General features: G+C 70.5%; 55 protein-coding genes and 1 pseudogene (1 of these 56 running past the window's edge). 33 read left to right on the forward strand and 23 right to left on the reverse strand.

Going from position 1 to position 57116, the window contains the following annotated elements; genetic code table 11:
• A pseudogene (locus DC432_RS09345) lies at positions 1–180 on the reverse strand (sugar ABC transporter permease); the annotation flags it as partial.
• A gap of 136 nt (positions 181–316) precedes the next feature.
• On the reverse strand, positions 317–1588 hold the full coding sequence (locus DC432_RS09350; protein ID WP_116537664.1) for an ABC transporter substrate-binding protein: 1272 nt from the start codon (positions 1586–1588) through the stop codon (positions 317–319).
• 395 nt (positions 1589–1983) lie between these two features.
• Here DC432_RS09350 and purS point away from each other — a divergent pair, with 395 nt between their 5' ends.
• The 8 genes from purS (at position 1984) to DC432_RS09395 (ending at position 9748) form a co-directional block, all read left to right on the forward strand.
• The gene (gene purS / locus DC432_RS09360) at positions 1984–2232 is read left to right on the forward strand and encodes a phosphoribosylformylglycinamidine synthase subunit PurS (RefSeq protein ID WP_108320545.1); all 249 of its coding nucleotides are present in this window, start codon (positions 1984–1986) and stop codon (positions 2230–2232) included.
• Positions 2229–2936 (forward strand): phosphoribosylformylglycinamidine synthase subunit PurQ, encoded by a 708-nt coding sequence (purQ, locus tag DC432_RS09365; protein WP_116537666.1) that lies wholly within the window; start codon positions 2229–2231, stop codon positions 2934–2936. Before purS ends, purQ begins: the two co-directional genes overlap by 4 nt.
• A 108-nt stretch (positions 2937–3044) precedes the next feature.
• A complete protein-coding gene (locus DC432_RS16790) occupies positions 3045–4532 on the forward strand; it encodes a helix-turn-helix transcriptional regulator (RefSeq protein ID WP_116537667.1) in 1488 nt (495 codons plus the stop codon).
• Positions 4529–5959 carry a helix-turn-helix transcriptional regulator gene (locus DC432_RS16390; RefSeq protein ID WP_165801231.1) on the forward strand — a complete coding sequence of 477 codons (1431 nt, stop codon included), beginning with the start codon at positions 4529–4531 and terminating at the stop codon, positions 5957–5959. The genes DC432_RS16790 and DC432_RS16390 overlap by 4 nt, the downstream gene beginning before the upstream one ends.
• Positions 5960–5992: 33 nt before the next feature.
• The gene (locus tag DC432_RS09380) at positions 5993–6700 is read left to right on the forward strand and encodes a GntR family transcriptional regulator (protein ID WP_108320549.1); all 708 of its coding nucleotides are present in this window, start codon (positions 5993–5995) and stop codon (positions 6698–6700) included.
• A gap of 155 nt (positions 6701–6855) precedes the next feature.
• Entirely contained in the window at positions 6856–7350 is a 495-nt protein-coding gene (locus DC432_RS09385; RefSeq protein ID WP_108320550.1) for an ureidoglycolate lyase, read from the forward strand.
• Positions 7347–8825 carry an FAD-dependent oxidoreductase gene (locus DC432_RS09390; RefSeq protein WP_116537668.1) on the forward strand — a complete coding sequence of 493 codons (1479 nt, stop codon included), beginning with the start codon at positions 7347–7349 and terminating at the stop codon, positions 8823–8825. Before DC432_RS09385 ends, DC432_RS09390 begins: the two co-directional genes overlap by 4 nt.
• Positions 8822–9748 carry a 2-hydroxyacid dehydrogenase gene (locus tag DC432_RS09395; protein ID WP_116537669.1) on the forward strand — a complete coding sequence of 309 codons (927 nt, stop codon included), beginning with the start codon at positions 8822–8824 and terminating at the stop codon, positions 9746–9748. The genes DC432_RS09390 and DC432_RS09395 overlap by 4 nt, the downstream gene beginning before the upstream one ends.
• Positions 9749–9768: 20 nt before the next feature.
• Here the strand turns inward: DC432_RS09395 and DC432_RS09400 are convergent, their stop codons facing one another.
• The 14 genes from DC432_RS09400 to DC432_RS09450 form a co-directional block, all read right to left on the reverse strand.
• Positions 9769–10608 carry a lytic transglycosylase domain-containing protein gene (locus DC432_RS09400; protein ID WP_243393088.1) on the reverse strand — a complete coding sequence of 280 codons (840 nt, stop codon included), beginning with the start codon at positions 10606–10608 and terminating at the stop codon, positions 9769–9771.
• A 315-nt stretch (positions 10609–10923) separates the two neighbouring features.
• Positions 10924–11130 carry a hypothetical protein gene (locus DC432_RS16185; protein ID WP_133177910.1) on the reverse strand — a complete coding sequence of 69 codons (207 nt, stop codon included), beginning with the start codon at positions 11128–11130 and terminating at the stop codon, positions 10924–10926.
• 149 nt (positions 11131–11279) lie between these two features.
• Entirely contained in the window at positions 11280–11684 is a 405-nt protein-coding gene (locus DC432_RS16190) for a hypothetical protein (protein WP_207770790.1), read from the reverse strand.
• Between the two features lie 290 nt (positions 11685–11974).
• Entirely contained in the window at positions 11975–12529 is a 555-nt protein-coding gene (locus DC432_RS16905) for a helix-turn-helix domain-containing protein (protein WP_347707126.1), read from the reverse strand.
• Positions 12526–13035 carry a hypothetical protein gene (locus DC432_RS16195; RefSeq protein WP_133177912.1) on the reverse strand — a complete coding sequence of 170 codons (510 nt, stop codon included), beginning with the start codon at positions 13033–13035 and terminating at the stop codon, positions 12526–12528. Before DC432_RS16195 ends, DC432_RS16905 begins: the two co-directional genes overlap by 4 nt.
• Positions 13028–14005 (reverse strand): RHS repeat-associated core domain-containing protein, encoded by a 978-nt coding sequence (locus DC432_RS09410; protein WP_165801232.1) that lies wholly within the window; start codon positions 14003–14005, stop codon positions 13028–13030. Before DC432_RS09410 ends, DC432_RS16195 begins: the two co-directional genes overlap by 8 nt.
• A gap of 11 nt (positions 14006–14016) precedes the next feature.
• Positions 14017–14526 carry an Imm26 family immunity protein gene (locus tag DC432_RS09415; protein ID WP_279304113.1) on the reverse strand — a complete coding sequence of 170 codons (510 nt, stop codon included), beginning with the start codon at positions 14524–14526 and terminating at the stop codon, positions 14017–14019.
• A 532-nt stretch (positions 14527–15058) separates the two neighbouring features.
• Positions 15059–16270 carry an ROK family protein gene (locus DC432_RS09420; protein WP_116537674.1) on the reverse strand — a complete coding sequence of 404 codons (1212 nt, stop codon included), beginning with the start codon at positions 16268–16270 and terminating at the stop codon, positions 15059–15061.
• Positions 16271–16369: 99 nt separating this feature from the next.
• A complete protein-coding gene (gene mmsB, locus DC432_RS09425) occupies positions 16370–17590 on the reverse strand; it encodes a multiple monosaccharide ABC transporter permease (protein ID WP_116537675.1) in 1221 nt (406 codons plus the stop codon).
• Positions 17591–17595: 5 nt separating this feature from the next.
• Entirely contained in the window at positions 17596–19125 is a 1530-nt protein-coding gene (gene mmsA / locus DC432_RS09430; RefSeq protein WP_116537676.1) for a multiple monosaccharide ABC transporter ATP-binding protein, read from the reverse strand.
• Between the two features lie 118 nt (positions 19126–19243).
• Positions 19244–20365, reverse strand: coding sequence for a multiple monosaccharide ABC transporter substrate-binding protein (gene chvE, locus DC432_RS09435; RefSeq protein ID WP_116537677.1), 1122 nt, complete (start codon positions 20363–20365; stop codon positions 19244–19246).
• A gap of 526 nt (positions 20366–20891) precedes the next feature.
• Positions 20892–22427: a tripartite tricarboxylate transporter permease gene (locus DC432_RS09440; RefSeq protein WP_116537678.1), complete on the reverse strand. Its 1536-nt coding sequence runs from the start codon at positions 22425–22427 to the stop codon at positions 20892–20894.
• Between the two features lies 1 nt (position 22428).
• Complete coding sequence (locus tag DC432_RS09445; RefSeq protein ID WP_116537679.1) at positions 22429–22989, reverse strand: tripartite tricarboxylate transporter TctB family protein; 561 nt, start codon at positions 22987–22989, stop codon at positions 22429–22431.
• Positions 22989–24020, reverse strand: a complete 1032-nt coding sequence (locus DC432_RS09450) for a tripartite tricarboxylate transporter substrate binding protein (protein ID WP_116537680.1) — start codon at positions 24018–24020, stop codon at positions 22989–22991. The genes DC432_RS09445 and DC432_RS09450 overlap by 1 nt, the downstream gene beginning before the upstream one ends.
• A gap of 119 nt (positions 24021–24139) precedes the next feature.
• On the opposite strand from DC432_RS09450, the gene DC432_RS09455 reads away from it, so the two are divergent.
• Together DC432_RS09455 and DC432_RS09460 are read left to right on the forward strand one after the other, a co-directional pair.
• Positions 24140–25420, forward strand: coding sequence for a sensor histidine kinase (locus DC432_RS09455; RefSeq protein ID WP_116537681.1), 1281 nt, complete (start codon positions 24140–24142; stop codon positions 25418–25420).
• Positions 25417–26133: a response regulator gene (locus DC432_RS09460; RefSeq protein ID WP_116537682.1), complete on the forward strand. Its 717-nt coding sequence runs from the start codon at positions 25417–25419 to the stop codon at positions 26131–26133. The genes DC432_RS09455 and DC432_RS09460 overlap by 4 nt, the downstream gene beginning before the upstream one ends.
• A 60-nt stretch (positions 26134–26193) precedes the next feature.
• On the opposite strand, the gene DC432_RS09465 is transcribed toward DC432_RS09460, so the two are convergent.
• On the reverse strand, positions 26194–26766 hold the full coding sequence (locus DC432_RS09465) for a nucleotidyltransferase family protein (protein WP_116537708.1): 573 nt from the start codon (positions 26764–26766) through the stop codon (positions 26194–26196).
• A gap of 51 nt (positions 26767–26817) precedes the next feature.
• Between DC432_RS09465 and DC432_RS09470 the strand changes: the two genes are divergently transcribed.
• The 11 genes from DC432_RS09470 (at position 26818) to DC432_RS09520 (ending at position 38979) form a co-directional block, all read left to right on the forward strand.
• Positions 26818–27798: an XdhC family protein gene (locus tag DC432_RS09470; protein ID WP_116537683.1), complete on the forward strand. Its 981-nt coding sequence runs from the start codon at positions 26818–26820 to the stop codon at positions 27796–27798.
• On the forward strand, positions 27795–29093 hold the full coding sequence (locus DC432_RS09475; protein WP_116537684.1) for an amidohydrolase family protein: 1299 nt from the start codon (positions 27795–27797) through the stop codon (positions 29091–29093). Before DC432_RS09470 ends, DC432_RS09475 begins: the two co-directional genes overlap by 4 nt.
• On the forward strand, positions 29090–29704 hold the full coding sequence (locus DC432_RS09480) for a helix-turn-helix domain-containing protein (protein WP_116537685.1): 615 nt from the start codon (positions 29090–29092) through the stop codon (positions 29702–29704). Before DC432_RS09475 ends, DC432_RS09480 begins: the two co-directional genes overlap by 4 nt.
• A gap of 16 nt (positions 29705–29720) precedes the next feature.
• Positions 29721–30668: a PDR/VanB family oxidoreductase gene (locus DC432_RS09485; RefSeq protein ID WP_116537686.1), complete on the forward strand. Its 948-nt coding sequence runs from the start codon at positions 29721–29723 to the stop codon at positions 30666–30668.
• 456 nt (positions 30669–31124) lie between these two features.
• Positions 31125–32381, forward strand: a complete 1257-nt coding sequence (locus DC432_RS09490; RefSeq protein WP_116537687.1) for an amidohydrolase family protein — start codon at positions 31125–31127, stop codon at positions 32379–32381.
• Positions 32382–32409: 28 nt separating this feature from the next.
• Positions 32410–33186 carry an ABC transporter ATP-binding protein gene (locus DC432_RS09495; protein WP_165801234.1) on the forward strand — a complete coding sequence of 259 codons (777 nt, stop codon included), beginning with the start codon at positions 32410–32412 and terminating at the stop codon, positions 33184–33186.
• Positions 33183–34076, forward strand: coding sequence for an ABC transporter permease (locus DC432_RS09500; RefSeq protein ID WP_108318197.1), 894 nt, complete (start codon positions 33183–33185; stop codon positions 34074–34076). Before DC432_RS09495 ends, DC432_RS09500 begins: the two co-directional genes overlap by 4 nt.
• Positions 34077–34209: 133 nt before the next feature.
• Positions 34210–35385: an ABC transporter substrate-binding protein gene (locus DC432_RS09505; RefSeq protein ID WP_116537688.1), complete on the forward strand. Its 1176-nt coding sequence runs from the start codon at positions 34210–34212 to the stop codon at positions 35383–35385.
• Positions 35386–35547: 162 nt separating this feature from the next.
• Positions 35548–36879 (forward strand): FAD-binding oxidoreductase, encoded by a 1332-nt coding sequence (locus DC432_RS09510; RefSeq protein ID WP_116537689.1) that lies wholly within the window; start codon positions 35548–35550, stop codon positions 36877–36879.
• A complete protein-coding gene (locus tag DC432_RS09515; protein ID WP_116537690.1) occupies positions 36876–37655 on the forward strand; it encodes a creatininase family protein in 780 nt (259 codons plus the stop codon). The genes DC432_RS09510 and DC432_RS09515 overlap by 4 nt, the downstream gene beginning before the upstream one ends.
• 97 nt (positions 37656–37752) lie before the next feature.
• The gene (locus DC432_RS09520) at positions 37753–38979 is read left to right on the forward strand and encodes an MFS transporter (RefSeq protein WP_165801235.1); all 1227 of its coding nucleotides are present in this window, start codon (positions 37753–37755) and stop codon (positions 38977–38979) included.
• A 92-nt stretch (positions 38980–39071) separates the two neighbouring features.
• On the opposite strand, the gene DC432_RS09525 is transcribed toward DC432_RS09520, so the two are convergent.
• From DC432_RS09525 to DC432_RS09535, 4 genes are all read right to left on the reverse strand, one after another.
• On the reverse strand, positions 39072–39914 hold the full coding sequence (locus DC432_RS09525; RefSeq protein WP_116537692.1) for an alpha/beta fold hydrolase: 843 nt from the start codon (positions 39912–39914) through the stop codon (positions 39072–39074).
• A 1053-nt stretch (positions 39915–40967) separates the two neighbouring features.
• Positions 40968–41105, reverse strand: a complete 138-nt coding sequence (locus DC432_RS16395) for a hypothetical protein (protein ID WP_165801236.1) — start codon at positions 41103–41105, stop codon at positions 40968–40970.
• Between the two features lie 250 nt (positions 41106–41355).
• Positions 41356–42732: an amidohydrolase family protein gene (locus DC432_RS09530; protein WP_116537693.1), complete on the reverse strand. Its 1377-nt coding sequence runs from the start codon at positions 42730–42732 to the stop codon at positions 41356–41358.
• Between the two features lie 285 nt (positions 42733–43017).
• Positions 43018–44016: an alpha/beta hydrolase gene (locus DC432_RS09535; protein ID WP_165801237.1), complete on the reverse strand. Its 999-nt coding sequence runs from the start codon at positions 44014–44016 to the stop codon at positions 43018–43020.
• A gap of 174 nt (positions 44017–44190) precedes the next feature.
• Between DC432_RS09535 and DC432_RS09540 the strand changes: the two genes are divergently transcribed.
• From DC432_RS09540 to DC432_RS09580, 9 genes are all read left to right on the forward strand, one after another.
• Positions 44191–44898 carry an SDR family NAD(P)-dependent oxidoreductase gene (locus DC432_RS09540; protein ID WP_108317863.1) on the forward strand — a complete coding sequence of 236 codons (708 nt, stop codon included), beginning with the start codon at positions 44191–44193 and terminating at the stop codon, positions 44896–44898.
• A gap of 226 nt (positions 44899–45124) precedes the next feature.
• Positions 45125–45607, forward strand: a complete 483-nt coding sequence (locus DC432_RS09545; protein ID WP_116537695.1) for a hypothetical protein — start codon at positions 45125–45127, stop codon at positions 45605–45607.
• Positions 45608–45819: 212 nt separating this feature from the next.
• Positions 45820–46170, forward strand: coding sequence for a carboxymuconolactone decarboxylase family protein (locus DC432_RS09550; protein WP_108317866.1), 351 nt, complete (start codon positions 45820–45822; stop codon positions 46168–46170).
• A 2-nt stretch (positions 46171–46172) separates the two neighbouring features.
• On the forward strand, positions 46173–47450 hold the full coding sequence (locus DC432_RS09555; RefSeq protein ID WP_116537696.1) for a M20/M25/M40 family metallo-hydrolase: 1278 nt from the start codon (positions 46173–46175) through the stop codon (positions 47448–47450).
• Between the two features lie 209 nt (positions 47451–47659).
• Entirely contained in the window at positions 47660–48703 is a 1044-nt protein-coding gene (locus DC432_RS09560; protein WP_116537697.1) for an amino acid ABC transporter permease, read from the forward strand.
• Positions 48700–49482, forward strand: coding sequence for an amino acid ABC transporter ATP-binding protein (locus tag DC432_RS09565; RefSeq protein WP_116537698.1), 783 nt, complete (start codon positions 48700–48702; stop codon positions 49480–49482). Before DC432_RS09560 ends, DC432_RS09565 begins: the two co-directional genes overlap by 4 nt.
• Before the next feature lie 61 nt (positions 49483–49543).
• A complete protein-coding gene (locus tag DC432_RS09570) occupies positions 49544–50524 on the forward strand; it encodes an ABC transporter substrate-binding protein (protein ID WP_116537699.1) in 981 nt (326 codons plus the stop codon).
• A 69-nt stretch (positions 50525–50593) separates the two neighbouring features.
• Positions 50594–51109, forward strand: coding sequence for a GNAT family N-acetyltransferase (locus tag DC432_RS09575; RefSeq protein ID WP_116537700.1), 516 nt, complete (start codon positions 50594–50596; stop codon positions 51107–51109).
• Between the two features lie 226 nt (positions 51110–51335).
• Entirely contained in the window at positions 51336–52052 is a 717-nt protein-coding gene (locus DC432_RS09580; protein ID WP_116537701.1) for a GNAT family N-acetyltransferase, read from the forward strand.
• A 79-nt stretch (positions 52053–52131) separates the two neighbouring features.
• Here the strand turns inward: DC432_RS09580 and fbaA are convergent, their stop codons facing one another.
• Complete coding sequence (gene fbaA / locus DC432_RS09585) at positions 52132–53175, reverse strand: class II fructose-bisphosphate aldolase (RefSeq protein WP_431739679.1); 1044 nt, start codon at positions 53173–53175, stop codon at positions 52132–52134.
• Positions 53176–53229: 54 nt separating this feature from the next.
• The gene (locus DC432_RS09590; protein ID WP_116537703.1) at positions 53230–54231 is read right to left on the reverse strand and encodes a LacI family DNA-binding transcriptional regulator; all 1002 of its coding nucleotides are present in this window, start codon (positions 54229–54231) and stop codon (positions 53230–53232) included.
• Positions 54232–54424: 193 nt separating this feature from the next.
• Here DC432_RS09590 and DC432_RS09595 point away from each other — a divergent pair, with 193 nt between their 5' ends.
• From DC432_RS09595 to DC432_RS09605, 3 genes are all read left to right on the forward strand, one after another.
• Positions 54425–55435 carry a substrate-binding domain-containing protein gene (locus tag DC432_RS09595; protein WP_116537704.1) on the forward strand — a complete coding sequence of 337 codons (1011 nt, stop codon included), beginning with the start codon at positions 54425–54427 and terminating at the stop codon, positions 55433–55435.
• Between the two features lie 103 nt (positions 55436–55538).
• Complete coding sequence (locus DC432_RS09600) at positions 55539–56537, forward strand: ABC transporter permease (RefSeq protein WP_116537705.1); 999 nt, start codon at positions 55539–55541, stop codon at positions 56535–56537.
• Positions 56534–57116: the 5' portion of an ATP-binding cassette domain-containing protein gene (locus DC432_RS09605; protein ID WP_116537706.1), read on the forward strand. It continues 227 nt past the right edge of the window; 583 of the gene's 810 nt are visible here — the first part of the coding sequence; it begins with the start codon at positions 56534–56536; its stop codon lies off the right edge, out of view. Before DC432_RS09600 ends, DC432_RS09605 begins: the two co-directional genes overlap by 4 nt.

Raw genomic sequence — 57116 nt, forward strand, 5'->3', positions numbered from 1 at the left:
GGTGTACGCGATGGGGAAGAGCCCCGTGATCGCGAACAGGATGAAGAACGGCGAGATGTAGAGGTAGGGCGAGAGCTTCAGGTCCCACGCGCTGCGCCGGCTCCGGCCGAAGCCGAGCCGTCGGGGTTCGCGGGTGGGGGGCGTTGCGACCGGTGCGGGTCGCTCGATCGTGCTGGTCACGGTCTGTGCTCCGTTTCTGACGCGTGAGGACTCTGGATCTGTCAGCGGCGACATCTCCGGACCCCTCACGCACGAAGGGGACGGGCGATGGATGCCAGGGGCGCGAGGCCGCGACCCCTGGCATCCGTCCGCTGGGTCAGGACAGGGCGTCGACCTCGGTGGCCCACTGCTTCCACGAGTCGGCCGCGCTCTGCGTGCCGTCCTCGACACGGGTCAGGGCCTTCTGCATGGCGTCGTTGATCTGGAAGTAGAACTGGCCCTTGTAGGGCGAGACCTTCACGGCCTGTGCACGCTCGGACAGCATCTCGCCGACGGGGGCGTCGTTGAAGTACGCGTTCGTGCTGCCGGTCAGGGCCGCGGCGCTGAGGGCGTCGGTCTGGCTCGGGAACGTCCCGGCGTTCTCGAACGCCTTGACCTGCGTCTCGGGGTCGGTCAGCCAGTCGGCCAGCTCCTGCGCGGCCTCGACGTTCTCGCCGTTGGCGGGGACGGTCAGGTACGAACCGCCCCAGTTGCCCGCCCCGCCGGGGAAGACGTTGGCGATGTCCCAGCCGGTGACCTCGGGCGCGTTGCCCTCGATCACGCCGAGCATCCAGCCGGGGCAGAGCATGGTGGCGAACGCGCCGTTCGACAGCCCGGCGAACCAGTCGTCGGACCACTGACCCAGGTGAGCGGACTGCGTGGCGCTGGCTTCGAGCACCTCGTCGTAGATGTCCTTGACCTCGGCGTTGCCGGTCGCGGTGATGGACCCGTCGTCGGGGTTCTCGTAGGCCGCCTCGACCTGGTTGATCGCGCCCTGGTAGGTGCCGCCGGCGGAGTCGAAGAACGCCTTGCCGGTCGCTGCGACGTAGGTGTCGCCGACCGAGAAGTACGTCGACCAGTCGCCCTCGAGCAGTTTCGCGACCTCGGCCCGGTCGGTGGGCAGGCCGGCCGCGGCGAACAGGTCGGAGCGGTAGCAGACGCCCTCGGGGCCGATGTCGGTGCCGTAGCCGACGAGCTGCCCCTCGGGGCTGGTCGCGGCCTCGACCTTGTAGTCGAGCCAGCGGCTCTTGAGGTCGTCGGGCACAGGGGCCAGCAGGTCGGCGTACTCCATGACCTCGGGCAGCCAGTCGACCTCGATGGCCTCGATGTCGGCGAGGCCCGTCTTGCCGAGCTTCTGGAAGTAGTTCTCGCGGGCCTCGTTGCTGGTCGCGGCCTTGTTGTGGACGATCTTCACGTTGGGGTGCGCGTCCATGTACTCCTGCAGGAGCGCGTCGGTGTAGCCGAAGTCGTTGAAGGTGGCGATGGTGAGGGTGACCTCGCCGTCGCCCGAGGCGGAGCCCCCGGCGCCGGAGCATCCGGCGAGCACGAGGGCGGAGGTGGACGCGACGGCGGCGACGAGCGCGGTCCGGCGCAGAGCACGGGTTTTCACAGATCACTCCTTTGTGGTGGGTGCGGTTCGGCGCGGCGCTGTGTCCCGGCATCCGTTGCGTGGGAGCGCTCTCAGTCGAACGGAACCGACCATATGGGATCGCTCCCATTGCGTCAAGGGAGCGCTCCCACGACTGCGCCACCCGTCCCACCCTCGCGGGCGGGCGCGGCGCGGCGGGCGGGCGCGGCGCGGCCGGCGGGCGGGGCGGGGCCGGGCGGCCGGGCGGGCGGGGCGCGGCGGACGGGCGGACGCGGCCCGGCGGACGCGGGCGGGCAGGAGGCAGCCCGCCCGGCGGGAGCGAAACGGGAGCGCCCGCGGACCGCGCCGCGGGACGGTGGACACAGGCCTGCTCGCGTAGACTGGGCGCACTACGCCACCCGACATCTGGAGCTGAAGTGCCCACCATCGTCGTCGACGTCATGCCCAAGGCCGAGCTTCTCGACCCCCAGGGAAAGGCCGTGGCCGGTGCCCTGTCGCGACTCGGAGAGCACCGCTTCTCGGACGTGCGGATCGGTAAGCGCTTCGAGCTCACCGTCGAGGGCGAGGTCGACGAGGCCACCCTCGCGCGGGCTCGTGAACTGGCCGACGAGATGCTGTCGAACTCCGTGATCGAGGACGTCGTCAACGTCGAGGTCGTGGCGTGACCGCACGCATCGGGGTCATCACCTTCCCCGGCTCGCTCGACGACCGCGATGCGCAGCGCGCCATCCGCCTCGCCGGCGGCGAAGCCGTGGCCCTGTGGCACGGCGACCACGACCTCCGCGGCGTCGACGCGCTCGTGCTCCCGGGCGGGTTCAGCTACGGCGACTATCTGCGCGCCGGCGCGATCGCGGCCTTCGCGCCGATCATGTCCGAGGTCAAGGACGCCGCCGCCAAGGGCATGCCCGTCCTGGGCATCTGCAACGGCTTCCAGATGCTCGTCGAGGCGCACCTGCTGCCGGGCGGCCTGATCCGCAACGCCCACCAGCAGTTCATCCGCCGCGACCAGCGCCTGCGCGTCGAGAACGCCTCGACCGCGTGGACCAGCGACTTCACCGAGGGCGACGAGATCGTCATCCCCCTCAAGAACGCCGACGGCGGATACATCGCGGATGCCGAAACCCTGGCTCGCGTCGAGGGGGAAGGCCTGGTGACCTTCCGGTACATCGGGGTGAACCCGAACGGCTCGTTGGGTGATATCGCAGGTCTGACGAACGAGCGCGGCAACGTCGTGGGACTCATGCCCCACCCCGAGCACGCCGTCGAGCCGGGCTTCGGTCCGGGCACTCCGGCCGCAATGCGCTCGGGTGTCGACGGACTCTCGTTCTTCACCTCCGCCGTCGCCGCGGTCGTCGGCGCCGCCGCCTGACCTCACTTGTCGGCTCACCGGGTGCCGTATCCTCTGGTCAATCCGCGAGGACGCATCCGAAGCACCTCACGCGGGATGGAGCGACGGGCGTAGAACGGGTGGACTGACGTGGACGGATCGGTGGGCAACGGTTCGTCCGCGTTACGGGCCGTCGTCGCCCAGGTCGCGGTGCGGCTGACGCCCGGGCACGGCCAGCCCCTCGCCCGCCACCTCTCCCTGCTGTCCGAGGCCGACCCCGGTCCCGCACCCGCCGTGTGGACGGATGCCGACGCCGCGCGGGTGTCGACCGTGCTCGCCGCCCGGGCGCGGCAGGATGCTCTCGACGACGGCATGGCTCCCCTCACCCGCTACTTCGTCGAGGGGCGGTTGCGGCATCCATCGGCTCTTTCGGCCGGCGCCCGCGCGGGACTCTTCGCCTCGGCGGCCGAGTACGCGACCGCCGTCGGCTGGCCCCGCATCGGCGCCCAGTACGCGTCCGAGGCCCTGCTGTTCGCGGAGTCGCCGGCGGAGCGACTGCGCGCCCTGGGCCCCCTGACCCTGGCCCTGGCCTTGAACGCGGAGTTCACCGCCGCACGCGCCGCGCACGCCGAAGCGCGCCGCATCGTCGATGAACGGGGCGGGGACCCCGCCGAGCTGTCGCACGACCTGCTGCTGGGGCAGGCGATGCTCGTGGTGACCGGGGCCGACAGCGTCGCGCTCGACCAGACCGCCGACGAGCTCGACGCGGCGCAGCCCGGCGACCCCTCGGCCTCGTTCACCGCCGGCATGATCCGGGTCACGGCGGCGTTCATCGCGCGGGACCTCACGCGCGGACGCGCGCTGAGCCAGCACCTGCTCCACGGATCCGCCCGCGGGCGCAGCCGCCGACTCGTCCGCGATCTGCTGACCGGCGCCTACAGCGGAGTGCTCGCCCTGCTCGACGAGACCGCCGAGGCGCATCGGGTGCTCGACGCGGCCGTCACGCAGCCGGGTCACACGGTGTGCTTCGCCATGTACCGGGCCGCGCTGCTGCTGCAAGAGGGGCGAGACCGCGAATTGATCGCCTCGACCGACGCCTGCGTGACCCTGCCCGAAGAGCACTGCCTCGGCTCTCTCACCCCCGTCCTCACCCGCCGCGCGGTGGCGTTCCTGCGGATCGGCGAGGAGCAACGCGCCGCCACCAGCATGGAGTCCGCGCTGCTGCTGGTCGCTCGCACGGGCGGGTCGGTCATGCCGCTGCTCATGATCCCCCGCGTCGAGGCCGAACGGTTGCTCGATCTGGTCGCCCGCACCCGCACGGATTTCGCCGACACGATCGAAGAGATGCGGCACTTCCTGCCGATGCTGGCTTCGAAGGCGACGGCGGCCACCGCGGCCGCCGCTCTGACCCCCACCGAACGCGAGCTCGCGGGGCTGCTCGTCACGGAACTGGACCTGGCCGAGATCGCGCGACGTCGCCATGTGTCGGTCAACACCGTCAAGACCCAGGTGCGCTCGATCTACACCAAGCTCGGGGTGTCGCGTCGCAGCGACGCCCTGCCCCTGCTGACCGGGCTCGCGCCGGCTCGGCCGGACATCGCGCCCGTCACGCCGATCCGTTCCAGCTCGGCGTCGTGAGCGACGCGCCCGCGGGCGGAGCCCCCACGGTCACGGACGCGGCCCTGCGCGTCGCCGCCCGACTCGCCCCCGGAAGCGGGCTGCCGAACGCGCGGGATCTCGTCGTCCTGTCCGAGAGCGACCCCGGCCCACCCCCGCCCGTCTGGGGCGATCGGCAGGCACTGGCCCTGGCCGCGGTGCTGTCGGCGCGCGCCCGCACCGATTCCCTCGTCGACGGACTCGACCTGATCCACCGCTATTTCGTGGGTCGCCAGCTGATCCGCCCCGCCGTGATGGGCGACGGCGCACGGAGCATCCTGCTCGCCAGCGCCGCCGAGTACTGCGGCGCCGCCGGGTGGCCCCAGATCGGCGTGGGCTTCGCCACCTCGTCGTTGCTGTTCGCCGACTCGCCCGCCGGGCGCTTCCGCGCCTTCGCCGTCCTCGCCCAGAACCTGTCGATGAACGGCGAGTACGCGGCGGCCACGGTCGCGATCGACGAGGCCCGCGAGGTGTTCCGCGACGAGGGATGGGATGCCGCCGAGACCGACCACTGGATGCTGTTCGGCGAGGCGATGATCGCCGCCGGCCACGCCGACGCCGCACGCGTGCGCGACCTCGCGGACGAGCTCGAGAGCGCGCGACCCGACGAGCCGTCGTGGGCGTACACCGCGGGGATGCTGCGTGCCACGGCCTGCTTCGTCTCGCGCGACTACACGGCCGGCCTCGCGCAGTGCCGGGCGCTGCTGCTCGGATCGAACCGGAGCCACCGCACGGTGCGCGAGCGCGTGCGGGGACTGCACAGCGGCATCCTGGCCCTGCAAGGAGATCTCGACGAGGCGCTCGCGGTCATCGAGGGGTGCACCACGCAGCCGGGGCACGCCGTATGCTTCACGGCCTATCGCGCGTCCGTCCTGCTCGACCTGGGGCGCGATCGCGACCTCATCGACGAGACGAACGCGTGCGTGGCCCTCGGCGACGGGCACTGCCTCGCGCCGCTCCCGGCGATCCTCGTGCGCCGCGCGGTGGCGTTCGCCCGGCTCGACGCCCCCCAGCGCGCCGCGGCGAGCATGGAGGCGACGCTCATGCTCATCGAACGCACCGGCGGTTCGGTGATCCCGTTCCTGGCCGTCCCGCGACACGAGACCGTGCGGCTGCTGCAGACGGTCGCCGACCGTCGTCGCGACCTGCGGGCGCAGATCGACGCGCTCATCGCGGTGCTCCCCCCGGCGGCCGCGGCATCCTGCGGCAGAGGGGGCATCGGGGCGCTCACCCCGGCCGAGGTCGCGCTGACGCGGATGCTCGCCGCGGATTTCCCCCTCTCGCAGATCGCCCGCGCGCGGTCGGTGTCGCTCAGCACCGTCAAATCGCAGGTGCGCTCCATCTACGCCAAGCTCGGGGTCTCGACCCGCCAGGCGGCGGTCGCCGTCCTGCGCAGGACACCGGGCTGAGCACCGGCGGGCGGGATCGACCATGATGGGCAGGTGCGCGTTCCCGAGCAGGACCCCGTCATCGATCGCCTCCTCGCGCTGTGGAGCGAGAGCGACCGGACGCTGCCCTCGGAGCCGCGACTGGCCGAGCTGACCGGGGCGAGCCGGGCGTCGGTGCGCGAGGCGCTGATCCGCCTCGAGGAGCGCGGGTACGTGCACCGCACGCAGGGGGCCCGCACCACCCCGAACCGCCGCCTTCCCGCCGTGGGCCGGCGCATCGACGAGCAGTTCGACCACTCGCTGTCGATCACGGGTGCGGGTTACACGCCGCATCTTGCGCTGGTGTCGTCGGAGCGGGTCGTCCTGGCCCCGTCCGCAACCCGATTCGACGATCTCGCCGACGGCACGACGGTGCTGCGCACGGTCAAGGTGTGGAGCGTCGACGGAGCGCCGTACGCCCTCGCCGAGGACCTCGTCCCGGTGTCGTCCGCCGCCGAGCTGGACCCCCGCTCCCCCGTGTTCGATCTGGCCGAAGCCGCCAACGGCGTGCAGGTGGCGTGGGAGACCCTGTGGGTGGATGCCGTCGCGCTCGACGAGGAGCGGGCGGCGGCGCTGGGGGCGCCGGCGGCGATCCCCGTCATCGAGATGACCTATTGCGGCTACGGCGCCGACGACCGCGTGGGCTACTGGTCGCGCGAGGTGCAGCTGGCCGCTCCGGTGGGCTTGCGCAACGCGCTCATCCGCCGCGTCCACCGCGCGTGAGCGGTGGCCGGGGCGGCGGCGCGAGAACAGGGGCCGGTCGACGGACCCGGTCGTTTCGGTCGCGTAACCTACGCGTGAACATGTCAGACAAGTAGCTCTCCAACTTGTCGGACAAGCGTAGGCTCGCGCTCAGCACCCGACGAGAGCGAGCCCCCATGACCGACACCCTCGACCTCCACCGCCTGTCCGCGCAGACGGTCACACCCGAGGGCTTCGCGCCCTTCGGCGTCGTCCTCACCCCGATGGAGGACGGCACCCCCTTCACGGCGGAGGAAGCCGTGCTCGACGTGTCGAACGGCATCCCCCGGTTCTATCTGATGCACCTCGCCGACAAGGCGCCGGAGTTCACGCGTGTCACCCGGCACCTCGAGACGACCCAGACGCTCATGGCCGTCGGCGACGTGTCGTGGTCGATCGCCGTGGCACCTCCCGGGGTCGACGCCCCCTCGCCCGACGACCTGCGCGCTTTCGTCATCCCGCCGCGCACCGCCATCACGATGCGCAAGGGCACGTGGCACGCGGGACCCTTCTTCGCCGAGCCGAGCATGGACTTCGTCAACCTCGAACTCGACGACACCAACGTCACCGACCACCACAACCACCGACTCGACGACGCCCACGGCGTGCGCGTCGTCATCGTGGGCGGATGAGCGTGCTCGAGGCGCTCCCCGACGCCGCCTCGCGCCTGGCCGCGCTCGAGCGCGAGGCCGCCCACCAGGGTGCGCTGAGCGCCGGCGAGGAGCGCCCGTGGGCGACCGCCCGCGACGGCGTGCGGCCCGTCGTGATCGTGGGCGCCGGACAGGCCGGACTGGTGCTTGCCCGGGGTCTTCGCCGGCGCGGCATCGACGACGTCGTGGTGGTCGACTCGTCCCCCGCGCACGCGGCCGGACCGTGGACGACGTACGCGCGCATGCACACGCTGCGCACCCCCAAGGACATCGCCTGGCCCACCTGGGGCACCCCGGCGATCAGCCCGCGCGCCTGGTTCGAGGCCGTGTACGGAGCGGCGGCGTGGGACGGCATCCGATTCTTCCCCACCGTCGCCTGGCAGGGTTTCCTGCAGTGGTACCGCTCCGTGTCGGGCATCGTCGTGGCGTCGTCGACGCGCGTGCGCGCCCTCGAGACCGCGGGCGCCGACGAGCCGATCACGCTGCACCTCGAGGGACCGGACGGCGAATGGATGCTGCCCGCCCGGCACGTCGTGCTCGCCACCGGCATCGAGGGCGCGGGCGGACGCCACGTGCCGGCGCTGTTGTCGGGCCTCCCCGTCGAACGCGTGCACCACACCCACGACGACATCGACTTCGCCGCCCTCGCGGGGCTGCGCGTCGGCATCCTGGGCGCGGGCACCGGCGCCTTCGACAACGCCGCGACCGCCCTCGAGCACGGGGCGGCATCGGTCGACGTGCACATGCGCCGCCCCGCCATGCCGCAGGTGAGCCCGTATCGGTGGATGGAGTTCGCGGGACTCATCGAGAACTACGGATCCTTCACCGACGCGCAGAAGTGGGCGTTCAACGTGCACCTGTCGGCGGTCGATCAGCCCGCCACGCAGAACGCGCTGTGGCGCGCACACGCCTTCGACGGCTTCCGATTTCTGACCTCTTCGCCGTGGGAGCGCGCGGAGTGGACGGGTCGCGACATCGCCGTCACGACGCCGCACGGCATCCATCGCTACGACGTGGTGCTGGCCGCGACGGGGATCGTCGCGGATCTGGCGCGGCGTCCCGAGCTGGCCGGTGTCGCGGCCGAGGCCACCCTGTGGAGCGACCGCCTGACGCCGGCCGAGGCCGCGCAGAACCCGGGACTCGCCGCCTTCCCGTACCTCGACGAGGACTTCGGCCTGGTCAGCCGCGAGAACCCCGGGCGCTCGGCGCTGTCGCGCATCCACCTGTTCAACCACGGCGCGCGGATCAGCCAGGGCATGCTGAGCCACCAGATCCCCGGCCTGGTCGGTGGGGCGACCAAGCTCGCCGCCGCCCTCTCGCGACGCCTCTTCGTCGCCGATTCCGACCGCCTGCTCGCGGAGTACCTGGCGTACGACGTGCCGGTGGGCGTGCACATCGGCCGCCGTGCGCAAGCACCGCTGCCCGCGGCCGAGGCCGGAGTAGCGTCGGCGTCATGACGTCCCCCTCGATCACCGTCTCCGTCCCCTCGACCCGACTGCGCGATGACCTCGGGACCCTCCCCGACGGCGTCGAGGTGGTGGTGTGGGACATGACGGATGCCGCTCCCCGCGACCGCTTCGACATGGTGGTACCGCCGTACATGTCCATGGACGGCGTGATCGGGCGCCTGTCCGAGATCGAGGTCGGGCTCGTGCAGAGCCAGTCGATCGGCTACGACAACGTCGAGGGACGCCTTCCCGACGGCCTGGCTTTCGCCAACGCGTCGAGCGTGCACGAGACCGCCACCGCCGAGTTGGCCGTCGCCCTGGCGCTGGCCGCCCAGCGTCGCCTGCCCGACTTCGTACGCGCACAGGACCGCGGCGAGTGGCTCGGCGGCACGGCCACGGGACTGGCCGATCAGCGCGTGACCCTGCTGGGGTTCGGCGGCGTGGGTCGGGCGATCGCGGCGCGCCTGAAGCCCTTCGAGGTGTCGCTGCGCGCGGTCGCCTCGCACGGCCGCCTGCAGGACGACGTCGAGGTCTTCCCCCTCGGAAAGCTCGACGAGGTGCTGGCCGAGACCGACGTGCTCATCGCCTCGCTCCCGGGCGGCGACGCGACGCGGCACGTCATCGACGACCACGCGCTGTCGACCCTTCCCGACGGCGCCCTCGTGGTGAACGTGGGGCGCGGCCCGCTGGTCGACACCGACGCCCTGGTCGACCACGTTCGTCGCGGCCGCATCCGCGCGGCGCTGGACGTGACCGACCCCGAGCCGCTGCCCGCCGACCACCCGCTGTGGGCGCTCGACGGCGTGCTCATCGCCCCGCACGTCGGAGGGGCGACGGATGCCATGCGCCCGCGCATCGCGAAGCTGGTGCGGCGGCAGATCGAGCGTCTCGCCGCCGGCGAGGAACCGCTCAACGTCGTCATCGGCGGCTGAGCCGCGCGGGCGTGACGCCCTCAGCCCGCAGCGCGCGCCGCGTAGACGTTCGCGGTCGCCGCGACGTCGTCGACGTAGCTGTCGAGGTGGTTGTACGAGAACACCGCGCGACGCCAGCCCGCGGGGCTCGTCATCTCGCCCGCCGCGCACAGGTAGCGCGCGGCGGCGAGGGCGGCGTCGTCGATCTGGTTCGGGTCGGCCGCGCCGTCGCCGTTCGCGTCGGCACCCCACCGCTGCCACGTCGCCGGGATGAACTGCAGCGGACCGACCGCACGGTCCCACACGGCATCCCCGTCGAAGACTCCCCCGTCGGTGTCGGCGATGGCCGCGCTCGCCGAACCGTCCAGGGCGATGCCCCGGATCGGCGGGTCGGGGTACCCGTCGGCGCCCAGGGACCCGCCGGAGTGCGTGCCGTGGGCGGACTCGATCGCGCCGAGTCCGGCGAGCGTGTTCCAGCCGATCCCGCAGTCGGGTTGCTCGCGCTGCACGGTGAGTGCGGCCGTGGCGTACGCGCGCAGGGCACGGTCCGGGATGCCGGTGCGCCCGGCCACCGTCGAGGTCCATGTCGGGTCGGCGGCGACGACGTCCGCCGGAGCGACGGCGCCCGACGCCGGGGCGGGAACGGCATCCGTCACCGGGGTTTGATCGGACGCCGCGACGACGTCGCCGGTTACCGCGGCGACGGACGGCACCTCCCACCCTTCAGCGCGCGCGGATCCGGACCGCTCGGCCGCGCTGCGCTCGCTCTCGTGCGCCGCCGTCTGCGCGACCACGAGCAGGCCGCCCGCCGCCACGAGCACGCCCGCGAGCGCGATCACCCCCGGCCAGAACGGCCGGCGCGCCGTGTCGTCGAGGTCCACGGTCCCTCCCGCCGCGCCCGTCGGGTCGAGCGCACCCGGGCACGCTAGACGCCGACGGCGACGCCCGCGTGAACGGTCGGGATACGACATGCGTCCCGCTCGCCTGGGACACCCACCTCCCGCGGAGCGAAAGGCCGATCGTCGAAACTTGCGCCAACCACCAGCTGACCGCATCCACACGGCGCGTCCAGACGTCTCGTCTGACGATCCCAATTCGGACACCTTTTGCACCGGGGTTTTGCATCAAATCGACTTGCTAATCTGGAGGTTTCGTCGATGACCTCGAAGGGTGGTGCGAAACCGATCGGTTTTGCACTACTCCTGTCGATCGCTCTTGCCTCTCGCCTCGCGCCGTAGCTGCCACAAGCCGGCGGCAATAAATGCACCCCCAAACGCGATCGTAGCCACGCGCGCCCACCACGGCATGCCGGGAAACATCATCATCGGCAGCGCGAAAACGAACGTCGCACCCACGAAGTACCAAACCGTCGTTGATGCGGGACTTTTCTCGTTCGCAACCATGCTCCGACACTACGAGCGCACTCAGCGATGAGCCTCCCCCTCAGGACGTAAATTGGCGCAAAACCGATCGGTTTCGCACGGCTGGCGGAATCGCGAGATCAGCTGCGATCGGTGCTAACCGACCCTGGTTGCGCACCACGCGGCCTGGGTCAGGGGGCGGGCGCACATCGCATTGATGAGTAAGTCTCGATCACACGGTTCTCGTCTGGATAGCCGGCCTCCGCGAGAGCTGTTCGCACGTCGGCTCGGACGGCCTCTCGATGCGCTGCCCCTTCAAGTTCGGTGTTCGATGACCATTCGGTGTCGTCCAGGTCAGTGAGCGTGCTTACCCATGAGTCGAATTCCGCGGAACTGACGGTGGAGTCGTCGAGGGCAGCGCGCGCGACGCTCCACGCCTCGTCCGTTGCTTCATCGGACAAGCCCGCAAGCCACCACTCGATGCGGCACGAGCCGCCCGCTACGGCAATGTCGTCAGCCCGATCGACAGCGTCAGGCCGAACGAAGCCGCAGGCGCTCAGAGATACCAGCAGGACCATGGTGGTGGCGGAGACCACGATTGACCGTCGGTTCATTGCTCAACCCTACGGAGGATGGGCGGTGACTGACCGTTGCTCCGCTTGTCCCCTCTGGGTGGTGCAAAACCAATCGGTTTCGCACCAATGCTGGAGGCGCCGACTGGTTACCGGTTGTGCTGTGCGCGAGGCCTGGCTACCAGGTCGTGAGAATTGCGAGCAGAATAACGAGCCCTATGACGAAGCCAGCCAGGCGAAGCGTCTCCGCTCATCCTCCAGCCCCGTCAGCTCGGACCGAAAGCGGTCATTGTCCTGACGCGCATAGTGGCTACTCATCGCTCGACAGTATTGGCCGCACCCTCTGATGGGGCCACGACTTTGCTCATCACGTAAGAGGGCCAGACAGTCCGCAGGACGGCAAACAAGCCGGTAGCGATGGCTGTAAGCAGCGCCGACAACGCCTTCCCGTATGCGTTCTCGGGCACGGTCTCAAAGAGTTCCCGCACTGGGACACCAAGAGCTTCACCGAGGCGGGCGAGCGTATTCAGGCTCACATCGTTGCCAGCCTCGAGTCGCTGCACGGTACGGACAGTCACCCCACTGACTTCTGCAAGGCGTTCCTGTGTCCAACCTCGTAGCGACCGCGACTCAGCAATCCGCGTTCTATTCATAGCCCCACAGTAGAAAGCGCCTGGCGCGGGCTCCACGACTGCAGCCCGACAGCTGGACGACACTTCCCTGTCACGCACCGCCTCCCCGCGCCGGCGCGGATGATCGGCGGCGACGAAGTCGTCACCGCCCGGGTGAAAGCAGTGACCGCGGGGCACGACGTAGATCGATGCGGATCGCTTCCGCGTCGTTGGGGTCGACCTGGCGCTGCATCTCATTCGCGCGAGGTGCGAGTGCCCAGGCACAATTCGCCTTCGTCAGCGCCGAACGGTAATCGTTCCGGGCGGGCCTCTTTGCTGTGTCGTTTGAGGTGGCGGGGAGGATTACTAGCGACGGCGCCACCTGTGGAGGTGACGCCGTCGCTAATCCGGTTCATCGTTGATCGATCGTCGGGCGCGATGAACCCGTCGCTGTCGCGGACTACTTCGTTTTTGATGCTTCGAGTACGGACAGCGTCGAGCAGCTCAGGGACCGTGCGTTGGATAACTGTTTCCCGGTCTGACGGTGGAAACCACTCGACGACTGCGCGGGCGACTTGTATCTCGATGTCCCCGTCCTTACCGATGATGAACGCGCAGATTGGTGTGGTGTGTAAGCCGACTGCCATCGCGGGGGCTGCGAGAGCATCGACGTCGAACTCCACCGTGTGAGCCTCCAGCACGACCCGAAGGGATTCCCACGCCGCAGCAGCCGGATTGCTTGAGTCATCGGGCGTCTTATCCATAGGGGTAGTTCACAATGTCGCCGTGAGGATTCGCGGGCGACCGGTATCGGAAGGCCGCCTGAGTTGTTCCCGTTGACCTGCTGATGCTCCAACCTAGCGCGTACTTTGTGCCGCGCTGGTTGAAGACTTCCGCGGCGCGGGCGCCCATGCTCGAGTTACCAAAGAGACGGGAGGATGCACCAATTCCACGCATTGTCACTGCGCGGGCTCCGAGGCGTGGAATGACCGCCCGAGCAATGACCGCGAGGACCGGAATCAAGAACTGAACTGCCTCCCCGGACGGGTCGGCTGCGTTGATGGGGTTGTGGTTGGCGTAGATGTAGTACGGGTCTTGGCCCGTCGGGTCCATCTGGGTGAAGCGTCCGAGGCTGGGATCGTAGTAGCGGGCGCCGAGCTCGTAGAGACCGGAGGCATCGAGTTCCCCGCCGATGTAGCGCAGGGTGTTCGCGGTCACGACTGCGTTTGTATTCGTGGCCCGAGCCTCGCCGTTCGGCGAATATGAGTAGCCGCCGAGGTAGCTGCCGGACGCGTCGAAGAGCCCGATGACGGAACCGAGATGGTCAGCGGCGTAATAGGCGGCTGTGCTGCCGGTCTTGCTGCCAATGGCAGTACCGTCGGGCGTACGGGTGAAGATGGTGCTGCCGGCTTTCATGAGGCCGAGGGCCCCTGTGTCAAAGGTGGTGCCCCCTGAGGTGCGGCGGTCGGTATTGCCGGAGCCGATGTACGTCTGAGCGGTGGAGCCAATGGTGGACACCTGCAACTTGTCGTTGTAGGCGATGGCCTGCCCACCGAGCCCCTTGCGGGTTTGCTGACCGGCGCCGTCGTAGGTCCAGGTGGTGGACTGTCCTGTTGTGGAGGTGAGCTGGTTGGCGTCGTTGTAGGTGTAGTCGACGGTTCCTGCGGTTGCGCCGGTGTTGCCGGAGCTGACATGGCAGCGTGAGACAAATGGTGTATTCAATTTTTCATTCATCCGCGTGTGGGCTATTCGCCGAAAGCTCTGATCCAGCTCGTCTCCGGGTCGGGCAAAAGCTCGTCCCACTCCCTGTCCCATTCGCGGAGACCTTCCAGCGCCTGCGCAGCTCGCTCCAGGCGGATTGGCGCGACCACGGTTCGGAACGGATACAGCCGCTCATCCTCGGGGGACGCCGGTCTGGTTCGCGTCCCTGAGTAGTCTTCTATCTGAAAATTCCACGGTTCGTTCACTGCAACTTTGAAAGCGGGCAGCGAGTCGATTACCGAGACCGGACTCCTACCAATTACCGGCCAGTCGCCGTTGCGCAGTTTCGCGTCGAGAGAAAGGCACAGCAAGGAGACTGGCGCCGTCGTCAGTTGCTGCAGGCTAGGAAATACAGCGTCACCCTCGAGAACCACATCGAACGTGGCGAGAAAATAGTTGACACGTCGGAATTTCGCGAGCACTTGTCCCGCAACCGATCTCCCGTCGCCAAGGGGCACCAGGAAGACTTCACCCTCGTTAGGCCTAGGCTTCACCGGGGATCTCCGCCAGCGTCCATGTATCTTGTGTCGCTCATCTGATGCCTCTTGTTTGCCAATTCGCCAGCCGGGTTGCTCTTATTCGTGGGTCCACCCATCGACCTGATGAAGTATTCCTCTAGACGGTCCAATGCAACGCCTGGCTCAGCGCGTCCGAGCTCTTTGTAACGGAAGTCAGCGTTCGGGTGTGCAGCAGTGTATTCGTCCTGTCGCGCGGCGTAACGAAGGTCGCTCTTGGACTGCCCGACGTACGGCGACGTCTACACAAGCGTCGCCTGGGCAGAGGGACGCGAATTGCCTGAGGCGCGGTCTCGCTCTGATTCTCGACCGATTTGCCGTCACGGCCGCCGTGAGCGTAGCTACTGCTGCCGTGATGGCTTCGGGTTGAGCGGACACTGGGATCGACGATTGCACGCTTTGCATCTGTGTTCGAAGAATCCGAGGGACCTGCCGGGGTGGTCGCTCGGCCATCTGTCGGCCAGCCGCAGCGGGTCCACACCGTCGCGAACCGCATGGTGGCGTGCCGGGCTCAGCCGCGGAAGCCCGCCGGGTTCGACAGCAGATCGGCGAACGCCAGCTCGGCCGGGCCGACCAGCATGAGGCGCGAGCGAAGGTGCGCTCGCTCGAGGCGGATCGTGCGCCCCTCGGCGCCCAACGGGTGCACCCGAACGGCATCGGCCAGGCGCTCGCGGCTCACCGACAGCAGCGCCCCGAGGTAGCCCGAGAGCACGACCGTCTCGGGGGCGAACGCGTTGACGAAGTTCGTCAGCGCGAGCGAGAGCATCTCGACCTGGCGGGTGACCTCGGTCATCACGCGCGGGTTGCGGGCCACACCCAGCTCGACGTCGAGCTCGTCCTCGTCGAGCTTGCGCCGCCCCAGCAGTGGCTCGAGGATGTCGAGGCTCACCTCGGCCTCGAGGCAGCCGCGTCGACCGCACACGCACGCGCGACCGCGCGGGTCGACGACCGTGTGGCCGAGCTCGCCGGCGTAGCCCGAGGTCCCCCGCAGGAGCGTGCCGTCGATGATCAGGCCGCCGCCGATGCTGTGCATCGCGCCGCCGAGGTACAGCAGGTTGCTCACGCCCACCCCGACGCCGAAGCGGGACTCGGCGAGGGCGCCGATGCTGGCGTCGTTGCCGGCGGTCACCGGCATCCCGAGCTCATCGCTCAGGCGGGCCGACACGGGGTCGCGCCTCCAGCCGAGGGTCGGCGACACGAGCACCGAGCCGTTGGCGTTGACCAGACCCGGAACCGCCAGACCCGCACCGACCACCCGGTAGTGCCGGTCGATGTCGGCGCGCATAGCCTCGACCGACGACGCCACGATCTGCACGAAGCGACGGGGCGACGGGGCGCTGGCGGTGTCGTGCCGGAGCCGCGCGTGCACGACACCGCCGAGGCCGACCAGGGCGACGGTCACCGCGTGCGGCTCGGCGCGCACGCTCAACGCGGCGACGTGGTCCTCGGGCTCGAGGTCGAGGGTGGGGCGTCCGACCTTGCCGGTGCGCTCCCCGCCGGGGGCCTCGCGGACGAGACCGAGCTCGGTGAGCTCCATGATCAGGCCGGTGACCGTCGAGCGGTTCAGCCCCGTCGTCGCGCCGAGCTGAGCGCGTGAGAGCGCTCCCCGGGAGTGGAGGAGCGACAGGACGGACGCGAGGTTCTGCTGACGGATCAGGTCGTTCGTCGTACGGCCAGCCGGCGGCGCGAGCGGGGTTGCGGGCTCGAACACGGCAGGGGTCATGAGGGAGGCACCTCCCCTATCTTCGCATCACGGCGCGCGGGGGCGGACCTCCGCGGGAGCGGATGGGGAGCGGGCCCCGGGGCCGCGCTCCCCATCCGGTCAGACACCGCCGTTGCGCCGCTTGTTGAAGATGTCGAACGCGACGGCCAGCAGCAGCACGATGCCCTTGATCGCCATCTGCCACGCGGCGTCGACGCTGAGGATCGACAGACCCATGTTCAGCACGCCCATGACCAGGCCGCCGACGACCGCACCCACGACCGTTCCGATGCCGCCCTGCACGGCGGCGCCGCCGATGAACACCGCCGCGATGGCATCCAGTTCGTAGTTCTGCCCGGCCGCGGCGACGGCGCCGCCGGCGCGCGCGGTGCTGACCACGGCGGCCAGGCCCGCGAGCACGCCCATGTTGACGAAGATGAAGAAGTTGACCCACTTCGTCTTGACGCCGCTCATGACCGCGGCGAACAGGTTGCCGCCCATCGCGTAGATGTGCCGGCCGAAGGTCGTGCGGTTGAGCACGAAGGTGTACGCCAGCACGAGCACCGCGAGGATGATCAGCACGATCGGGGTGCCGTTGTAGGTGGCGAGCGTGAACGCGGCGGCCATGATGACCACGACCGCGATGGCGTTCTTCAGCCAGAACGACCACGCCAGTTCGCGGGGCAGCTCGAGCCGGCGCAGCGTCGCGCGGGTGCGCAGCTGCTGCAACACCAGCAGCACGCAGGCGATGGCGCCGAGCAGCAGGGTCAGGCTGTCCCAGTTGCCGACGTAGCCGAGCACGGGCGGCAGCCAGCCGGCGCCGATCGCGGTGAAGCCGTCGGGCAGGCCGCTGATCGTGCCCCCGGTGAGCAGGACGAGGGTCAGCCCGCGGAACAGCAGCATGCCCGCGAGGGTCACGATGAAGGCCGGGATGCCGACGAACGCGACCCAGAAGCCCTGCCACGCCCCGACGACGGCGCCGACGATCAGCGAGAGCACCACCGCGACGTACCAGGGCAATCCCCACTGGTTCATCGCGATCGCGGCGATCGCCCCGACCATCGCCACCACCGAGCCGACCGACAGGTCGATGTGACCGGCGATGATCACCATGACCATGCCGATCGCGAGGATCAGCACGTAGGCGTTCTGCTGGATGAGGTTGTTGACGTTGCCCGGCAGCAGCAGGCGCCCGCCGGTGAGCACCTGGAACAGGGCGATGATGATGACGAGGGCGGCGAGGATGCCGAACTGACGGAAGTTGATGCGCGACAGGATGCCGCGGCGTCGCGGCCCGGGTTGCGTCGGCGCGTCGACCGTCTGGGTGGATGCGGTGGCCATTTCTGTCAGTTCCTTCCGGCGGTCATGTGCCGCATGAGGGTCTCCTGCGTCGCGTCGTCGCGGCTGACCTCGGCCGTGATGCGTCCCTCGGAGATGGTGTAGATGCGGTCGGAGAGGCCGATGACCTCGGGCAGCTCCGACGAGATGACGATGACGGCCTTGCCCTGGGCCGCGAGTTCGTTGATGATGCCGTAGATCTCGTACTTCGCCCCGACGTCGATGCCGCGGGTGGGCTCGTCGAGGATCAGCACGTCGGGCCCGGTGAACATCCACTTCGACAGGACCACCTTCTGCTGGTTCCCGCCCGAGAGGCGACCGGTGATCGCGGCGACGCTGGGCGCCTTGATGTTCATCTTGTAGCGGTACGAGTCCGCGACCTTGTACTCGCGGTACCGGTCGACCACGCCGAGGCGGGCCAGGCGCGCGAGGGCCGAGGCCGAGACGTTGACCTGGATGTCACCGATGAGGTTGAGGCCGTACTTCTTGCGGTCCTCGGTGGCGTAGGCGATGCCGTGCTTGATCGCGGAGTCGACCGTGCGGACGTCGATCTGCTGGCCGTTCTTGTAGACCTCGCCCGAGATGCCCGTGCCGTACATGCGACCGAAGATGCTCATCGCCAGCTCGGTGCGCCCGGCGCCCATGAGTCCCGCGAATCCGACGATCTCGCCCGCACGCACCATGAAGGACGCGTCCTGGATGACGACGCGCTCGGTGTCGACGGGGTGGTGGACGGTCCAGTTCTCGACGCGGAACAGCTCGTCGCCGATGTCGGGCTCGCGCGGCGGGAACAGGCTGTTCAGGTCTCGACCAACCATGGCGCGGATGATGCGCCCCTCGTCGGTCTCGGGGTCGTCGCGGCGCATCGTCTCGATCGTGCGGCCGTCGCGGATGATCGTGATGCGGTCCGAGATGCGCAGCACCTCTTTGAGCTTGTGGCTGATGATGATGCAGGTGATGCCCTGTGTGCGCAGCTGGTCGATCAGGTCGAGCAGGTGGGCGGAGTCGTCGTCGTTGAGCGCGGCCGTGGGCTCGTCGAGGATGAGGAGCTTGACCTCCTTGGCGAGGGCCTTGGCGATCTCGACGAGCTGCTGCTTGCCGACGCCGAGCTCGTAGATCTTCGTCGCGGGGTTCTCGCGCAGGCCGACGCGCTTGAGCAGCTCGGCCGCGGCGGTGTTGGTCGCGTTCCAGTCGATGACGCCGCGCTTGGACTTCTCGTTGCCGAGGAAGATGTTCTCGGCGATCGAGAGGTACGGGCTCAGCGCCAGCTCCTGGTGGATGATGACGATGCCGGCGGCCTCGCTGTCGTTGATCGAGCGGAACGCCATCTGCTCGCCCTCGAGGGTGATGGTGCCCTCGAACGCCCCCGCCGGGTACACGCCGCTCAGCACCTTCATGAGCGTGGACTTGCCGGCCCCGTTCTCACCGCAGATGGCGTGCACCTCGCCGCGGTACACGTCGATCGACACGTCGGCCAGGGCCGGCACGCCGTTGAACGACTTCGAGATCCCCGCCATGCGCAGGATCGGTTCGGTCATGGTTGTTCTTCCTCCGTCGGCTCCCCCGCCCGGGCGGCGAGGATGAAGCGGCGAGGCGGTCGGACCCGCCTCGCCGCGGGAGGGCCGGGACGGGCGCACCCGCCCCGGCCGGTGGGACTCAGAGCCCGACGTCGGAGGCCTTCAGGAAGCCCGAGTCGATGAGCTTGGACTGCACGTCGTCCTTGACGACGACCTCGGGGGTCAGCAGGTACGAGGGCACGACCTTCTTGCCGTTGTCGTAGGTCTTCGTGTCGTTGACCTCGACCTCCTTGCCGTCCTTGATCTCCTGGATCATCGTGAAGACGCGGTCGCCGAGGGCGCGGGTGTCCTTCCACACCGTCATGGCCTGCGCACCGTCGAGGATCGCCTTGACGTTGGCCTTGTCGGCATCCTGTCCCGTGATGAGCGGGTACTCGGCGCCGGGGGTGTATCCGGCCGACTTCAGCGACGCCTCGATACCGATGGCGAGGCTGTCGTTGGGCGAGAGCACGACGTTGACCTTCTTGCCGTCGCCGTAGAACGACGAGAGGCGGTTGTCCATCTCGGCCTGAGCCTTGTCGGACGCCCAGCCCTGGATGCCGATCGAGGCCCACGCGTCATCGTTGGCGGGCGACTTGCCACTGGGGACGACGAGCTTGCCGCTCTCGACGTAGGGCTGCAGGACGTCCCACGCGCCGGCGAAGAAGAACTTCGCGTTGTTGTCGTCGGGGCTGCCGGCGAAGGGTTCGAGGTTGAAGGGGCCCTTGCCGTCCTTCAGGCCGAGCTGCTCCTCGATGTACTGGCCCTGCAGGGTGCCGACCTTGTAGTTGTCGAAGGTGGCGTAGTAGTCGACGTTCTCGCTGCCGTTGATGAGGCGGTCGTAGGCGATGACCGTGGCGTTCTGCGCCTTGGCCTCTTGCAGCACCGGGCCCAGGGTCGATCCGTCGATCGCGGCGATCACGAGGATCTTCGCGCCGCCCGAGATCTGGTTCTGGATCTGGCTGATCTGCTGGTCGGTCTTGTTGTCGGCGTACTGCAGGTCGACGGTGCAGCCGGCGTCGGTGAGCTTCTGCTGCAGCTGCTCGCCGTCGTTGATCCAGCGCTCGAGGCTGCGGGTGGGCATGGCGATGCCGACGTTGCAGTCCCCGCTCGCGCCGCCGGCGGCGGCGCCGCCCCCGTCGGACGGACGCGTGGAGCTGCAGGCCCCCAGGCCCACGGCCAGTGCCGCGATGGCCGCACCGGTCAGGATTTTCTTCAGCATGTGATCTGCGTTCCTCTCTGAACTGCAGGGACCCCCGTTGGTCGCACCCGCGCCCTCCCCGGCGTCGGATCGGGTACGTCGTCGTCCCGGCTCTGTGGTCCGTCGAATTATGACGGCTCCGAAAAAATATCCATCGAGGGGGGTTTTGTCTATAGCCACGTCAAAATTGCGCCCCCGGGCCTTTGCGCCCCTGCGCCGCGCGCCCCGCGCCACTTCGCCTCGCGCCCCCGCGCCCCTTCATCGGCGCCAAATGGCACCACCCAACGCACCCACCAACACTTCGCCGCCACCCAAGCGCGCCCCGCCCCCGCGGGCACCCCGCGCCCCTTCATCGGCGCCAAATGGCACCACCCAACGCATCCCCCGACACTTCGCCGCCACCCAAGCGCGCCCCGCCCCCGCAGGCACCCCGCGCCCCTTCATCGGCGCCAAATGGCACCACCCAACGCACCCAGCGACACTTCGCCGCCACCGAACGCAAGAACGGGCGGGATGCCGCAGCATCCCGCCCGTCCCCGCGCCCGGGTCACGAGACCTCGACGGACTCCTTCGCGGTCGCGGCCTTCGCGCGCCGGCGGGCGAGCAGGCGGTTGCGCCCCGCGGCCAGCAGCACCACGAGCAGCACCGCGTAGATGGTGAGCACGATCGGCCCCTGCAGCAGAGTGGTCAAGTCGCCGTTGGCACTCATCGCGGCATCCCGCAGGCTCGTCTCGGCCAGCGGCCCGAGCACCATGCCGATGATGAGTGGGGCGAGCGGGTAGTCGTGCGCCCGCATCACGAAGCCGAGCAGTCCGATCGCCAACAGCAGCAGCAGGTCGAATGTCGCACCCGAAGTGGCGTAGATGCCGAGTCCGCAGAACACCGCGATCGCGGCGTACAGGTACGGGCGGGGGATCAGCAGCAGCTTCGCCCACAGCATCGCGAACGGCAGGTTCAGCACCAGCAGCACGATCATCGCGATGAAGAAGCTCGCGATGAGCGCCCACACGAGGTCGGGCGAACGCTCGAACAGCAGCGGGCCGGGCTGCAGCCCGTACTGGCGGAACGCGGCGAGCATGATGGCCGCGGTGGCCGACACCGGCAGACCGAGCGCCAGGAGCGAGCCCATCGCCATGCCCGTGGTCGAGTTGCCCGCCGCCTCGGGCGCCGCGAGGCCGCGGATCGCCCCCTTGCCGAACATGGGGTTCTTTCGGCGCGCGTCGAGACGCTTCTCGAGGCCGTACGACAGGAACGTCGGGATCTCGGACCCGCCCGCGGGGATCACGCCGAACGGCAGGCCGATCGCCGTGCCGCGCAGCCACGCGGGAGCCGCCTCGCGGAGTTCGCGCCGCGTCAGCCAGGGCCGCCCCGACGGCCGGACCATCGCCCGCCCCCGCACGTGCCGCTCCAGCGCGGCGACGTGGATGACTTCGCCGAGGGCCAGGATGCCGACGGTCACCGTCACGAGCGAGATGCCGTCGAACAGGTTGGGCGAGTCCAGCGTGAAGCGCGGCGTGCCGGTGACGCCGTCGATGCCGACCACCGCGATCCCGAGGCCCAGGAACAGCGAGGCCAGTCCCTTCGCGGCGTTGTCGGTGACGACCGACGAGGTCGCCGCGAACGCGAAGATCGCCAGGGCGAAGAACTCCGCCGGCCCGAAGCTGCTGGACAGCCCGGCCAGCAGCGGCGCGAAGAACACCAGCAGGGATGCCGCGATCATGCCGCCGACGAAGGCGCCGATGGCCGCGGTGGCCAGGGCCTGCGCGGCCCGGCCGTTCAGCGCCATCTTGTGCCCCTCGAAGGTCGACGCGATCGCCGAGGCCTGACCGGGGGTGTTCATCAGGATGCCGGTCGTCGAGTCGCCGAACAGCCCGCCGAAGTACACGCCCGAGAACATGATGAACGCCGCGGTGGGGTCGAGCGAGAACGTCACCGGCAGCAGCAGCGCCACCGCCATCGACGAGCCCAGTCCCGGCATGACGCCGACGGCGGTGCCCAGGACGCAGCCGACGACGACCCAGATGAGGTTCTGCCACGTGAGAGCCCCGGCGAATCCCTCGCCGAGCAGGATCAGTGCATCCATGTCAGAAGCTCCATCCGAGGATTCCCGAGGGCAGGGACAGCCCGAGGCCCATGTCGAAGGCGATGTAGCTGAGCGAGCTGATCGTCAGCCCGACCAGGAGCGCGAAGAGCATCCGGCGCTGGCCGAATCCGCGCGCGATCCCGGCGAACAGCAGCGCGGCCGCGACGATCCAGCCCAGGATGCCGAGCACGAACGCGAACACGAGGAACGACCCGGCGACCCAGGCGAACGAGCGCCAGTCGACGCGCACCGCGCGATCGCCGGTCTGCTCCTCGTCGGCCGTGGGCGTGACCAGTGCCCCGCGGACGGCGCCCACGGCGAGGATGCCGGCGAACAGGAACAGCCCCGCCGCGATGATCCCCGGGAAGAACTGCGGCCCGGGGAAGGCGGCGTTGGCGGGCACCCTCATGGTGACGATGCCGACGAGCAGGTACACCGCGAAGGCGACGAGCACTCCCGGCATGATGAGCGCCTTGGCGATGCCGCGCAGACCGCTGCCGCGCTGGAAGCGCAGGCGGTCGCCGACCGTCGCCGAGACGGACGTGGGGTTGTTGGACGGCATCACAGGCCCATCTCCTCGTACAGCAGCTCGATGCGCTCGCGCTCGTCGACCAGGAAGGCGTCGAGGTCGGCGCCCGTGATCAGGCGCTCGGTCCAGTGGTAGCGGGCGCGGGCATCGGCCCACTCGGGCGTGGCGACCGAGTCGAGCACCAGCTCGGTGAGCCCGTCGACTTGCTCGTCGCTGAGTCCGCTCGGGGCGGCGAGCATGCGCCAGTTGGTGAGGCCGACCTGGTACCCCTGGTCGACCGCGGTGGGGATGTCGATGCCCTCGATGGGCTCGGCGGCGACCAGCGCGAGGGCGCGCAGACGGCCGGATTCGATCTGGTCGATGTTGTCGGGGTACCCGCCCGCGGCCGCCTGGGCGGTGCCGTTGAGCAGGGCCTGGATGGCCTCGCCGCCGCCGTCGGACGAGATGTAGGTCATGTCGACCGGGGCGATCCCGGCGGCGAGCGCGAGTTCGGCGACGACCAGCTGGTCGAACGACCCTCCCCCGGTCCAGGGCAACGCACGAGGGTCCTGCTTCCAGGCCGCGACGAGGTCGTCGAGGCTCTGGTAGGGCGAATCCGCGGGGACGACGATGACGTCGTACTCCCCGACCATGACGGCCAGCGGCGTGACGTCGTCGAGGGTCGCGGCCGAGCCGAACTGCACGGTCGCGGCCAGCAGGCCGGTGCCGCCGACGAGCAGGTTGCCGGGCTGCCCCGAGAGCACCGAGACGTTGCCCAGGGCGATCGTGCCGCCCGCGCCGGGCATGTTGACCACCTGGACGTTGTTGACCAGGCCGTTGGCCTTCTGCGCCTGCTGCAGCTCGCGCGCGACGCCGTCCCATCCGCCGCCCGCCGCCGCGGGGGCGATGATCGTCATCGAGGCGTGGATGTCGTCGCCGGCGGATGCCGAGGTGATCGAGCCGTACGAGGCGACGGCGATGGCCGTGGCGGCGACCGCTCCCCCCGCGATGCGGCCGATCCATCGGCGACGCGGCCGGTCGGCCGGTGGATGGTCAGGGACAGATGAGAGCGTAGGCTCCGTCATCACAGCTCCTCCTTGCGAACGTCGTCGTTGCGCAGAATGCGACGACGCTCTCAGCCGGAGCGGGCGCAGCGCACCCCCCGGTCGCTTTGTGCTCATATTGCGTGCGAAAGAGAGCCCCCATGCGCGAGTCCCTGTCCCCGGCCACCGCCCGGGTCGTACGGCGCGCGCTCGTGGTGCTGCCGAGCCTGATCGTGCTCACGGCGGTGGGCCTGACCACCGTGATCGCCGCGTCCGTGCAGGAGCGCCGGATCCGCGACGACACGGCCGATCGCGTCTTCGACGTGGCCGCGGGTCTCGCCGAGCTGGACGACGTGCGGGCGGCCGCGGCGAGCGTCTCGGCATCCGGCGCACCCGCTGATCTGGCGGACGCCGTCGACCTCGCCCCGGCGACCACCGTGCTGCAGCCCCTGGCCGATCTGGTCGAGCGCACGACCGGGGTGTTCTACGTGGTCGTGACCGACGACGAGGGGGTGCGTATCACCCACCCCGACACCGCCCAGCGCGGCCGTCAGGTCGAGACGGCCAACGCGAGCGTGCTCGCGGGCACGCCCTTCCTGGGCACCGAGACCGGCCCGTCGGGCAGCTCGCTGCGCGCCAAGGTGCCGATCCGCGACGGCGACGCCGTGGTCGGCATGGTCGCGGTGGGGGTGCTGGAGTCGCGGATCCTGTCCGAGCGCGACGAGGCGCTGGGGGCGCTGCTGCCGTGGAGTCTGGGGGCTCTCGTGGCCGGCACCCTGGCGTCGTCGCTGCTCGCCGCGGCGATCGAGAGGCGCTTCCGCCGCGCCGACGCGCTCGCCGCCGAGCAGGAGCAGACCGCGCGCACGGTGACGGCGTTGCGCGAGCAGGCGCACGAGTTCGGCACGCGCCTGCACGTGCTGCACGGCCTGGTGTCGCACGGCGACACGCGTGACGCGCTCGCCTACATCTCGGACGCCGTCCCGACGCTGACCCCGCGAGAGCCCTCGGACACCCGGCTCGGCCCCTCGGTCGTCGGGGCGAGTTTCGAGGCCCTGCGCGCCGAGGTGTCGACTCTGGGCGCCCACCTCGAGGTGCAGGTCGACCGCGGTCTGCCGGTCGACGAGACCGTGCTGATGGTGCTGGCGAACCTGTGCCGCAACGCCGCCGAGGCGGGCGCCTCGCGCGTGCGCTGCACGCTGTCGCAGGTGGGTGAGACCCTGCACGGCGCGGTCGACGACGACGGACCGGGGCTCGACGCCCGCGACATCGAGCGGGCGTTCGCAGCGGGGTTCTCGTCGAAGAGGGATGCCACGGGCACCGGCCGCGGGATCGGTCTGGCGCTCGTGCGCCGTGCGATCGGCGACCGCGGCGGCGAGATCCTGGTGGGCCGCTCGGCGTTCGGCGGGGCGCGCTTCGCGTTCGAGATGGCGGTGCCGCGGTGACGGCGCCGGCGATCCGGGTGCTCGTCGTGGACGACGACGCCGCAGCCCGGGCCCTGCACGGACGCTCGATCGACGAGGTGCCGGGTTTCCGCCTGGTCGGCTCGGCCGCGACCGGTGAGGCGGCGGTCGCGCGCGCCCGTGACGGGGTCGATCTGGTGCTGCTCGACATGCGCCTGCCCGACATCAGCGGGGTCGAGGTGCTGCACCGGCTGCGCACCCTGGGCGCGCAGGGCCTGGACGTGCTCGTCATCAGCTCGTCGCAGGACCAGGTGACCGTGCGTCAGGCCCTCGCGGCGCATGTGGTGGGCTACCTCGTGAAGCCGTTCACGCAGGACGTGCTGCGACGCCGCCTCGACACGTATCGCGAGGAGCGCCGCGCCCGCGCCGAGGCCGACCGCGACCGGGCGCTGTCGCAGAGCGACATCGATCGCCTGCTGGGCGCCGGCAGCGTACGGGTGCCCGAGCGGACGTCACCCGGGTCGCTGCCGAAAGGGCTCGCCGAGGTCACCCTCGACCGGGTGCGCGAGAGCCTCGATCCGGTCTCGTTCGCGTCGGCCGCCGAGGTCGCCACGGCGTGCGGGCTGTCGCGCGCGACGGCCCAGCGGTACCTGGAGCACCTCGTCGCGACCGGCGTGCTGGATCTCGCGCACCGCTACGGAGCGCGCGGACGCCCGCGGATCCTGTACCGGCTCGCTCCGCCGCCACCGGACTGAGGAGTCGCGCGGCGGTCGGTCCGGAAGCGACGGGGCCGAAGCGCGGGGCACCCCGCGTGGTCAGGCGCGCTCGTCGCGGTCGGCGCCCGACCACAGGTCGCCGCACTCGACCAGCTCCGCCTCGCGAGCGATCAGGTACGGACGCGCGCCGACATCGCCGCTCACGGCGGCCGACAACGGGGCCCAGTGCTCCCGCCCCAGCAGCACGGGATGCCCCGGCGCACCGTCGTACGTCGCCTGCGAGAGTGCGTCGGGCGCAGCCCGTCGCCGCACCCGGGCCACCGCGGCGGGAACGATGTCGGGGGTGTCGACCGGCAGCACGAGAGCCGCGACCGCGTCCCCCTCGGCGAGCGAGCGCAGCCCCGCTCGCAACGACGCCGCGACCCCCGTGGCCCAGTCCTCGGCCCGCACGACCGACACCCCCGCCGGCACGAGCGCCGTCGCCTCGTCGGCGGCGGCGCCGAGCACGACGGTGACGTCGCGGCATCCGCCCTCGAGCAGGGATCGCACGCCCAGCGCCAGCCACGGCGTGCCCGCCGCGGTGCGCGCGAGGGCCTTGGGCCCGCCGAAGCGCCGCCCCGCCCCCGCGGCCAGCACCAGTCCCGAGACGGCGGCAGAGGGCTCGGGCGGCATGGTCACGACAGCGTAGCGTGCGCGAAACACGCCCCGACTACGGTCGCGTCCATGCTCGATCTGGCCGCCGACCTGGTGCCGTTGATGGATGCCGGCGTCCCCGTCGCAGCCGTCACGGTCACCGCGGTGGTGCGCAGCGCCCCGCGCGGCATCGGCGCCACCCTCGCCGTCACCCGCGACGCGCGCGTGATCGGCTCGATCTCGGGCGGGTGCGTCGAGAGCGACGCCGTGATGCTGGGCCTCGACGCCCTGCGCACCGGAACGGTCCGCCGCGCGCGCTTCGGTTTCACCGCCGACGGGACCGTCACCCCCATCGCCGCGGGGCTCGCGTGCGGCGGCGCCGTCGACGTCGTCGCCTACCCCCTCGACGCCGACGCGCGACCCGCCCTCGACGCCGCGCGAGCCGGGCGAGCCGCGACCCTCCGGCTCGAGCTCGACGGCGAGCCCCTCGTGCTGCACCGCCCCGCCGCTGCCCGACTGATCATCCTCGGCGCCGGAGAGCACGCGGCGGCCCTGTGTCGCGTCGGCGCCGCCGCCGGGTTCGCGGTGACCGTGTGCGACGACTGGGCCCTGCTCGCCACGCGGGAGCGTTTCCCCGAGGCGGCCGAGGTCGTCGTCGCCGCCCCGCACGAGTACCTCGCCACCCTCGACGACCCCGACGAGCGCACCGCCGTGTGCGTCCTGACGCACGACGAACGCCTCGACGTCCCCGCGTTGCGCGCAGCCCTGCGCCTGCCGGTGGGATTCGTCGGCGCGATGGGCGCGCGGGCGACCGTGAACCGCCGCGCCCAGCTGCTGCGCGCGGCCGGGGTGACGGATGCCGAGCTCTCGCGCCTGCACTCCCCCCTGGGGCTCGACCTGGGCGGGTCGTCGCCCGAAGAGACGGCACTGTCGGTGATCGCCGAGATCGTGGCATCCCGTCACTCCGCCAGCGCCCGGCCGCTGCGCGAGGGCACCGGCGCACGCCTGCACGGCGGGGCGACGTCCCGCGCCGACGAGGGCGCGGTCTTCTGCGGCGTGAGGAGCGCATGAGCGTCCTCGTCGTACGCGGGGCGGTGGCGGTCCTCGAAGACGCCGGCCGCGTGCGCACCGGCGACGTCATCGTCGTCGACGGTGCCGTGGTCGACGACGCCGACACGACGGACGCCGAGATCCTCGACGCGAGCGGATGCGTGGTCACCGCGGGGCTGGTCAACGCCCACCACCACCTGCTGCAGACGGCATTCCGGACGCTGCCGGGAACGCGCGGCATCCCGATGCGCGAGTGGCTGCCCGCCATGGCGGCGGCCTACAACGCCGCGGGGATCGACCCCGAGCTGACGGGGCTCGCCGCTCGGGCGGGGCTCGCCGAGGCGCTGCTGAGCGGAGTGACGACCGTCGCCGACCACCATCTCACCTGGCCCTCGGGCGCCGACACGGTGGGCATGGCGCGGGCCGCCGCCGCGGCGGCGGCCGATGTCGGCGCGCGCCTCGTCTCCGTCCGCGGAGCCGCCCGCGACGACCCGCAAGAGGCCGCGTCCTCGGCCCAGGCGATCGTCGACGCCCTCGTCCCCGACCGTCCCGGCGGCGTCTCGGCCGACGGCATGCTGCAGGTCGCCGTCGGTCCCGCGGGCGTCCACAGCGACCCCCGCGAGACCTTCGACCTGCTCGGCGAGGTCGCCCATCGCCACGGACTGCGCCGACGCACCCAGGCGAACGAGGTCGTCGACGTCGAGATCGCCCTCGAGCGGTACGGCCGCCGCCCCCTCGACCTGCTCGAGGACTGGGGATGGCTCGCCGCCGACGTCACCCTCGCCCACCTGTGCGACGTCACCCCCGACGAGATCGGACGGGTCGCGGCATCCGGGACCTCCGCCACCCACGCCCCGGGATGCGACGTGCCGATGGGATGGGGGGTGGCTCCGGTCCGCGCGCTGCGCGACGCCGGGATCGCCGTCGGACTCGGAACCAGCGGCGGCGGCAGCAACGACGCGGGACACCTGCTCGCGGACGCCCGCCTGGCGATGCAGGTCTCGGCCCTCGTGGGGCCGCAGCTGCCGGCATCCGAGGTGCTGTCGATGGCGACCTCGGGATCGGCCGACGGACTGGGGCGGACCGAGCTCGGTCGCCTCACGCCGGGATCGGCCGCGGACCTCTGCCTGTGGGATGTCTCGGGCGTCGCCGACGCCGGGGTCGCCGATCCCGTCGCGGGGCTGCTGTGGGCCTCGCCCGGGCGGCGCCCCCGCACCGTCGTCGTCGGCGGACGCGTCGTCGTCGACGCCGGACGACTCGTGCGCGCCGACGAGGGCGAGATCGTCGCCCGCCTGTTCGAGAGGGTGACACGATGACCTCCATGGCACCACCGGCACCGCTTCCCCCCGCCGAATCCAGCGACGAACGCCTCGGCGCGCACCTGCGGGGCCTGCGCAAAGCGCGCGGCCTCACCCTGACGCAGCTCGCCGAGGCGGCCGATCTGTCGCACCCGTTCCTCAGCCAGCTCGAACGCGGGCTGGCGCGACCCAGCATGGCCAGCCTCGAGCGACTCGCCCGCGCCCTCGGCACCAGCCGCGTCGAGCTGATCGCCGGCTCCGAGCCCCCGCGTGCGGAGCAGGACTGCCGGCCGTCGTTCGTCGCCGCGGGCGAGGGGGTCATCGGGCCCTACGCCGAGGGCACCGCGCGCCTGCTGGCCGAGGGACCGCGCCGCTTCGAACCGCTCGAATTCACGGGGTCGAACGGCGCGCCCGGCGACCACTACGTGCACGACGAGGACGAGTTCCTCACGGTGCTCGAGGGGGCGATCGTCATCTCGTTCGGCCCCTTCGGCGAGCGCTCGCTGACCGTGGGCGATTCGGTCTACTGCCGCTCGGGCACCCCGCACCGGTGGCACTCGCCCGACGGTTCGACGTACCGCCTGCTCATCGTGAAAGAAGTGGTCCACGGCGACGGCGCCGCGGTGTGATCGTGAAAGAGGACGCATGAGCGCAGGAGTGACCTTCGAGGCCGTCGTGACCGGACGCCGCGATGCCGCGGACGGTGTCGTCGTGCTCGACCTCGAGCGGGCGACGGGGACCCTTCCGCACTGGGCGCCCGGGGCGCACATCGACGTGGTGCTGCCCGGCGGCATCGAGCGGCAGTACTCGCTCTGCGGCTCGCCGGCCGCGCGCGGCACCTGGCGCATCGGGGTGCTGCGCGAACGCGAGGGTTCGGTGTGGCTCCACGACAACGCCCACGTCGGCGCGACGCTGCGCGTGCGGGGACCGGCGAACCATTTCCTCTTCGCCCCCACCGCGGGGCGGTCGTACGTGTTCGTCGCGGGCGGGATCGGCATCACGCCGATCGTGCCGATGATCGAGGCGGCCGAGGCCGCGGGGGCGATCTGGACGCTGCTGTACGCGGGGCGGTCGCGCCGCACGATGGCCTTCGTCGACGAGCTGGTCGAGCGCTACGGCGAGCGCGTCGAGGTCTTCGCCGCCGACGAGGGACACCGGCTCGACCTGTCCGCGCGCTTCGCCACCCCGGCCGCCCGTACCGTCGTCTACGCGTGCGGCCCCGCGCGCCTTCTCGAAGGCCTCGAGGATGCCATGGCCGGCTGGCCCCGCGGCAGCCTCCACCTCGAGCGGTTCGAGGCGAAGGTGCTCGGGCCGCCGGTGTGGGCAGAGGCCTTCGAGGTCGACCTCATGATGTCGGGTCTCACCCTGACGGTGCCGCCGGAGCGCTCGATCCTCGACGTCGTCGAGGAGGCGGGCGCGGTCGTGCCCTCGAGTTGCCGGGTCGGCACCTGCGGGACATGCGAGGTGCCGGTGATCGACGGCGAGGTCGAGCACCGCGACTCGGTGCTGTCGCCGGAGGAACAGGACGCGAACCGCTCGATGATGGTGTGCGTCTCGCGCGCCGCGTGCGGGCGGATCACGCTCGAGCTCTGACCCCGAGGGCGCGGCGCCGGCAGCTCGGCATCCGGCGCCCTCGACGTGCCCCGGCGGGCGCGACCCGTCACGGGAACAGGAGGATGCCGCGAGCACAGGGCCATCGGCGCAGTTTCGGCCTGTTCTCGCGACAACCCCTGTTCTCGTCGCACGATGACACCCGCGAGCGGTCAGCCCGGCGCCCAGCGCGGATCGCGCGCACAGTCCTCGTGGCGCAGAGCGAGCGCCGCCCGGACCTGGCGGCAGCGCGCGCACCGGCGCGCGCCCGCGCCAGCCTGTCCGACAACTTTGTCGAGAGGGTCACGCGGGGGAAATACAGCGGAAACGCGTGATTCCTAGCATCGGATCAACGCCGGATGTTGGTCACACCAACACTGACGCAGCCGCCCTCGGCGACCCGCCCCGTTGCCGTGGCTCCCGTCTCGCCACTCGCCCGAACGTTTCCCGGAGGCCCCCGTGTCCGCCGTTCCACCCGTCTCGATCGCCGCACTGCGCGGCGTGCGCCTGACCTCGGGCGCCGTCGTCGACGTCGCGCTCGACGGCGACGAGGTGCTCGCGGTGGTCCCGGCCGGCAGCCCCCTGCCCGACACCGACGGCGAGACCCTCGACCTCACTGGCTACCTGCTCACCGCGGCCGGAGCCGAGCCGCACGCGCACCTCGACAAGTCGCAGTCGTGGGATGCCATCCGGCCTCCCTTCGGCGACCTCGAGCGCGCGATCGAGAGCTGGCACGCCTTCGCCCTGACCCTCGACGAGGACGACACGCTGCGCCGGGCCCGCTCCACGGCGCTGCGGATGCTGGCATCCGGGATCACCGCCGTCCGCACGCACGTCGACCTGCTGCGAGGGGACGACGCGCTGACCGGCGTGCGCGCCCTCGTGCGCCTGCGTGACGAGCTCGACGGCCTGATGGACATCGAACTCGTCGCCCTCGGCGGCCCCACGATCGCCGACGAGGTCTTCGAGGCCGCGCTCGACGCCGGGGTCGACCTCGTCGGCGGCGCGCCGCACCTCGCCGACGACCCGATCGCCGACCTCGAGCGCCTCATCGCCCTCGCGCGGCGTCGTGACGTGGGCCTCGACCTGCACGCCGACGAGAGCCTCGCCGGCGCCGACACCCTGGCCGCCTACGCGCGGGCCGTCACCGGGTGGCACCGTCCGCGCTCCGCCGGGCACTGCGTGCGCCTCAGCATGATGCCCGCGACCGCCCTCGCCGACCTCGCCGCCGACGTGCGCGCGGCCGACATCGGCGTCATCGCCCTGCCGATCACCAACCTGTACCTGCAGGGATGGGATGCCGACCACGCCGTGCCCCGCGGGATCGCACCGATCGGCCGGCTCAAGGCCGCCGGCGTGCGCGTCGCCGCCGGCGCCGACAACGTCCGCGACCCGTTCAACCCCGTCGGTCGCTGCGACCACCTCGAGACCGCATCGCTGCTCGTCAGCGCCGGACACCTCGCCCCCGAGGAGGCCCTCGCGGCCGTCACGACCGGGGCACGCGATGTGATGGGGCTCGCGATCGCCGGCCCCGTCGCCGGCGCGCGCGCCGACCTCGTCGCCATCCGGGCCGAATCGCTGGGCGACGCCGTCGCCTTCGCCAGCGCCGACCGCGTCGTGCTCCACCGCGGCCGGCTCGTCAGCCGCACCACCGTCTCGACCGAGACCGCGGCATCCGTCCCCACCCGATCCGCCGCACCCGCGACGGCGTCGTAACCCGCCCCAACGGAAAGTGAGCGCCCCCGTGACCTTGGCCTCTCCCGCCCCGGCATCCGTCGCGGATCCCACCGCGCCCCTGCTGGACTTCCGCAACGTCGCCATGACGTTCCCCAACGGCACCACCGCGCTCTCGGGTGTCGACCTCACCGTCGGCCGCGGCGAATTCGTCAGCGTCGTCGGGCCCTCGGGCTGCGGCAAGTCGACGCTGCTGCGCATCGCCTCGGGCCTCGAGTCGGCGAGCGAGGGCACAGCGACCGTCAACACCGACCGCATCGGCTACGTCTTCCAGGACGCCACGCTGCTGCCCTGGCGCGACGTGCGCTCCAACGTCGAACTGCTCGCCGAGCTCAACTGGCAGCCCAAGCGCGTGCGCGCGCCCAAGGCGCAGTGGGCGATCGACCTGGTCGGCCTGAACGGCTTCGAGAAGCACCTGCCCAAGCAGATGTCCGGCGGCATGAAGATGCGCACCTCGCTGGCCCGCTCGCTCACCCTCGACCCCGAGCTGTTCCTGTTCGACGAGCCGTTCGGCGCTCTCGACGAGATCACCCGCGAGCGCCTCAACGACGAACTCATCAAGATCTTCGTCGCCCAGCGCTTCGGGGGCCTGTTCATCACCCACTCGGTCTCCGAGGCCGTCTACCTCTCCACCAAGGTCGTCGTGATGTCGGGTCGCCCCGGCCACCTCGTCGACACCTTCGAGGTCCCCTTCGACCTGCCCCGCGACCCCGAGATCCGCTACACGGGCGAATTCGCGAAGCTCGTCGGCGAGGTCTCCCACGCCCTCCGGGAAGGACACTCATGAGCACCACCTCCGCAGAGCCGGTCGTCGCCGCGTCGGACGCGTCCACGGCATCCCCTCCTCCGCCCGTCGAGCCGCCCCGCCCGCGCGCGGGCGCCCGCCGCCGGGGCTTCGGCGCCAACGCGGCCCTCGTGGGCCCGCCGCTCGGGGTCCTCGTCGTGCTCATCGGCGCCTGGTACGGCGTCTCGATCGCGCTCAGCGCCTCGGGCAAGGGCTTCCTGCTGCCGATGCCGCACGAGATGTTCACCCTCGGCTTCTTCGACCCGCAGGTCGGCGCCGACATCTGGGTCGCCCTGTTCCGCACGACGGGCGTCGCCCTCACGGGACTCGCGATCGCGATGGTCATCGGCATCGGCTGGGCGATCGCGATGTCGATGGCCCGCTGGATCGAGCGCTCCACCTACGCCTACGCCGTGGTGCTGCAGTGCATCCCGATCCTCGCCCTCGTGCCGCTCGTCGGCTTCTGGTTCGGCTACGAGTTCCTCGCCCGCGTGATCGTGTGCGTGCTGATCGCCCTGTTCCCGATGGTGTCGAACACCCTGTTCGGCCTGCAGTCGGTCGACAAGTCGCAGCGCGAGCTCTTCCGCCTGCAGAAGGCCGACCGCTGGACGGTGCTCACCAAGCTCACCCTCCCGGCGGCCCTGCCCTCGATCTTCGTCGGCATGCGCACCTCGGCCGGTCTGTCGGTCATCGGCGCGATCGTCGGCGACTACTTCTTCCGCCGCGGCGAGCCGGGCATCGGTTCGCTGATCGCCAACTACCAGTCGCGCCTGCAGAGCGCCGAACTGTTCGCCGCGATCCTCGCCGCCTGCCTGCTCGGCGTCGCGATCTTCGCCCTCTTCGGCTGGCTGTCGAAGGTGGCCGTCGGCCGCTGGTACGACAGCACGCTCTGACCCGACCCCGGATGCCACGCCTCCCCCGCACGCGATGTGCGGGGGGCGGTGTCCGGCGTTCCCGAAAACACCGTTTCCGTCCCACGCACCGACCTGTACCCGACAGCCACACCGTCACAGAAAGCGAACCAGCATGCAGCGCTCCACCCTTCTCCGCGGCACCGCCGTCACCGGCGCCGTCGCGATCGCCCTCACCCTGACCTCGTGCGCCGGTAGCGCCGCCGAGAGCGCCCCCGCCGCCGACATGGAGATCGGCTCGGTCGACCTCTCGACGGATTGCCCCTCGACCGTCGTCATCCAGACGGACTGGAACCCCGAGGCCGAGCACGGTCACCTCTACGAGATGATCAAGGACGACTACACGATCGACGCCAACACGAAGGCGGTCACCGGTCCCCTCATGTCGGACGGCGAGTACACCGGCGTCAACCTCGAGATCCGCGCCGGCGGTCCCGCGATCGGCTTCCAGACGGTGTCGGCCCAGATGTATCAGGACGACGCGATCACCCTCGGCTACGTCAGCACCGACGAGGCGATCCAGCTCTCGGGCACGACGCCCACCAAGGCCGTGTTCGCCCCCCTCGACATCAGCCCGACCATGGTGATGTGGGACCCGGCGACCTACCCGAACGTCAAGACGGTGGATGACGTCAAGGGCGCTCTCTCGGCGAACGGCGGCGTGTGGCGCTACTTCGACGGATCGGCCTACATCGAGTACCTCAAGAGCGCGGGCCTGGCCGACTCGGCCATCCTCGACGGCTCGTACGACGGCACGCCGTCGAACTTCGTCGCCGCCGGCGGCAAGGACATGCAGCAGGGCTTCGCCTCGGCCGAGCCGTACGTCTATCAGAACGAGGTCTCGGCGTGGGGCAAGCCCGTCGACTTCGCGCTCATCCACGACGCCGGATGGCAGACGTACCAGTCGTCGGTGTCGGTCAAGGCCGGCGACTTCGACAAGCTCAGCCCCTGCCTCGAGAAGCTCGTCCCCGTGCTGCAGAAGGCGGGCGTCGCGTACTACAAGGACCCGTCCGCCGCGAACGACCTGATCCTCAAGCTCGTCGACGAGTACGCCACGGGCTGGACGTACACACAGGGCGTCGCCGACTACTCGGTCAAGACGCAGGTCGACCTGGGCCTGGTCGGCAACGGCCCCGACTCGACCTACGGCAACTTCGACGAGGGTCGCTTCGACGACTTCTTCACCAAGGCGAGCAAGGTCTACACCGACCTCGGCACCCCGCCGGCATCGGGCTACACCCCGGCCGACCTGTACACGAACCAGTTCATCGACACGTCGATCTCGTTCTGACCCGACGGCCCGGTCCGCCTCGCGCGGGCCGGGCCGTCCGGTTTCTCCGCGAGACAGCATCCTGCTGACGACTCGGCGTCATTCTGCGTCCGAATCGTCAGCCAGATGCGGTCTCACGGCCCCGACGCACCCCACCCCCACCGTTCCACCCGGAGACACCCCATGAGCGACACCGCCACCCGCGTCCTCTCCCTCGAGGACGAACTGCTCGACCTGCTCGGCCCCGCCGCGGTCAGCACCGAACCGCGCGTCCGCGAACGCGCCAGCGTCGACGGCTCCCCCATGTCGCCGATCATCGCGGCCAAACTCCCCCTGGGTCTGGCCGACCTCGTCGTCTTCGCCGCCGACGCCGAGCAGATCGCCACGGCCGTGGCCGCGGCATCCCGTCACGGAGTCCCGGTCACCGTCCGCGGCAAGGGCACCGGCAACTACGGCCAGGGCATCCCGATGAGCGGCGGCCTGGTGATCGACACCACCCGCGCCAAGGCCATCGTCGAGGTCGGCGACGGGTACATCACCGCCGAGGCCGGCACCCCGATGGTGCTGCTCGAGCAGGCCGCGTGGGCGGCCGGGCAGGCGCTGTGGATGTATCCCTCGACCGCGCAGTCCACGATCGGCGGCTTCCTCTCGGGCGGCTCGGGCGGCACCGGGTCGATCGAGCACGGCTCCAACGACCGCGGCTTCGTCGCCGCCCTCGACGTCGTGCACGCCGACGGCAGCCCCGAGATCATCCACGTCGAGGGCGACGAGGCCCAGAAGTACGTGCACAACTACGGCACGGCCGGCGTCATCGTCCGCGCGACCGTGCGCCTCGAGCCGCTCCGCGAGTGGCGGGGCCTGTGGGCGAGCTTCCCGGACTTCGCGGGAACGCTCTCGGTGGTGCAGACCATCGGCAACCTCGACCCCTCGCCACGGCTGGTGTCGGGCGACGGGCCCGAGATCTCGGCATCCCTCCCCGCCGACGAGGCCATCCCCGCGGGGCGCTCCAGCCTGCGGGTGATCCTGGATGCCGCGCAGATCGAGACCGTGACCGCGATCATCGAGGGAGCGGGCGGTCGCGTCGAGGCGGTGCGCGAGGGCCCGCAGGCCAGCATCCGCCTGTCGATGCTCAGCTACAACCACCCGATCGAGTGGTTCCAGAAGAGCCAGCCGCACGAGGTCTTCCACCTCGAGGTCGCGGGCGCACCGCTCGCCGACGATGTCGCCGCCGTCGAGGCCGTCTTCCCGGGGGCGCACCTGCACATCGAGTCGACGAAGGCCTTCCCGATCGGCATGCTCGCCGCGCCGTACGTCAGCGAAGAGGACGTCTACCGCGGGATCGCCGCCCTCAACGCGATCGGCGTGGGCGTGCACAACCCCCACCAGTGGAACGTCGACTTCAACGTCGAGCAGACCGCCGAGACCGCGCGCGTCACCGACCCGAACGGGCTGCTGAACCCCGGCAAGCTCGACCCCGACTACGCCGGTGCGCGCAAGGGAGCGATCATCTCATGACCCGGCTGCTGGCCGAGCTGAGCGGCCCCGCCGCCGCCGAAGCCCTGACCGAGCGCTCGATCGTCGTGCTGCCCACCGGCGCGATCGAGCACCACGGTCCGCATCTGCCTCTGGCGACGGATGCCATCGTCGCCGAGGCGTCGGCGACGGCCGCCGTCGCGCGGGCCGCGGCCCAGGGGCTCGACGTCTGGCAGCTGCCGACGCTGTCGATCACGAAGTCCGACGAGCACTCGTGGGCCCCCGGGACGCTCTGGCTCACGCCCGAGACGATGATGCAGACGATCGTCGACATCGGCCGTTCGCTGCTGACGACCCGCGCCCGCACGCTCGTCTTCCTCAACGGGCACGGCGGCAATGTCGCTTTGCTGAACGTGGCGAACCGGGAGCTGCGCCGCCGCTTCGGCCTGCGCACGTTCTTCATGCCCGCCGCACGCGTGCCCTCGTTCGACGGCACCGACGGGGGTCCGGACGAACACGGCACCGGCATCCACGCCGGACACAGCGAGACGAGCATGATCATGCACCTGCGTCCCGAGCTCGTGGATGCCACGAAGTTCGAGGCGACGGTGCCGGCGCACATCGGCGACTTCCGCCACATCGGCTTCAACGGCAAGCCCGTGACCTTCGGGTGGCTGTCGAACGACTTCGGGCCCACCGGGGTGCTCGGTGACCCGACCGGCGCCAACGCCGCCCACGGGGCTCGGCTGTTCGAGGACAGCGTGTCGTTCGTCGTCGAGGCGCTCGAAGAGATCAGCCGATTCGACTACACCGCGTGAGGGGCGCGGGGCGGGCACGACTCCTGCAGATCCGGCGTCTCTGCGACGAGAGCGCCCCGTCCTGCAGGAGTTGTGCGGCGGACGGGGCGGTGCGCCCGTGAGCGCGGCCGCAGAGACCGGCCCGGGCGTCCGCGCCTACGGCCAGGTGCTGCGCCTGCCCGGGGCGCGCAGCTTCGTCGCCGCGGGCATCCTCGCGCGGTTCCCCCGGGCGACCCTGTCGCTCGGCATCATCCTGCTCGTCTCGGCGGCGACCGGCAGCTTCGCCTCGGCGGGCCTGGTGGTCGCTCCCCTCGTCGGCGGGATGGCGGTCGCCGCGCCCCTGTGGTCGTCGCGCATGGATCGGCACGGACAGGCGCGCGTGATCCTGGTCTCGCTCGGATGCCTCGTGCTCGCGGCATCCGTCCTGCTCCTGCTCGTGCGGACCGGGGCGCCGTTCTGGACGTGGCTCCTCGCCGCCTTCGCGACGGGCGCGGCGACGCCGGATCTCACCTCGGCCGTGCGCGCGCGGTGGACGGTGCTCGCGCCGCCGTCGCAGCGCACCGCCGCCCTGGCCCTCGAGACGATCGCTGATCAGATGGTCTTCATCGCCGGTCCTCCCGCGATCACCGCGGTCGCCGCGGCCCTGGACCCGGGCGTGGCGATGCTCGGCTCGCTGGCGCTCGGCGTGGCCGGCGGCGTGTGGCTCGCCGCACAGCGCCGCACGCAGCCGACACCCGTCCCGGGGGTGCGCCGGAGCGGTCCGGTGCTGCCCCCGGCGGGCGTCGTCCCGATCGCCCTGGCGTGCATCGCGCTGGGCGGGGTGTTCGGCGCGTTCGACGTGAGCCTGGTCGGCTGGGCCGAGCTGAACGACCGGCCGTGGCTCGCCGGCCCCGCGTTCAGCGTCCTGGCGGTCGCGATCGCGATCGGCTCGGTCGTGACCGGGGCGCGGACATGGGCGCTCTCGCCCGCCGCACGCTACATCGGATTCGCGGCGTTGGCGGCGACGGTCGCGATCGCTCTTCCGTTCGCGCAGGGATCGGTTCCGGTGCTGTTCGGGACGATCCTGCTGCTCGGGCTGGCGGTGTCGCCGGTGATGGTGTCGGGGATCCTCGTGGCATCCGCCCGTGCTCCCGAGGGACGCGTGACCGAGACTCTCGCGTATCCCACCGCCGCGATGTCGCTCGGTGTTCCGATCGGTGGCGTGATCGCCGGAGCGGCCCTGGATGCCACCGGCCCCGCGACCGCGCTCGTCACCATCGCTGTGGCCCTGGCTATCGCCGCCGTCGTCGCCGCGTTCGGCGAGGCGCTGCTGCGCGCCGCGGGCGCGCGGGGCACGCGGGCGTGAGGCCCGGGCGGCCGCGGCGCCGCGCCGGGCGCCGCGGTGACGGGGCGCCGCGCGCGGTGACCGCGAGACGGCACCGTGCTGACGAGACGGTGTCAGAATGTCGCCGAGTCGTCAGCGGAGTGCAGTCTCGCGAGGCCGATGACCCTCGCGAGGGCGGCGCCCAGGTGGCGCAGCACCGACACGTGCCCGTCGTCGGGGTGCAGCTCGAGCGTCGCGCGCGGCAGGACGGCGGCGAGAGCCCGAGCGTGTGCGGGCGGGATCACCCGGTCGCGCTCCCCCTGGACGAGCAGAACGGATGCCGCCACCTCCGCCGGCGCGAACCCCCACGGCCGGGTGAAGGCGAGGTCGTCGTCGATGAGTCCGTCCGGTCCGTCGGCGTCGGCCGCTCCGGCGTCGGCTCCGAGCGACGCCCACTCCCCCTGCAGCGCGGCGTAGTCGGCATCCACGAATTGCGCCGGATCGAACTCGTCGGTCGCGGCGAAGCGTCGTCTGTCGTCCTCGCCGACCGCGGCGGCGCGGAGTCCGCCGGGCGCCTGCATCCCGGCGAACCACCACGGTTCGTCGACGAACGGTGCGGGCGACGCGAGAGTGACCACCGCGCGGACGAGCTGCGGCATGACCGCGGCGCACGCGAGCGCGTGCGGGCCGCCGCCCGAGGCTCCCACCGAGATGACGGATGCCACCCCCAGCCCCTCGAGCACCGGGCGGAGCCCCCGCGCGACGTCGACGACACGGCGTCCGGGCACCCGCGGCGACCCGGCGTAGGCCGGACGCGCCACCGAGACGACCGCGAGCCCGTGCGCCTCGGCCGCCAGGCGGACGGGCTCGAGGATGGCTCCGGTCTGCGGCGATCCGTGGTGCCACAGCACGACCTCCCTCCCGGCGATGTCGTCGTGCGAGGTGTGGACGTCGAGCCCGGCGATGGTCGTACGCATGCGGCCAGGTTCGCACAGTGGCCGGAGAAACCGCCGACTTATCTTCGCCTCGCGTGGGCGCCCTCGTCCGCTAGTCGCCCTGCCTCCGGACAAGGCGAACAGCGAGCAGAACGTGCGCAACCGCACACACCGCGAGGAGGGCAAGAACGACACCGGGAGTGAACGAGGGCACGTCCGCCTCAAACGCTGAGAGCGCGACGGGCGGCACCACGGCACTCAGAAGAGCACAAAAGAGGAATGATAATGAGAGCAGCGTCGCAATCCGCACTTTATCTTTCATGACCCCTCAGCATTTATAAGTCGTGAGACTAAAATTGAAGTCATCACCAATTTTATGCCAAGCGCCGTCTCCGTGCAGGTAGTTCTTGGCTTGAGTTGTGCCTCCCGACCCATAGAACCAGGCGCACACACCCCGGGCCAGGAGGTACCCGTCGGCGTCCTTAATTGCCGTGCGGGAGGAATCTCCGGGCCGCACAGAAAAAGTCACCCCCGTCGGACGTCCCGCCGAGTTGCTCCAGTCGGCGCCTACAAGGATAGGAAACTGCGAGTTCTTCGAGTTTGCGACGGTGCCACAGAATACCCATCGGCAGTCGCTTGCATATGCGGTTACGGGGACGAAGCATGCCAGCGATGTCGTCGCTGCCACGACCAGCGCGAGCAGTCGACGGCGCCATCCAGCTGACGAGGCCTCAGACCGCGAAGAGTGAGTGAACATGCGCTTACGCTCGCAGCGGCTGAGCCCCACAACCGATTTCCGGCCGATATCTCACCTCTGAGCTCACCTGCCCATCGCCAAGCGCTTGAAACGCCCTCATCTGCTCCCGCCTCGCTTTTGGTACGTGTCCAGACCTCGCCGCCAACCGCTCGCTAACGGGATCTGCATTTATCGGTCGGCATCCATCGGACGAAGGACGAACCTCCATTCGGATCCACCGACCGTCGAGACCCCTCAAAGGCTCCGGAGTTGCCGAAGCAGGACCGGGGCCGCAAGATCGCCGCGGCTCTCGGCGGCGGTACAGGTGTCATGCTGATCGAAAAGGTCACGAGGTCGATCTAGGCGATCAGCGTGATCACAGTGGACACTTCGTCGGCAAGAAGTCCGGCCTCGGCCGTGGGGAGGAAGGAAAAGCTCTCGACGAGCTGGAACGCGACGGGGGCGCACCCGTGATCCGAGACAAGGTACAACCGCATCCAGGGCCACCTTGATGCCCCCGATGCCGCCGTCGCGGCTGGCCGGACGGAATGGGCCGGTGGAGCCCGGGAGGCCTGCGACCTTGCCCGCCGTCAACGAACGGAGAGCACGACACGACTGCGGAGCGCGCGATCGAATCCGTCGCCGAGGCCGCCGCGCGGTCTGGCGACGCGCTGCGGGCCACCGACACGGCCGCCGCAGATCTCTGGGCATGAGGAGCGTCGCGGCGCGGGACGCGAGCGCGAACGACTACAGGATGACGCCGAACTCCTCGGCCAGCGCGGGGAGCTGGGAGTGCAGCACCGCCGACGCCTCGACGGCGAGCGGGTTGGTCGAGACGCCGTTCTCGTTGACGAGCTTTCCGCCGACGTAGACCTGCGTCAGGTTGCGCAGGCCGCACGCGAGCACGTAGCTGCGCACCGGGTTCCACAGCGGGCCGACATCGGGCTTGCGCGGGTCGACGACGACGAAGTCGGCGAACTTGCCCACCTCGAGGCTGCCGACGCGGTCGTCGACACCCATGATCTTGGCACCCCCGAGGGTGTGCAGGCGCAGCACGCGCTCGGGCATCATCGACAGCGGGTCGTGGGTGCGGGCGCGCTGCATGAACATGCCCATGCGCATGTTCTGCCATGGGTCGGCGACGTCGGTGCAGGCCTGGTCGTCCAGTCCCATACCGACCTTCATGCCCTGCTCCAGCATCTCGGGCACGTGGGCGATGCCCGACGCGAGTCGCCCGTTCGACGCGGGCTGCCACGACATGCTGGCGCCGCCGGCAGCGGCATCCCGGATGATCTCGGGCGTGGTCTGGATGAAGTGGCCGAACATCATGCCCGGCCGCAGCGCTCCGGCGTTCTTGTACAGCTGGAATTTCGTCTGCTGGTGCTCGATCGCCTCGTACGTCTCGAGGAAGTGCGCCTGATTGGTGACACCGAATCGGTCCATGACCGCCACCTCGATCTCGGCGGCGTCGGGGCGGGTCGACCACTGCACCTGGCCCATGATCGACGCGCCGAGCGCGATGTCGGGGTCCATCGCGAGGACGTGATCGAGCGAGGCCTCGAACCGGGCGAAGATCTCGTCGTCGGTGCCGACGGTGGCGTCCAGCGCGATGGAGTCGACGAAGCGCAGGCCCGCGTCGTGGCATCCGTCGGCCTGCCGGGTGTGCCAGGCGTGATCGCGCAGCTGCCCGCCGCCGTCGGCGCGTTTGCCGTCGATCATCGGCTCCCACGGCAGCAGCGGGTCGGTGAAGTTGTACGCCGTGGTGACACCGTTGGCGAGGAAATCGAGCGAGCCGTGCAGCGTCGCCCAGTAGATCTGGTCGGGCGAGGCGTTGTCGAGCACGCTGAACATCGAGGTGCACCAGCCGTAGAGCGTCTGGTCGACGCCGAGTCCGCGCGAGCCGCTGGTGAAGAGATGGCTGTGCGACGACACGAACCCGGGGGCGACGAACTTGCCGTCGACGTCCAGGGTCTCATCGGCGGTCAGGCCCGGATCGGGGTCGCCCGCGCCGATCGCGGCGATGCGTCCGCCCTGGACGAGCATGTATCCGCGTTCGATGTATCCGGGGTCGTCGGTGCCCGCGGGGACCGTGATGAGACGTGCGTTGATGACCAGGAGCGACATGTTGATGACGGTAACAATCGCGTGTTTCCGCGGTGTTCCGGCTGCTTTGCGGGTCGGTGGCGGGGGCTCGTCCCACTTTTCGCGGGGTATGTCCCGCTTATGGCCGCCCCGACGGGGCGCAAGCGACCAAAAGTGGGACGAGGTCTGCGGGGGTCGGCGCAGGAGCAGCAGGCAGGGGCGGGGAGGAGGAGGGCGTCCCACTTTTCGCGGGGCATGTCCCACTTATGGCCGCCCCGACGGGGCGCAAGTGACCAAAAGTGGGACAAGGTCCGCGGGACGATCGCCTCAGGCGAACGCCGCGCGCACGGCCGGCGCGACCTGCGCCAGCACCTCGTCGCGCGCGGGCGTCGACGGGAACACCAGGAACAGGTGCGGCACCCCCGCGCGACGCACGAACGTGACGGGGACCCCGGATGCCGTGAGCCGGCCGGCGTAGTCCCCCGCCTCGTCGACGAGCGGGTCGACGGCGGCCGCGACGATCACCGCGGGTGCCGAGCCGGCCAGGTCGTGGGCACGCAGCGGCGCCGCCTCGACAGGGACGACGACCGGAGCGCCACCGCCCGCCGCCGGAGCTCGACCGCCGGCACCGCCGCCCGCGGCATCCCCGACGTACAGCCCCCAGTACCACTGCATCCCCTTCGCCGTCAGCGGCAGGTTCTCGGTGTGGGCGCGGTAACTCGGGCGGCTCGGATCGGGGGCGTCGAGCACCGGGCACAGCAGCACCTGGACGCGGATGCCGGGAGCCCGCCCCTCCCGCGCGCGCAACGCCAGCGCGGCGGCGAGGTTGCCGCCCGCGCTGTGCCCCGCGACGCCGAGGAGCGCGGGGTCGACCAGCCCTCCCGCGCCGGAGGCGGCGAAGCGCAGCGCGCGCTCGAGGTCGTCGAGTCCGGCCGGAAAGGGGTGCTCCGGCGCGAGCCGGTAGTCGACGCTCAACACCTGCGTTCCCGTCGTCGCGGCGAGCGCGCGGCACAGCGCGTCGTTGTTGTCGAGGTCGCCCGCGACCCATCCCCCACCGTGGGCGAAGACGAGCGTCCCCCGGTGCGCCGCGCGAGGCCGGTACAGGCGCAGGGCGAGTCCGTCGGCATCCAGGTCGATCGATTCGAGGGTCTCGTCGTCGGGCAGGCGCACCCAGGACGGGTTCGCGCGTAGCTCGGCCAGGCGCGTCGCGTCGTCGGCGTCGGCGTCGGTGGCGCCCGAGGGGATCGTCCCCGCCTGCGCGGCCAGGCGCGCGAGATGCGCGCGCACGTCGGGGTCGGTGATGGCGGGATGGACGGCAGCGGTCACGGAAATCCTTGGGGAGGACGGGTCGGAATGCTTCGAGCGTAGGGTCGCGGATGCCGGTATCCCCCCGCCCGCGCGCACACTTCACGCTGCGGAAACACGCGCGTCGCCGAGCGCGGCGACGTCGGGCGTACCGTGACGGCCGAGGGCGCGCCCGACGCCCGCGGAAGGGATGCCATGTCGCAGCGCGTCATCGTCACGGGAGGGTCGGGCGGCATCGGCGCCGCGATCGTCGAGAGGTTCGTCGGCGACGGCGCCCGGGTCGCGGTGCTGGATCGCCGCCCGCCGGTCGGCGACTCGGCATCCCTCTTCTTCGACGTCGACCTGCGCGATCCCCTCGACACCCGCCGCGCGGTGGGCGAGGCGATCACCGCCCTGGACGGCGTCGACGTGCTCGTCAACTGCGCCGGGGTGTTCCAGCACGCCTCGCTGCTCGACATCACCGTCGACGACTGGGACCTGGTGCTCGAGGTCAACGCGCGCGCGACGCTGGTGACGATGCAGGCCGTCGCCCCCGCCATGCTCGACGCCCGCGGCGGCGCGATCGTCAACATCGCGAGCATGGCCGCCAAGCACGGCGGCGGTGGCGAGGGCCACTACGCCGCCTCGAAGGCCGCGGTCGTCGCCCTCACGCGCGCCGGAGCGCAGGAATGGGGATGCCACGGCATCACCGTGAACGCCGTCTGCCCCGGGTACGTCCTGACCGACATGGGCGCCGACACCCGCTCCGAGGCCGACATCGCCGCCTGGAGCGCGCGCTCGCCCCTGGGAAGACTCGGGATGCCGCAGGACGTCGCCGGAGTGACCCACTTCCTCGCCTCACCAGCCGGCGGGTACCTCACGGGTCAGGCGATCAACGTCACCGGCGGCATGATCATGCACTGACGGCCGCGGCCGAGTGAGTGTCGACGGGGTGGGCCGGGTGACGTGTCCACCCGAGGCTGAAAGGTCACGGTGACCTCGTCAACGGCGCCGCCTCGGTCGGCAACGCGATCATTCAGAATGAGGATGCTCTCCTCGCCCTCCCAGGCGGTGGGGCGCTCACCCTCGGCGGTGGCGCAGCGGCCGGTGAGCGAATCGAGATCGTCAGAGTCATTTTGAAGGAGACGCCATGAGTCAGCGGTTCTCCTACACGATGGACGGGAGCTCGACGGAGTTCGGGAGCGGCTTGCGCTCACCGAAAGAAGAGTTCGCGCATCTCCTCCGTCTGTTGCGCGAAGGTAAGCGCTCGACATTCATCGTCGGCCCCATCCCGGACGGCGTGCACTTCGTCGACCATATCCAGTACGGCGACCGGTCAGCCTATCTTCAATGCGCCGGAACCGCCGAAACGATGACGATCGAATGGCACCGCGTCGATGACGATGGCCAGGACCGTCACTACATCGTCGGCCGAGGAGGCGACCACTCCGGCGAACCGGACGTCGAGATCCCCTTCTTCAACGGGACGCGGACAGCCACGGTCTACCCCGACGAAGTCTTCGCCCTCGATGAGGCCACCGATATCTTCTTCTCCTGTTACGAGACCGAAACGCTTCCCCCCTCCTACGCCACCAGATTGTTCGATCTCGCGTGGCCGAAGCCGCAATCATGATGCTTCGATTCGACAGCGCGCGACATGCGGAACAGACCGCAGAGGCGTTCGACGCGGTCGAGTGTCGCGCGGCTCTGGGCCTGACGTCCCCGGCAGCCGTCGCGGCATCCCTCCCCCGTGTGTCACCGTGTGACGCGAGCCGGACGGCATCGACAGCCCGGCGTGGCAGCGTGGAGCGGGCACTCCGTCATCGAGACCGCCCGGGAGAGACCATGTCCGAGTACTTCGACCGCACCGCCGACAAGACCTACACGAAGGTCTACAAGAACGAGACGCCCGACATCCTCGCCGCGTTCGCCGCGTTCGATCAGGCCGTGTTCGCCCCCGAGGGTCGCGCCATCCCCCTGAAGTTCCGCGAGCTCATCGCCCTGGCCGTCGGCATCACGACGCAGTGCGTGTATTGCATCGACGGGCACTCGCAGAACGCCGTCAAGGCCGGCGCGACCGAGGCCGAGTTGGCCGAGGCCGCCTGGGTGGCCACCGCGATCCGCGCGGGCGGCGGCTACGCGCACGGACGCCTCGCCTTCAAGCTCGGCGAGGACGCCCGCCCCCACCAGCACTGACGATGTCGCCCCTCGAGGCCGAGGCGCTGGACTTCGTCCGCGCGTTGATCCGCATCGACAGCGTCAACACGGGCGACGCCGCGACCATCGGCGACGGCGAGACGCGGGCCGCCCTGTTCGTGCAGGCGCAGCTCGAAGAGGTCGGCTACGAGACCGTGCTGGTCGAGCCGCGACCCGGTCGGGCCAGCGTCGTCGCGCGCCTGGCCGGATCGGACCCGGATGCCGGAGCCCTCGTCGCCCACGCGCACCTCGACGTCGTCCCGGTGGATGCCGCCGACTGGACGCACCCGCCGTTCGGGGCCGAGATCCACGACGGCGTGCTCTACGGGCGCGGCGCCGTCGACATGAAGAACTTCGCCGGGATGCTGCTGGCGATCGCCCGGTCGTTCCGGCGGGACGGGATCGTTCCCCGCCGCGACCTCATCTTCGCGTTCTTCGCCGACGAAGAGGCCGGCGGCGTGTGGGGCGCGCGCTGGATCGTGCAGAACCGGCCCGAGCTGTTCGCCGGGGCGACCGAAGCGCTGAGCGAAGTGGGCGGATTCTCGATCCCGCTGCCCGGCGACCGCCGCGCCTACCTGGTCGCCACGGCCGAGAAGGGCGTGTCGACCGCGACCATCACCGCGCGCGGGCGCGCCGCCCACGGCTCCCGCCCCACCGCCGACAACGCCGTCGTGCGCCTGGCCCGCGCGGTCGGCGCCGTCGGCGCGCACACCTTTCCCGTCGTCCGCACCGCGACCCTCGAGCGGTTCGTCGAGACGTGGGAGCGCGCGGGCGGACGCTTCGGCGACCTGGGGTTCGCGGCATCCCTCATCGATGCGGGCATGCGCAACACCGCCTCGCCCACCGTGCTCGCCGCGGGCGGCAAGGCCAATGTCATCCCCGCCTCGGCGAGCGCGACGCTGGACGTGCGCATCGTGCCCGGGCAGCACGACGCGGTGCGCGCGGAGCTCGCCGAGGTCGTCGGCGACGACGTCGAGGTGACCTGGGCGCGTGACATCGAGGCCATCGAGTCCCCCGTCGACGCTCCCCTGGTCGACGTGCTGCAGCGCGCGATCGGCGCCGAGGATCCCGAGGGGGTCGTCGTGCCGTACCTGCTGCCGGCGAGCACCGACAACAAGCACCTCAGCCGCCTCGGCATCCGCGGGTACGGCTTCGTGCCGCTGCGTGTGCCCGCCGACTTCGACGTGTTCGGGCAGTTCCACGCCGCGGACGAGCGCGTGCCCGTCGATGCCCTGCACTTCGGCACGCGCGTGACCGCGCGCATCCTGCGCGAGGCCTGAGCGGGCGGTCGGCGCCGCGCGGCGTGCACCGGCCGTACCCGATGCCGCGGCACGCCGTCCACCGTGTTACCGCCCGAGGCGTCGCATTGCGATGCGTGGCAGGTCGTTTCGACGTGTGAACGGCCGCCTCGCGGCGCCCTTCGGCGCCGTCGTACCGTGACGCAACCCACCGGCGTCCCGCGCCGTACCGCCCTTGCGAGGAGCACGTCATGACCACCACCGCGCCGGCACCCGCCGACCGCACGGCGACGCCCGCCGGATCGACCGCCAAGGTCGACCTGGGGACGATCACCGTGGTCCCCACCCGTCACTGGTGGCGCTGGATCCTCAGCGCCCTGCTGCTGTTCGTCGTCGCCCAGTTCGCCTGGAGTCTCGTCACGAACGACCGGTACATGTGGGACACCTTCGCGCAGTACTTCTTCTCGGAGCCGGTGCTGATCGGTATCGGCTACACCCTGAGCCTGACGGCGATCTCGGCGGTCGTCGGCTTCGCCCTCGGCACGGTCCTGGCCCTCGGCCGCCTGTCGGCCTCGCCGCTGCTGAACGCCGTGGCCTGGGGGTACATCTGGTTCTTCCGCTCGGTGCCCCTCGTGGTGCAGATCATCGTCTGGTACAACCTCGGCTACCTGTACCCGACCCTGGGCCTGGGCACCCCCTTCACGACGGACTTCTGGATCGTGGAGTTCCCCACCGTCCAGCTGGTCAGCGCCTTCGCCGCCGCGATCCTGGGCCTGGGCCTGCACCAGGCGGCCTACTCGGCCGAGATCATCCGCGGCGGTCTCGTCTCGGTCGACCCGGGGCAGCACGAGGCGGCCGCCGCCCTCGGCATCCCGGCATCCCGTCGGCTGTTCCGCATCATCCTTCCGCAGGCGATGCGCTCGATCGTGCCGAACGCCACGAACGAGGTGATCGGCCTGGTCAAGGGCGCGTCGGTGGTCTTCGTCATCGCGATCCCCGAGCTGTTCTACGCCGTCCAGGTGATCTACAACCGCAACAGCCGGGTGATCCCGCTGCTGCTCGTCGCGGTGATCTGGTACACGCTCATCACCACGATCCTCAGCGTCGCGCAGTACTACATCGAGCGGTACTACGCCCGCGGCTCGGCCCGCGCCCTGCCGCCGACGCCCGTGCAGCGCACCCGCCGCTGGGTGGCCGCGCAATGGGCGCGCCTGGGCGACGACGACGCCCCGCCCGGTCCGAAGAGGCGAACGGATGCCGCGCGCCCGGCGCCCGAGAAGGGAATCCCGGCATGACCACCGCAACCGCCACCCGGGGTCTCGTCGAGATCCACAACGTGCGCAAGAGCTTCCACGGCACCGAGGTGTTGAAGGGAATCGACCTGACCGTGCAGCCCGGCGAGGTGGTCGCGCTGCTCGGCCCCAGCGGGTCGGGAAAGTCCACGCTGCTGCGCACCATCAACCACCTCGAGACCGTGGATGCCGGATCGGTCACCGTCGACGGCGAGTTCATCGGCTACGAGCTGCGCCACGGCAAGCTCCACGAGCTGCGCGAACGCGAAATCCTGCGCCGTCGCACGGAGGTCGGGATCGTGTTCCAGAACTTCCACCTGTTCCCCCACCTGACGGCGCTCGAGAACGTCACCGAGGCGCCACTCGCCCTGAAGCGCCTGGGCAAGGACGACGCCGCCGAGCTCGCCCGCGGTCTGCTCGACCGCGTCGGGCTCGCTCACAAGGCCGACGCGTACCCGCGCCAGTTGTCGGGCGGCCAGCAGCAGCGCGTCGCCATCGCCCGCGCGCTCGCGCTGCAGCCCAAGGTGCTGCTGTTCGACGAGCCGACGAGCGCCCTCGACCCCGAATTGGTGGGCGAAGTGCTCGACGTCATCCGCGACCTGGCGAAGCTCGGCACGACGCTCGTCATCGTGACGCACGAGATCGGCTTCGCGCGGGAGGTCGCCGACGGCGTCGTTTTCCTCGACGACGGGCACGTCATCGAACAGGGCGCTCCCGACGAGGTGCTGACGCGTCCGCAGCACCCGCGCACCCGCGAGTTCCTCGCCAAGGTGCTCGGCTGACGCCGCACCCCCTCTCACCAGACTCACCCGCACCCGCACACACACCACCAGGAGACACAGTATGGCTCTCAGTAAGAAACAGGGCATCGTCCTCGGCGTGATCGCCGCGGCCCTCGTCGCCGCCGTCGGCGTCGGCGTCACCGTCGGCCTGAACCGCCCGGCCGAGGCGGTCGCCGCGCCCGAGCCCTCGGCATCCGCGTCGAACACCCCCGCCGAATGGGTGCACACCGATGCCGTCCCCGAGGCCGTCGCGGCGCTGAAGGCCAGCGGCTTCCAGCCCATCGAACCGGGCAAGCTCACCGTCGCCGTCGGCGCGTTCGTCCCGCCGCTCAGCTATGTCCCCGAGGGAGAGACCCTGCCGTCGGGCACCGAGCCGAACATCGGCTCGCTCATCGCCGAGGGCCTCGGCCTCGAGTACAACCCGGTCGTGGTCGCGTGGGCGGACTGGCCACTCGGCATCCAGTCCGGAAAGTACGACCTGATCACGGCCAACGTCACCGTGACCGAGGAGCGCAAGGAGCTCTACGACTTCGCCAGCTACCGCCAGGACCTGCTGGGCTTCGCGGTCAAGGCCGACAGCGACATCGACAAGATCGAATCGGCGGACGACATCACGGGCCTGAAGATCGTCGTCGGCTCGGGCACCAACCAAGAGAAGGTGCTGCTCAACTGGAACGAAGAGCTCGTCGCCGCCGGCAAGGCACCCGCCGACCTGCAGTACTACGACGACAACGCGGCCTCGACGCTCGCCCTGCTGTCCGGTCGGGTCGACGCGACCTTCGGCCCCAACGCCACGGCCGCGTGGGCGTCGCGCGACACGGGTGAGACCAAGATCGTCGGCGTCGTCCCGGGCGGATACCCCCTGCAGGCCGACATCGCCGCCGGCACCAAGAAGGGCAACGGCCTGGTCGACCCCGTGCAGATCGTGCTGAACGAGCTGATCGCCGACGGGAAGTACGCCGAGGTCCTGAAGGCCTGGAACCTCGAGTCCGAGGGCATCTCGACCTCGCAGATCAACCCGCCGGGACTGCCCAAGCCATGACCCCCGCGCACGGCCCGGTCTCTCGAGGACCGGGCCGTGTCGCGCGTCACGAAGAGAAGAATGGATGCCATGACCCCCGCACCCTCGCCGACGCTCACCATCCGTTTCGTCGAACCCGTCGAGTACGCCGAAGCGGGCCGGCTCACGGCCGACGCCTACCGCCACAGCTACGACGGGCTGTCGGAGGCCTACCTGGCCTCGCTCGCCGACGTCGCCGGACGCGTGGAGCAGGGCGAGGTGTGGGTCGCGGTCGACGGCGACGAGATCGTCGGTACCGTCTGGACCCCGCGACCCGGCGAGCGCCTGTCCGAGCTGGCCGCCGAGGGCGAGCTCGACTTCCGTCAGCTCGCCGTCGCCCCGTCGGCGCGCGGGCGCGGCATCGGCGAGGTGCTGACGCGCCACGTCCTCGCGCTCGCCCGTGAGCGCGGAGCGACGCGCGTGGTGATGAACAGCGGCCCCGAGATGCTCGGCGCCCACGCGCTGTACCTCAAGATGGGCTTCCGCCGCCTGACCGAGCGCGAGGCGCCGATCGAGGTCGAACCCGGCCGCTGGCTCGACCTGCGCGCGTTCGCGTTCGATCTCTGACCGGGGCGCGGGGCGGGCTCCGGGCCTCGCCTCTTCGCGAAACAGCATCCCGCTGACAACTCGGCGACATCCTGCGCACGATTCGTCAGCCGCGTGCAGTCTCGCTGTGCAGGCGGGGTCGCCGCGGCGCGCGGGAAACGACGGGTGACACGGATGCCGCCCGCCCGCCGTTGCGCCTCGTGACCGTCGAGTTGCACCGCGCCCGCGACCGGCGCAGAGTGTCCCGGTGACCTCCCCCGCGACCCTGCCCGTCCCCCACGCCGACGCGACCGTCCTCGACAACGCCGCGTGGCATTCGCTCGCCGGTCCGCACGCCTCGTTCGCGATCGGCGGCGACCTGGTACGCCGGTATCCGGCCGACGTCGCGCCGTTCGTCGCGGTGCGCTCCTGGGACGAACCGGAGGTGTGGAACGCCCTGCGCGAGCTCGTCGGGCCGGGCGCCGAGGTCGGACTGTCGGGGTACGAGGGCGCGATCCCGGACGGATGGGAGTTCCTCGGGGGCGGCGAGGGCGTGCAGCTCGTCGAGACCGATGCCTTGCAGACCCGCCCCTTCGACGAGGCGGTCGAGCTCGGCGCCGACGATGCCGCCGAGATGATGGCGATCGTCGAGCGCAATCAGCCGGGCCCCTTCCGCCCCCGCACGTACGAGCTCGGCCGGTACATCGGCATCCGTCGCGGGGGTCGTCTCGTCGCCATGGCCGGTGAGCGCCTGCATCCGACCGGCTGGACCGAGATCAGCGCGGTGGCGGTGGATGCCGATCACCGCCGCCAGGGCCTCGCTTCACGCCTGGTGCTCGACGTGGCGTTCCACATCCAGCAGCGCGGCGATCGCGCGCTGATGCACGCCGCAGCCGGCAACGTCAACGCGATCGCCGCGTACGAGAAGCTCGGCTTCGCGCTGCGCAGGCGCAACCGCTTCGCGGCGGTGCGGACGCCGGCCTGAGAACCGGACGGTCCCGCCGGGTGGGGGCACGGCGGCGCATAATCAAGAACGCTCCGCTCGGTTCCGCGGGCCCCTCCGCTCAGCGCGCGGTGCGGCCGGCGGACCCGAGGCTCTCGGCGGCTTCGACGACGCGTCGGGCCATCGCCGTCTCGGCGGGCTTACCCCAACTGCGCGGGTCGTAGGCCTTCTTGTCGCCGTAGCGGCCGTCGATCTTGAGCACCTTGTCGTAATTGCCGATCATGTGGCCGGCGATGGACCGGGTGAAGGCGTACTGGGTGTCGGTGTCGATGTTCATCTTGACCACGCCGTGCGCGACCGCAGCGGCGATGTCGGCGGCGGACGAACCCGACCCGCCGTGGAAGACGAGGTCGAACGGCTTGTCCCGGCCGACCTCGGCGCCGATCACCGACTGGATCTCACCGAGGATCTCCGGTCGCAAGTGCACCGAAGCCGGGTTATAGACGCCGTGCACGTTGCCGAAGGTCAGCGCGGTCAGATACCGGCCGGCCTCCCCAGCGCCCAAGGCGGCGACCGTCTCGCGTGCATCCTCGATGGTGCTGTAGAGCTTGTCGTCGATCTCGTGCTCGACCCCGTCCTCCTCACCACCTACGACGCCGACCTCGATCTCGAGAAGCGTGTTCGCCTTCACCGACTCGTCGAGGAGTTCGCGCGCGACGGCCAGGTTCTGCGCGAGGGGCAGCGCTGAACCGTCCCACATGTGGGACTGGTAGAGCGGTTCGAGCCCGCGGGCGCGCCGCTCGATGGAATCGCGCAGGAGCGGCTGCACCCAGTCGTCGAGGTTTTCGAAGGCGCAATGATCGGTGTGCAGGGCGACGTTGACACCGTAGTCGGCGGCCACCTCATGCGCATAGAGGGCGAGGGCCTTCGATCCGCGCGCCCGGTTCTGGACGCGGTTGCCCGAGAGATAAAGCGCGGTGCCGACCGACACCTGGATGATCCCGTCGCTTTCCGCCTCGGCGAACCCCTGCAGGGCGGCATTGAGGGTCTGCGAGCTCGTGACGTTGATCGACGGGTAGGCGAACCCGCCCTCACGCGCCCGGTCGAGCATGTCGCGGTAGGCGTCGGGGGTGGCGATGGGCATCGGGATCTCCTTCGAAACGATGGTGAGGGGCGAGATATGCGGACGGCGTCGGCGCGGGACGGGGGCAGCGGCGCGCTATCGGCATCCGCAGGAATGACGGTGACGGAAAGTCGTAGGCACCTGGACGCGACGCGGCGGGGCGTCATTTCCAGAGATCCGCTGGAAGAGCAGGTCGACGGCGCGCTGGCCCATCTCCTCGACGTTCTGGGCGACCGTGGTCAGCTGCGGTTCGAACAGGTCCGCCCACTCGAAGTCGTCGTATCCGCAGAACGCCACGTCATCGGGGATGGCGAGGTGCAGCGACCGCAGACCGCGGATGGCTCCGATCGACATCGCATTATTCATGACGACGAGGGCGGTCGGCCGCCCGTGCGGTTCCTGGAATCGACGGATGACGGCATCCTGCGCGACCTCCGCCTTGGAGGCTCCGTTGAGGACGAGGGTCTCGTCGACTTCGATCTCGAAGTCAGCCAGGGCGCGGACGTATCCCTGATATCGCTCCGAGGTCGACCCCAATCCCGCCAGACCGGTGACGACCGCGACCTGACGGTGGCCCTTCTCCAGGAGGTGGTGGGTGAGCAGGTACGCCGAGTCGATGTTCTCGGGCGTGATCTGGTCGCAGTCGACCGGCGCGTTGCGGTCGATGAGGATCAGCGGCGTCTTGGAGGCGGTGATCTGCGGAATCGTCCGATACTCCGCACCCACCGATGGGGCCATGATGATGCCGTCGACCCGGCGGTCGAGGAACGATTCGACGACCCTCTTCTCCATGGTGGCGTCGTCGTGCGAGTCTCCTGAGATGAGCATGTAGCCGGCCTCGGTCACCTGCTTCTCGATGGCGTGCACGAGGGAGCCGAAGTAGGGATTGGTCAGAGCGGAGATCGACAGCCCGATCGTCTGCGTGCGGCCGGCGGCGAGAGCGCGCGCCGCCATGTTGTGGCGGTATCCGAGTTCGGCGATCGCCGCCTCGACTTTCGCCCGCGTGGCATCGCTCACATAGCGCGTGCCGTTCAGGACGTGCGAAACCGTCGTGCCCGAGACGCCGGCACGCGCGGCGACATCGTCCATGGTTGCCATCGGAACTCCATCGTCTTCGAACCCGCCCCGAGCGCCTGACACCGGGTTTGCTGCTCGGCGGGATCCGCCAACCGCACCCCCACGATAGTCGCGAAAAAAAGCTTAGCAAGCGCTTGCGCAAGCCCTTGCGCGGCCTTACGGTAGCCGGGCCGGACAAAGTTGCCCGGTTCACAGAGGCCAAGGGAGTCCCGAGATGTTCAAGCGATCCAACAGGGTGGTGGCGCTGGGAGCCGCCGTCATCGTCGGTTCCATGATCTTCACCGCCTGCAGCGGCGGTTCCGGCAGCGGCGGTTCCGGTGGCGGCGACGCCATCAAGATCGGCGTCGTCACCAAAACCGATTCCAACCCGTTCTTCGTCAAGATCCGCGAGTCGGCGAAGGCCGCCGCGGAGTCCGAGGGCGCCGAGCTCATCGCGCTGGCTGGCGCCTTCGACGGCGACAACGAAGGTCAGGTCGCCGCGATCGAGAACCTCGTCGGTCAGGGAGTCAAGGGCATCCTGATCACGCCCAACTCGTCATCCGGCATCCTGAATGCGATCAAACAGGCGCGTGACGCCGGTGTGATCGTCATCGCGCTCGACACCGCGACCGACCCGGAGGATGCCGTCGACGCGACCTTCGCGACCGACAACAAGCAGGCCGGCGTGCTGCAGGGCCAGTGGGTGCGCGCCGCGCTCGGCGACAAGACGCCGCAGCTCGCGATGCTCGACGGTACGCCCGGCGGCACCGTCGACACCTTCCGCCACGACGGCTTCCTCGAGGGGGCGGGCATCACCGAGGGGTCGAGCGAGATCGTCGGCCAGGCCGACACCAACGGCGACCAGACCAAGGCGCAGACCGCGATGGAGAACCTTCTGCAGCGCGCGCCCGGCATCAACGCCCTTTACACGATCAACGAGCCCGCCGCGGCCGGCGGCTACGAGGCCATCAAGTCGGCCGGACTCACCGACCAGGTGACGATCGGATCGATCGACGGCAGCTGCACCGGTATCGAGAACGTCAAGAAGGGCATCATCGGCGCCACGGTTCTGCAGTTCCCGGCCAAGATGGCCGAGCAGGGCGTGCAGGCGGTCGTGCAGTACGCGAAGGACGGCACGAAGCCGTCCGGCTTCAACGACACCGGGTCGCAGCTCGTCACCGACAAGCCGGTCGACGGCGTGGAGTCGAAGGACACCGCCTGGGGAGCCGAGAACTGCTGGGGCTGATCAGCCACCGCTGACGAGCACACGTGCTGGGGGCGATCGCCTGCGCTGATCGCCCCCGGATCACGTTCCCCCACACAGCCACGTTCGACACGTGAAGGACACCATGAATTCCACCCCGACCTCAGCGGTCATCACCCCGGGGCAGAAGTCACGCTCGATGCTCGAGCGCGTCATCCGCGAGCCCCTGCTGGGCCCCATCGGCGCCCTCCTGCTGGCGATCCTCATCTTCAGCATCATCACCCCGACGTTCCTGAACCCGAACAACGTCTCGCTGATCCTTCAGCAGTCGGTGGTCGTCGGCATCCTCGCCGTCGGGCAGACCCTCATCATCCTGACCTCGGGCATCGACCTCTCGATCGGCTCCGTCGCAGTGCTCGGCACCCTCGTCGCGGCACAGGCCCTCGGCACCACCGGCCCGTTCGTCGCCCTCGGCGCCACCCTCCTGGTGTGCATGGCGCTCGGCGCGGTCAACGGCGGGTTGGTCACGGTGCTGCGCCTGCCCCCGTTCATCGTGACGCTCGGCACGTTCACCGCCATCCAAGCGGCGACCCGTTTGTTCGCCGGGTCGCAGACCTACCAGGTGCCGGAGGGGCCCCTGACGTTCCTCGGCACCTCGTTCCGCATCGGCACCTTCTCCACCACCTACGGCGTCGTCGCCATGCTGCTCGTCTACGCGGTGGTCTGGTACGCGCTCTCGCAGACCGCGTGGGGGAAACACGTCTACGCCGTCGGCGGGAACATGACCGCGGCGAAGCTCTCGGGCATCAAGTCCGACCGCACGCTCTTCTCGGTCTACCTCGTGACCGGCATCATCGCGATGATCGCGGCGTGGGCGGCTCTCGGGCGCATCCCGAACGCCGATCCGAACGCCTACCAGAACGCCAATCTCGAGACCATCACCGCCGTCGTGATCGGCGGCACGAGCCTCTTCGGCGGCCGGGGCAGCGTCATCGGCACGCTCATCGGAACGCTGATCGTCGGTGTGCTGCGCAACGGTCTGACTCAGGCAGGCGTCGACAGCCTGTACCAGAACATCGCCACCGGAATCCTGGTCATCATCGCCGTCGCCGTCGACCAGTTCGCTCGTAGGAGGACCTCATGACCGGTTCCGCACAGGGCCAGACCCCCTCGCCGTACGCGCTCGAGGCGCGCGGCCTCGTCAAGCGGTACGGCAGCGTCACCGCCATCAACGGAGCGGACTTCGAGCTACGCCACGGCGAGATCCTCGCGGTCGTCGGCGACAACGGCGCCGGCAAGTCGAGCCTCATCAAAGCTCTCGCGGGCGCCATCGTCCCCGACGCGGGAGAGATCCGCATGAACGGCGAGCGCGTGGTGTTCCACAACACCCGCGACGCCCGGGCCAAGGGTATCGAGACGGTCTACCAGGACCTCGCGGTCATCCCGGCGCTCGACATCGCCTCCAATGTGTTCCTCGGCCGCGAGGTGCGACGCAAGGGCATCCGGGGCTCGCTGTTCCGTCAGCTCGACATGCCGCGGATGCGCAAGGAGTCATCGGCGCACCTGGCCGACCTGAAGATCGGCATCAAATCGGTGAACCAGGCTGTCGAGACGCTGTCCGGCGGTCAGCGGCAGGGTGTCGCGGTCGTCCGTGCCGCCGCCTTCGGGCGCGGCGTCATCATCATGGACGAGCCGACGGCCGCTCTGGGCGTGAAGGAGTCCG

Source organism: Microbacterium testaceum, assembly GCF_003075375.1.
Taxonomy (GTDB): Bacteria; Actinomycetota; Actinomycetes; order Actinomycetales; family Microbacteriaceae; genus Microbacterium; species Microbacterium testaceum_E.

Bases quoted from the DNA above. Each gene is read 5' to 3' on its own strand.
- DC432_RS09475 (WP_116537684.1), top strand. From the start codon at position 27,795: ATGAGCGTCCTCGTCGTACGCGGGGCGGTGGCGGTCCTCGAAGACGCC.
- DC432_RS09560 (WP_116537697.1), top strand. From the start codon at position 47,660: ATGACCACCACCGCGCCGGCACCCGCCGACCGCACGGCGACGCCCGCC.
- DC432_RS09390 (WP_116537668.1), top strand. From the start codon at position 7,347: ATGAGCGTGCTCGAGGCGCTCCCCGACGCCGCCTCGCGCCTGGCCGCG.
- DC432_RS09595 (WP_116537704.1), top strand. From the start codon at position 54,425: ATGTTCAAGCGATCCAACAGGGTGGTGGCGCTGGGAGCCGCCGTCATC.
- mmsA (WP_116537676.1), bottom strand. From the start codon at position 19,125: ATGACCGAACCGATCCTGCGCATGGCGGGGATCTCGAAGTCGTTCAAC.
- DC432_RS09485 (WP_116537686.1), top strand. From the start codon at position 29,721: ATGAGCGCAGGAGTGACCTTCGAGGCCGTCGTGACCGGACGCCGCGAT.
- mmsB (WP_116537675.1), bottom strand. From the start codon at position 17,590: ATGGCCACCGCATCCACCCAGACGGTCGACGCGCCGACGCAACCCGGG.
- DC432_RS16905 (WP_347707126.1), bottom strand. From the start codon at position 12,529: ATGAGATGCAGCGCCAGGTCGACCCCAACGACGCGGAAGCGATCCGCA.
- DC432_RS16195 (WP_133177912.1), bottom strand. From the start codon at position 13,035: ATGGATAAGACGCCCGATGACTCAAGCAATCCGGCTGCTGCGGCGTGG.
- DC432_RS09455 (WP_116537681.1), top strand. From the start codon at position 24,140: ATGCGCGAGTCCCTGTCCCCGGCCACCGCCCGGGTCGTACGGCGCGCG.
- DC432_RS09590 (WP_116537703.1), bottom strand. From the start codon at position 54,231: ATGGCAACCATGGACGATGTCGCCGCGCGTGCCGGCGTCTCGGGCACG.
- DC432_RS09600 (WP_116537705.1), top strand. From the start codon at position 55,539: ATGAATTCCACCCCGACCTCAGCGGTCATCACCCCGGGGCAGAAGTCA.
- DC432_RS16395 (WP_165801236.1), bottom strand. From the start codon at position 41,105: ATGCGGTTGTACCTTGTCTCGGATCACGGGTGCGCCCCCGTCGCGTTC.
- DC432_RS09445 (WP_116537679.1), bottom strand. From the start codon at position 22,989: ATGCCGTCCAACAACCCCACGTCCGTCTCGGCGACGGTCGGCGACCGC.
- DC432_RS09545 (WP_116537695.1), top strand. From the start codon at position 45,125: ATGAGTCAGCGGTTCTCCTACACGATGGACGGGAGCTCGACGGAGTTC.
- DC432_RS09395 (WP_116537669.1), top strand. From the start codon at position 8,822: ATGACGTCCCCCTCGATCACCGTCTCCGTCCCCTCGACCCGACTGCGC.
- DC432_RS09540 (WP_108317863.1), top strand. From the start codon at position 44,191: ATGTCGCAGCGCGTCATCGTCACGGGAGGGTCGGGCGGCATCGGCGCC.
- DC432_RS09550 (WP_108317866.1), top strand. From the start codon at position 45,820: ATGTCCGAGTACTTCGACCGCACCGCCGACAAGACCTACACGAAGGTC.
- DC432_RS09420 (WP_116537674.1), bottom strand. From the start codon at position 16,270: ATGACCCCTGCCGTGTTCGAGCCCGCAACCCCGCTCGCGCCGCCGGCT.
- DC432_RS09470 (WP_116537683.1), top strand. From the start codon at position 26,818: ATGCTCGATCTGGCCGCCGACCTGGTGCCGTTGATGGATGCCGGCGTC.
- DC432_RS09570 (WP_116537699.1), top strand. From the start codon at position 49,544: ATGGCTCTCAGTAAGAAACAGGGCATCGTCCTCGGCGTGATCGCCGCG.
- DC432_RS09575 (WP_116537700.1), top strand. From the start codon at position 50,594: ATGACCCCCGCACCCTCGCCGACGCTCACCATCCGTTTCGTCGAACCC.
- DC432_RS09525 (WP_116537692.1), bottom strand. From the start codon at position 39,914: ATGCGTACGACCATCGCCGGGCTCGACGTCCACACCTCGCACGACGAC.
- DC432_RS09515 (WP_116537690.1), top strand. From the start codon at position 36,876: ATGACCCGGCTGCTGGCCGAGCTGAGCGGCCCCGCCGCCGCCGAAGCC.
- DC432_RS09555 (WP_116537696.1), top strand. From the start codon at position 46,173: ATGTCGCCCCTCGAGGCCGAGGCGCTGGACTTCGTCCGCGCGTTGATC.
- DC432_RS09440 (WP_116537678.1), bottom strand. From the start codon at position 22,427: ATGGATGCACTGATCCTGCTCGGCGAGGGATTCGCCGGGGCTCTCACG.
- DC432_RS09465 (WP_116537708.1), bottom strand. From the start codon at position 26,766: ATGCCGCCCGAGCCCTCTGCCGCCGTCTCGGGACTGGTGCTGGCCGCG.
- DC432_RS09510 (WP_116537689.1), top strand. From the start codon at position 35,548: ATGAGCGACACCGCCACCCGCGTCCTCTCCCTCGAGGACGAACTGCTC.
- DC432_RS09450 (WP_116537680.1), bottom strand. From the start codon at position 24,020: ATGACGGAGCCTACGCTCTCATCTGTCCCTGACCATCCACCGGCCGAC.
- DC432_RS09410 (WP_165801232.1), bottom strand. From the start codon at position 14,005: ATGAATGAAAAATTGAATACACCATTTGTCTCACGCTGCCATGTCAGC.
- DC432_RS09565 (WP_116537698.1), top strand. From the start codon at position 48,700: ATGACCACCGCAACCGCCACCCGGGGTCTCGTCGAGATCCACAACGTG.
- DC432_RS09505 (WP_116537688.1), top strand. From the start codon at position 34,210: ATGCAGCGCTCCACCCTTCTCCGCGGCACCGCCGTCACCGGCGCCGTC.
- DC432_RS09480 (WP_116537685.1), top strand. From the start codon at position 29,090: ATGACCTCCATGGCACCACCGGCACCGCTTCCCCCCGCCGAATCCAGC.
- DC432_RS09530 (WP_116537693.1), bottom strand. From the start codon at position 42,732: ATGTCGCTCCTGGTCATCAACGCACGTCTCATCACGGTCCCCGCGGGC.
- DC432_RS09500 (WP_108318197.1), top strand. From the start codon at position 33,183: ATGAGCACCACCTCCGCAGAGCCGGTCGTCGCCGCGTCGGACGCGTCC.
- DC432_RS16185 (WP_133177910.1), bottom strand. From the start codon at position 11,130: ATGGTTGCGAACGAGAAAAGTCCCGCATCAACGACGGTTTGGTACTTC.
- chvE (WP_116537677.1), bottom strand. From the start codon at position 20,365: ATGCTGAAGAAAATCCTGACCGGTGCGGCCATCGCGGCACTGGCCGTG.
- DC432_RS09385 (WP_108320550.1), top strand. From the start codon at position 6,856: ATGACCGACACCCTCGACCTCCACCGCCTGTCCGCGCAGACGGTCACA.